This is a genomic window from Compostibacter hankyongensis (genome assembly GCF_039541075.1).
Classification (GTDB): domain Bacteria; phylum Bacteroidota; class Bacteroidia; order Chitinophagales; family Chitinophagaceae; genus Compostibacter; species Compostibacter hankyongensis.
This window is the reverse complement of record NZ_BAABFN010000002.1, coordinates 230,687-288,357: the sequence shown is the minus strand read 5'-3', so window position 1 is coordinate 288,357 and position 57,671 is coordinate 230,687. Positions and strand designations below refer to the sequence as shown.

General features: G+C 53.4%; 37 protein-coding genes (1 of these 37 cut by a window edge). 14 read left to right on the top strand and 23 right to left on the bottom strand.

Features of this window, described 5'->3' with window-relative positions; genetic code table 11:
• On the bottom strand, nucleotides 1–209 hold the start of the coding sequence (locus ABD851_RS06060) for an ABC-F family ATP-binding cassette domain-containing protein (RefSeq protein ID WP_344977036.1). The gene continues 1,810 nt to the left of window position 1, outside the view; the window shows 209 of its 2,019 coding nt (coding positions 1–209); it begins with the start codon at nucleotides 207–209; its stop codon lies off the left edge, out of view.
• A gap of 86 nt (nucleotides 210–295) precedes the next feature.
• On the opposite strand from ABD851_RS06060, the gene ABD851_RS06055 reads away from it, so the two are divergent.
• A complete protein-coding gene (locus tag ABD851_RS06055) occupies nucleotides 296–2,695 on the top strand; it encodes a TonB-dependent receptor (protein ID WP_344977033.1) in 2,400 nt (799 codons plus the stop codon).
• A gap of 25 nt (nucleotides 2,696–2,720) precedes the next feature.
• Nucleotides 2,721–3,611, top strand: a complete 891-nt coding sequence (locus ABD851_RS06050) for an ROK family protein (RefSeq protein WP_344977030.1) — start codon at nucleotides 2,721–2,723, stop codon at nucleotides 3,609–3,611.
• Nucleotides 3,612–3,824: 213 nt separating this feature from the next.
• On the opposite strand, the gene ABD851_RS06045 is transcribed toward ABD851_RS06050, so the two are convergent.
• A complete protein-coding gene (locus ABD851_RS06045) occupies nucleotides 3,825–5,864 on the bottom strand; it encodes an alpha-galactosidase (RefSeq protein WP_344977027.1) in 2,040 nt (679 codons plus the stop codon).
• A 194-nt stretch (nucleotides 5,865–6,058) separates the two neighbouring features.
• On the opposite strand from ABD851_RS06045, the gene ABD851_RS06040 reads away from it, so the two are divergent.
• Nucleotides 6,059–6,238 carry a hypothetical protein gene (locus tag ABD851_RS06040; RefSeq protein ID WP_344977024.1) on the top strand — a complete coding sequence of 60 codons (180 nt, stop codon included), beginning with the start codon at nucleotides 6,059–6,061 and terminating at the stop codon, nucleotides 6,236–6,238.
• A 37-nt stretch (nucleotides 6,239–6,275) separates the two neighbouring features.
• Here ABD851_RS06040 and ABD851_RS06035 read toward each other — a convergent pair whose 3' ends face one another.
• The 5 genes from ABD851_RS06035 to ABD851_RS06015 all read right to left on the bottom strand — a co-directional run bounded on the left by ABD851_RS06035 (nucleotide 6,276) and on the right by ABD851_RS06015 (nucleotide 15,964).
• Nucleotides 6,276–8,468, bottom strand: coding sequence for an alpha-galactosidase (locus ABD851_RS06035; protein WP_344977021.1), 2,193 nt, complete (start codon nucleotides 8,466–8,468; stop codon nucleotides 6,276–6,278).
• A 174-nt stretch (nucleotides 8,469–8,642) separates the two neighbouring features.
• Nucleotides 8,643–10,478 (bottom strand): RagB/SusD family nutrient uptake outer membrane protein, encoded by a 1,836-nt coding sequence (locus ABD851_RS06030; RefSeq protein ID WP_344977018.1) that lies wholly within the window; start codon nucleotides 10,476–10,478, stop codon nucleotides 8,643–8,645.
• 28 nt (nucleotides 10,479–10,506) lie between these two features.
• Nucleotides 10,507–13,935 carry a SusC/RagA family TonB-linked outer membrane protein gene (locus ABD851_RS06025; RefSeq protein WP_344977015.1) on the bottom strand — a complete coding sequence of 1,143 codons (3,429 nt, stop codon included), beginning with the start codon at nucleotides 13,933–13,935 and terminating at the stop codon, nucleotides 10,507–10,509.
• Nucleotides 13,936–14,046: 111 nt separating this feature from the next.
• Nucleotides 14,047–15,267 carry a FecR family protein gene (locus ABD851_RS06020; protein ID WP_344977012.1) on the bottom strand — a complete coding sequence of 407 codons (1,221 nt, stop codon included), beginning with the start codon at nucleotides 15,265–15,267 and terminating at the stop codon, nucleotides 14,047–14,049.
• A 118-nt stretch (nucleotides 15,268–15,385) separates the two neighbouring features.
• Nucleotides 15,386–15,964: an RNA polymerase sigma factor gene (locus ABD851_RS06015; RefSeq protein ID WP_344977010.1), complete on the bottom strand. Its 579-nt coding sequence runs from the start codon at nucleotides 15,962–15,964 to the stop codon at nucleotides 15,386–15,388.
• A gap of 258 nt (nucleotides 15,965–16,222) precedes the next feature.
• On the opposite strand from ABD851_RS06015, the gene thrS reads away from it, so the two are divergent.
• Entirely contained in the window at nucleotides 16,223–18,154 is a 1,932-nt protein-coding gene (gene thrS / locus ABD851_RS06010; protein ID WP_344977007.1) for a threonine--tRNA ligase, read from the top strand.
• A 135-nt stretch (nucleotides 18,155–18,289) separates the two neighbouring features.
• Nucleotides 18,290–18,862, top strand: a complete 573-nt coding sequence (gene infC, locus ABD851_RS06005; RefSeq protein WP_344977004.1) for a translation initiation factor IF-3 — start codon at nucleotides 18,290–18,292, stop codon at nucleotides 18,860–18,862.
• 33 nt (nucleotides 18,863–18,895) lie between these two features.
• Here infC and ABD851_RS06000 read toward each other — a convergent pair whose 3' ends face one another.
• Nucleotides 18,896–20,947, bottom strand: a complete 2,052-nt coding sequence (locus tag ABD851_RS06000) for a M13 family metallopeptidase (protein ID WP_344977001.1) — start codon at nucleotides 20,945–20,947, stop codon at nucleotides 18,896–18,898.
• A gap of 137 nt (nucleotides 20,948–21,084) precedes the next feature.
• Between ABD851_RS06000 and rpmI the strand changes: the two genes are divergently transcribed.
• Nucleotides 21,085–21,282: a 50S ribosomal protein L35 gene (gene rpmI, locus ABD851_RS05995; RefSeq protein WP_344976998.1), complete on the top strand. Its 198-nt coding sequence runs from the start codon at nucleotides 21,085–21,087 to the stop codon at nucleotides 21,280–21,282.
• 38 nt (nucleotides 21,283–21,320) lie between these two features.
• Complete coding sequence (gene rplT / locus ABD851_RS05990; RefSeq protein WP_344976996.1) at nucleotides 21,321–21,665, top strand: 50S ribosomal protein L20; 345 nt, start codon at nucleotides 21,321–21,323, stop codon at nucleotides 21,663–21,665.
• 2 nt (nucleotides 21,666–21,667) lie between these two features.
• On the opposite strand, the gene ispE is transcribed toward rplT, so the two are convergent.
• From ispE to ABD851_RS05970, 4 genes are read right to left on the bottom strand one after another with little or no spacing between them, the layout of a single operon-like run.
• Nucleotides 21,668–22,477: a 4-(cytidine 5'-diphospho)-2-C-methyl-D-erythritol kinase gene (gene ispE, locus ABD851_RS05985; protein WP_344976993.1), complete on the bottom strand. Its 810-nt coding sequence runs from the start codon at nucleotides 22,475–22,477 to the stop codon at nucleotides 21,668–21,670.
• A gap of 1 nt (nucleotide 22,478) precedes the next feature.
• Complete coding sequence (locus ABD851_RS05980) at nucleotides 22,479–23,075, bottom strand: bifunctional nuclease family protein (protein WP_344976990.1); 597 nt, start codon at nucleotides 23,073–23,075, stop codon at nucleotides 22,479–22,481.
• A gap of 56 nt (nucleotides 23,076–23,131) precedes the next feature.
• Nucleotides 23,132–24,106, bottom strand: a complete 975-nt coding sequence (locus tag ABD851_RS05975) for an electron transfer flavoprotein subunit alpha/FixB family protein (RefSeq protein WP_344976988.1) — start codon at nucleotides 24,104–24,106, stop codon at nucleotides 23,132–23,134.
• A gap of 20 nt (nucleotides 24,107–24,126) precedes the next feature.
• Nucleotides 24,127–24,867, bottom strand: a complete 741-nt coding sequence (locus tag ABD851_RS05970) for an electron transfer flavoprotein subunit beta/FixA family protein (protein ID WP_344976985.1) — start codon at nucleotides 24,865–24,867, stop codon at nucleotides 24,127–24,129.
• Nucleotides 24,868–25,160: 293 nt separating this feature from the next.
• On the opposite strand from ABD851_RS05970, the gene ABD851_RS05965 reads away from it, so the two are divergent.
• Nucleotides 25,161–27,458 (top strand): hypothetical protein, encoded by a 2,298-nt coding sequence (locus ABD851_RS05965; RefSeq protein WP_344976983.1) that lies wholly within the window; start codon nucleotides 25,161–25,163, stop codon nucleotides 27,456–27,458.
• A gap of 8 nt (nucleotides 27,459–27,466) precedes the next feature.
• Here the strand turns inward: ABD851_RS05965 and ABD851_RS05960 are convergent, their stop codons facing one another.
• The 5 genes from ABD851_RS05960 to panC all read right to left on the bottom strand — a co-directional run bounded on the left by ABD851_RS05960 (nucleotide 27,467) and on the right by panC (nucleotide 32,806).
• A complete protein-coding gene (locus ABD851_RS05960) occupies nucleotides 27,467–28,366 on the bottom strand; it encodes a Ppx/GppA phosphatase family protein (protein WP_344976980.1) in 900 nt (299 codons plus the stop codon).
• Nucleotides 28,363–30,441 (bottom strand): polyphosphate kinase 1, encoded by a 2,079-nt coding sequence (ppk1, locus tag ABD851_RS05955; protein WP_344976977.1) that lies wholly within the window; start codon nucleotides 30,439–30,441, stop codon nucleotides 28,363–28,365. Before ppk1 ends, ABD851_RS05960 begins: the two co-directional genes overlap by 4 nt.
• A 64-nt stretch (nucleotides 30,442–30,505) precedes the next feature.
• Complete coding sequence (locus ABD851_RS05950; RefSeq protein WP_344976974.1) at nucleotides 30,506–31,516, bottom strand: lysylphosphatidylglycerol synthase transmembrane domain-containing protein; 1,011 nt, start codon at nucleotides 31,514–31,516, stop codon at nucleotides 30,506–30,508.
• Between the two features lie 66 nt (nucleotides 31,517–31,582).
• On the bottom strand, nucleotides 31,583–31,930 hold the full coding sequence (gene panD, locus ABD851_RS05945; protein ID WP_344976971.1) for an aspartate 1-decarboxylase: 348 nt from the start codon (nucleotides 31,928–31,930) through the stop codon (nucleotides 31,583–31,585).
• A 24-nt stretch (nucleotides 31,931–31,954) separates the two neighbouring features.
• The gene (gene panC / locus ABD851_RS05940) at nucleotides 31,955–32,806 is read right to left on the bottom strand and encodes a pantoate--beta-alanine ligase (RefSeq protein ID WP_344976968.1); all 852 of its coding nucleotides are present in this window, start codon (nucleotides 32,804–32,806) and stop codon (nucleotides 31,955–31,957) included.
• 153 nt (nucleotides 32,807–32,959) lie between these two features.
• Between panC and ABD851_RS05935 the strand changes: the two genes are divergently transcribed.
• The 4 genes from ABD851_RS05935 to ABD851_RS05920 are packed head-to-tail and all read left to right on the top strand — an operon-like array spanning nucleotide 32,960 to nucleotide 39,092.
• Nucleotides 32,960–33,775 (top strand): glycogen/starch synthase, encoded by an 816-nt coding sequence (locus ABD851_RS05935; protein ID WP_344976964.1) that lies wholly within the window; start codon nucleotides 32,960–32,962, stop codon nucleotides 33,773–33,775.
• A 34-nt stretch (nucleotides 33,776–33,809) separates the two neighbouring features.
• Nucleotides 33,810–35,255 (top strand): DUF4270 domain-containing protein, encoded by a 1,446-nt coding sequence (locus ABD851_RS05930; RefSeq protein ID WP_344976961.1) that lies wholly within the window; start codon nucleotides 33,810–33,812, stop codon nucleotides 35,253–35,255.
• 56 nt (nucleotides 35,256–35,311) lie between these two features.
• Nucleotides 35,312–36,568, top strand: a complete 1,257-nt coding sequence (gene metK, locus ABD851_RS05925) for a methionine adenosyltransferase (protein ID WP_344976958.1) — start codon at nucleotides 35,312–35,314, stop codon at nucleotides 36,566–36,568.
• A 13-nt stretch (nucleotides 36,569–36,581) separates the two neighbouring features.
• Nucleotides 36,582–39,092, top strand: a complete 2,511-nt coding sequence (locus ABD851_RS05920; RefSeq protein ID WP_344976955.1) for a DUF5686 and carboxypeptidase regulatory-like domain-containing protein — start codon at nucleotides 36,582–36,584, stop codon at nucleotides 39,090–39,092.
• Nucleotides 39,093–39,152: 60 nt separating this feature from the next.
• Here the strand turns inward: ABD851_RS05920 and ABD851_RS05915 are convergent, their stop codons facing one another.
• From ABD851_RS05915 to ABD851_RS05900, 4 genes are all read right to left on the bottom strand, one after another.
• Complete coding sequence (locus tag ABD851_RS05915; RefSeq protein WP_344976952.1) at nucleotides 39,153–39,590, bottom strand: hypothetical protein; 438 nt, start codon at nucleotides 39,588–39,590, stop codon at nucleotides 39,153–39,155.
• A 40-nt stretch (nucleotides 39,591–39,630) separates the two neighbouring features.
• Complete coding sequence (locus ABD851_RS05910) at nucleotides 39,631–49,341, bottom strand: LamG domain-containing protein (RefSeq protein ID WP_344976949.1); 9,711 nt, start codon at nucleotides 49,339–49,341, stop codon at nucleotides 39,631–39,633.
• Between the two features lie 139 nt (nucleotides 49,342–49,480).
• Nucleotides 49,481–50,116, bottom strand: coding sequence for a response regulator transcription factor (locus ABD851_RS05905; RefSeq protein ID WP_344976946.1), 636 nt, complete (start codon nucleotides 50,114–50,116; stop codon nucleotides 49,481–49,483).
• A gap of 115 nt (nucleotides 50,117–50,231) precedes the next feature.
• Entirely contained in the window at nucleotides 50,232–53,246 is a 3,015-nt protein-coding gene (locus ABD851_RS05900; RefSeq protein WP_344976943.1) for a sensor histidine kinase, read from the bottom strand.
• Between the two features lie 211 nt (nucleotides 53,247–53,457).
• Between ABD851_RS05900 and ABD851_RS05895 the strand changes: the two genes are divergently transcribed.
• On the top strand, nucleotides 53,458–54,441 hold the full coding sequence (locus tag ABD851_RS05895) for a cation diffusion facilitator family transporter (RefSeq protein ID WP_344976940.1): 984 nt from the start codon (nucleotides 53,458–53,460) through the stop codon (nucleotides 54,439–54,441).
• Between the two features lie 24 nt (nucleotides 54,442–54,465).
• Here the strand turns inward: ABD851_RS05895 and ABD851_RS05890 are convergent, their stop codons facing one another.
• On the bottom strand, nucleotides 54,466–55,671 hold the full coding sequence (locus tag ABD851_RS05890) for a serine hydrolase domain-containing protein (RefSeq protein WP_344976937.1): 1,206 nt from the start codon (nucleotides 55,669–55,671) through the stop codon (nucleotides 54,466–54,468).
• A 178-nt stretch (nucleotides 55,672–55,849) separates the two neighbouring features.
• On the opposite strand from ABD851_RS05890, the gene serA reads away from it, so the two are divergent.
• Nucleotides 55,850–57,088: a phosphoglycerate dehydrogenase gene (serA, locus tag ABD851_RS05885; protein WP_344976933.1), complete on the top strand. Its 1,239-nt coding sequence runs from the start codon at nucleotides 55,850–55,852 to the stop codon at nucleotides 57,086–57,088.
• 7 nt (nucleotides 57,089–57,095) lie between these two features.
• On the opposite strand, the gene ABD851_RS05880 is transcribed toward serA, so the two are convergent.
• Complete coding sequence (locus ABD851_RS05880) at nucleotides 57,096–57,650, bottom strand: hypothetical protein (RefSeq protein WP_344976930.1); 555 nt, start codon at nucleotides 57,648–57,650, stop codon at nucleotides 57,096–57,098.
• Between the last annotated feature and the right edge of the window lie 21 nt (nucleotides 57,651–57,671).

The window sequence follows — 57,671 nt, the reverse complement described above, 5'->3', positions numbered from 1 at the left end:
AAAAAGCCCAGGGTAAGGTTTCTGGCCTTTTCCACCGATCCGGAAGAAACGCGGTATTCGCCGCTGATGATGCGCAGCAGGGTGGATTTTCCCGTACCGTTAAGGCCGATCAGGCCGATCCGTTCGCCGGGCATGATATGCCAGGTAGCGTCTTCTACGATGGCGCGGGCGCCAAATTCAAAGGTGATATTCTGTAAGGCAATCAACATAGGTTCATCGTCAATGGGACGCAAAGTTACACATTTCGGGAGCGATACCCGCACCCGTCAGTTACGGATACCTTATCTTTGCACCGATGAACCCGCGGTTGTCTTCCTTTTGTAAAGATTATCTGCTGATCCGGATTGTTACATGGCTTGCGGTCGCCCTGCTGTCCGCCAACCTTTCCGTGCAGGCACAGGCCTTGCACACCGTCAGCGGTTATATCCGCGACGGGGCCAGCGGAGAATCGCTCGCCGGCGCTACCGTGCTGGTCCGGGAAACCGGTCAAGGCGTTACCGCCAATAATTACGGTTTCTATTCGCTGACCCTGCGGGAAGGAAAATATACTCTCCTGTATTCCTTTCTCGGCTATGCCGCCGAAGAGCGGGAGGTGGACCTGGGGCAAAGCCGTCAGCTGAACGTGGAGCTTTCTACCACCACCGTGCGCAGCCAGGAGGTGGTGGTCACCGACAGCCGGAAGGATGAAAATGTGAGCACTACCGAAATGGGGAAAACCACCCTCTCCGTCGGCGAGATCAAAAAGCTGCCGGCCCTGTTCGGCGAGGTGGATGTGCTGAAATCCATACAGCTGCTGCCCGGCGTACAGTCGGCAGGGGAGGGCAACGCCGGTCTTTATATCCGGGGGGGCAGCCCTGACCAGAACCTGATCCTGCTGGACGGCGCCCCAGTATACAACACCGGACACCTGTTCGGCTTTTTCTCCATCTTCAACGGGGATGCCATCCGGAACGTTTCCCTGATCAAAGGAGGCATGCCGGCCAATTACGGCGGCCGCCTCTCCTCGGTGGTGGATGTGAGCATGAAGGAGGGCAACAACAAAACCTTTCACGGAGAAGGAGGCATCGGACTGGTGGCCTCCCGCTTTTCTTTTGAAGGTCCTTTAAAAAAGGACAAATCCTCTTTCATCATTTCCGGCCGGCGCACCTATGTGGATATGCTGGTGAAGCCCTTTGTCTCCAAAAACAGCTCCTTCCGGGGATCGGGTTATTACTTTTATGACCTTAACGCCAAGGTCAACTATATCTTTTCGGATAAAGACCGGGTGTACCTGAGCGGTTATTTCGGCCGCGACGCTTTTAAGTTCGTCAGCCGGGAACAAACCTTTTCGGCCAGCATCCCCTGGGGCAACGCCACCGGCACGCTGCGCTGGAACCACCTGTTCAACAACCGGCTCTTCGCCAACACTTCCCTGCTCTACAACGATTATGATTTTTCCTTTAATGCGGTGCAGAACGGCTTGAAGGTGGGATTGAAGTCGGGCATCCGGGATGTCAACGGAAAGATAGACTTCGATTACTATCCCACACCCCGCCATCACCTTCTTTTCGGCGCAAATTACATCTATCATACCTTCGTTCCTTCTACGGCCTCCGGCGTCTCCGGCGACGAGGTTTTTAACCCTGAAAACCCGCTGAAAAAATATGCCCATGAGATAGGCCTGTACCTGCTGGACGACTGGGAAGCAGGCAAGCGGTGGAAGATAAACCTGGGGCTCCGCTACAGCGGCTTCCAGCAGATCGGTCCCTATACCAGCTATACCCGCGATGCGGGGGGCAACAAGACCGACAGCACCGTATACAAAAGATGGGAGCCGGTACGAACCTACGGGGGACTTGAGCCGAGGATCATCCTCCGCTATGCGCTTTCGGATGTCAGCTCCCTGAAAGCGGCCGTTACCCGCAACTACCAATACATTCACCTGGTATCCAATGCCGGCTCCACGCTGCCTACCGATCTCTGGGTACCCAGCACCTACCGCACCCGTCCGCAGATCGCCTGGCAGTACGACATCGGTTATTTCAGGAACTTTAATCAAAACATGTACGAAACCTCGGTAGAGCTGTATTACAAAAGCCTGCGCAACCAGCTGGAGTTTCGCGAAGGCTACACGCCTTCCCTGGAGGACCCGGAAAACGAATTTGTGAAAGGGAAAGGAGAAGCCTACGGAGCAGAGCTGTACATCCACAAGCAGCGGGGAAAGCTCACCGGCTGGATCGGCTATACGCTTTCGTGGACCTGGCGGCAGTTTCCAGACCTGAACGAGGGAAGGAGGTATCCGGCAAAATACGACCGCCGGCATGACCTTTCCGTAGTGGCTACCTATGCGCTGAATAAAAAGTGGAACCTGTCTGCCGTGTTTATATATGGTACCGGCAACGCGATAACCCTGCCGGAGAAATTCTATTTTATCGAAGGAACGCTCACACAGGAATACAGCGAGATCAACGCTTACCGGATGAAGGCCTATCACCGGCTGGACCTTTCGGCGACCTATACCCCGACACCGAAGCCCGGGCGTAAGTTTTCGCACAGCTGGAGCTTTTCGCTGTATAACACCTATTCGCGGCTCAATCCCTACTTCCTGTATTTCGACCAGGAAGGCAGGGCGCTGGACGGCACCCTGAAGGTGCAGGGCAAGGAAGTGGCGTTGTTCCCGGTGATCCCTGCGGTGACCTGGAACTTTAAATTTTAAAACAACAGTAACTGAAGGTTATATCATGACAGAAAAAAACAATTATGCCATCGGTGTGGACATCGGCGGATCGCATGTTACGGTGGCGGCTGTGGATCTGATACAGAAAGAGGTCAATTACGGCAGCAGGACGCGGATGCGCGTAAACGCTGGAGGCACGGCCGACGATATTCTCCGCCTCTGGGGCGAGGCCATCCGTTATGTGCTTCATTTCGCCTGCTGCAAGCAGGCTACGGGTATCGGCATTGCCATGCCGGGTCCCTTTGACTATGAAAAAGGCATCAGCCATATCCGCGGCCTGCATAAATACGAGTCTTTGTTCGGGCTCAACATCCGGGAAAAGCTCAGCGGGCAGATATCCCGGCCGCCGGAAAGCATCGTATTTGAGAACGACGCCGCCTGCTTTCTTTCCGGCGAGGTCATCAACGGGGCTGCCCGTGGCTGCCGGAGCGCCGTCGGCATTACGCTGGGCACCGGTCTGGGTTCCGCTTATTTCCATGACGGTCAGGCCAGGGAAGCTACCCTGTACAAGATGCCGTTCCGGGACAGCATTGCGGAGGACTACCTGTCTACCCGCTGGTTCGTCAAGCGCTACCGGGAGCTTTCCGGCCGGGAGGTCAAAGATGTAAAAGAGCTGGTGCAGCAGCTGCGGGTAGACCGCACCGTGCAGATCGTCTTTGAAGAGTTCGGGCATACGCTCAGCCTTTGCCTGCTGCCCTGGCTGCAGGAGCACAACCCCGAGGTGCTGGTGGTGGGCGGCAATATCGCCAATGCCTGGGAGCTGTTCAGCGATCCCCTGATCCGGGGATTGTCGGACAGCCGGCTGCATACCCGTGTGGTAAAAAGCACGCTTGGCGAAAACGCCATCCTGCTGGGCGCCGCCGGTCTGACGGAAGGAAACGCAGCTGTTGTCTGAGCCTATCCGGAGCGTACTGCCAGCGGTCATGTACAGGCCGTTTCGTTTTTCCGGCGCCCGAATGGTCATCCGGCGGACGTACCGCCCATACTATTTACTTACAACCTGGCTCTTAGTCACGATACTGTCCGCCCAGGCCGCCGGTCTTGGAAATTTTCTCATTGGTCCTCATAAGCCCACTCCAGCGAATCCTGTGCAAGAGAACATAATAAATTACTGAACCTCATATTTATACATAACAAATGAATTTTTATCCGGAAGAGTTATTTCAATTTTCCCATTATCGATAAACCTGCAAATTGATGTCTGGGTATTGCCAAGGACTTTTTCAAATGCAAGTTTTCTTCCATGGGTTTGATATAGGTTAAATACTTCTTTGCTTCTATTACCGCTTTCACGGAAAATGAGCAGGTAGCCTCCGTTATCTTTAATAGACTGAAATCCTGTCCAGGAGATGCCATCGGGACAATTTCCTATCGGCATAATCATCCCTGCATGTATATCAGCCATCACATTCTTATATTGCTTTATGAGCGGCGCACAGTCAAATGCCTCTTGAGGTAAGTTTGAAGTTTCCATCCAGGCCAGGGGCTGAGCCATCATGGCAATAGCAAATAAATATTCGAACCTGTAATGAATAGGAGAGAAGCGATTTCCCGGTGAATATTTATTCTCGTTCCTCCATTTATTCAGAAATTCGACTTGTAACATCTGTGGCGGAAAATATTTAGAAAGCATCCAAAGGTTTCTCAGCGTATGAAAGGGAATATAATTTCCAAAGTCAGAATAACGATTTTCCAGAAATAAATTCCCTGCGTTACGAAACATAAAGTAGCCGCCTCTTATTCCGGCGGTAAGGTCCAGATTGAAAAATACTCTCCCGCCAGTCTTCTCTTTTACTTTTTTAAGGAATCTTTCGAAATTTATTTCTGCCTCTTTATTGGGTATGATTACACCGTCAATTTTGAAATATTGTATACTGTCTGTTTTATAAAGATTAATAAGAATATCGGCATCCCTTTCCCAATTGGCATAATTGTTTTTGCTGGATGGATTGAACCAAAGCCCAAGCTTAATATTATTTTCTTTTGCAGATTGAATAACTTTATTTAGGCCATTCGGGAAACGATCCTTATTGGGAAGCCAATTGTCAGGTGTCCATGCATCCCATAGGCTTCCTGCTTTTGAAGCTGAGTTTTGCGATAAGCCTTGCTGCCATCCGTCATCGATCTGGAGATGGGTAATGCCTAATTTTTTAGCACTTTTTAGTTCTTTCAGGATAAAAGACTCGCTGATCTTCCCATCCTGGCCACGATCCCCCCATGTATTCGACATGATCATTTCATATCTGGAAGGATCATACAGGATAGAATTTTGAAGATATTGCCGTAAAGAAAGAAGATTGCCTGTTTTACTATTGCCGATACCGGTGGTAATGGTATATCCTTTTATCCAGTTTCCCGCGATACTTGTTTCTTCAAATCCTGCACATGGAATGGTTATCGCTGTATTACTGACTGTGTAATCGTAACCCGGATAATTAACTTGACTGTTTGCATTAGGAGCCTCTTTTAGAATAAAGAAACTCATGCCATCATCTAAGTTATTTGCTAAGAGGAGATTACCCGTGTAATGCTCCCTGGCGGTATACGGGATGAATTCTTCTTCTTTAATGAGATTGTCATGATGATCCGTCTGGTCTCTAAACTGAACTACACTCATTGACCAATTCTTTCCTTTGATTCCATAATGCAACGAATACGGTTTATTCTCAGCGTTCTTCTCCGATGAATCAGCCGTTGTCTTGGACTGATGGTTGTGAATGTGATATTTCCAATAAATATTTTGCGAGATCGCCGGTATCCCGGGGAATATCCAATACTCCTGCTTGACATCAATGTTAGTATAACGATTAATGATAGTTACTTCAAGATGAGATGGGATTCCATTGACGCTATCCCTTTGTTTATTTATAACTGAGAAGTCTTCGTTTCTACGGAATGACTCATTGGGAAGAACAAAGGGTAATGAAGAAGCCTTGGTTACCAAAGTCTTTCCGTTTGTTATATTTTTTATGCTATAAGGTATAATATTCCCATTATTCCATATCCACTTTTCTTCTATCCTGCTATTATTGATAGTAAGGGTATCTTTCTTAAGTATGGCCATGCAATCTTCCAAGCGATTTTGCCCTATCGCCGGCGCATAAACGAAAAATAAGATCAATAAAGGGTTTTTATAAAGAAATCTCATAAATAACTATAATTTACATCTTTGTGATGCCTATGTATTAAAACTGTGGCAACAGCTACTGTTTAACAGAGTTGTCCTTAAATTTAGGTATTTTTTTTATCTTGGGATAACTGGTATCGAAATCAGATTTATTTACCCGACTAATATATTCCGGCATATTGGACTTCATTGAAAGTGTATAATGGTTTTAATCGTTGGCAAAGCATCAAGAGGAGGAACCGATTTATCATCTCCGAGATATCCTGATCCGCGGACTGTCGGACAGCCGGCTGCGTATGTGTATGGTTAAAAGCACTCTTGGCGAAAACGCCATCCTGCTGGGCGCCACAGGTCTGACGGAAGGGAGCAGCACCGCAAAGGCTCCGGGAGACTAAATAAACCAAGGACAGTGTCCTTTTCGGGCAAAGCCTTTCAGGGTTGAGATACGGGCGTGAGCGCAATGATCTCCTGATCGTATGTATCCAGGGAAAGCGTCAATTTTCCCTGCGCCAGTTCCTTTCCTGAGTAGACGCCTTTTGACTGATCCCGGAAGCAGAGCCTTACCTTGTACTTACGGTCCGCCTGCACCCAGGGGATATTGATCTGCCGCCGGGCCGCACCTCCGCTGCCGCGCATTACGACCACCGCGCCGTATCCTTTTTCATTCAGCTTGCCCCACCAGTGCCAGTCTTTGTCGGTAGGAGCCGGCACCCCACTGTACTGAAAATGACGGTAAATGCCATAGCGGTCATTCAACTTTTTCAGCAGGGCAAAGCCATCGTGATAAACCCGGATATTCTCTGCGGTCAGGGAAGAAAGGTCGCCGGCAAACACATTCGGAGCCCCCATGAGCCAGCTGCAGAGCTGCCTTCGTTGCACCTGGGCGGTAAGACTTCCTTTGTAATTTACGGTAGCGGCGCCATAATACTCTATGGCATTCAGCGGCAACCCGCGATAGGCATATAGCTTCGAACGGACATGCCAACAGCCTGCCAGTAGCTGTTGCCGTAAACTATCCGGAGCATATGGCCAGCTGTCATTTACAGGCTGTTTCGTTTTTCCGGCTCCCGAATAATCATTCGGCGGAACATGAAAAGAGGGGACATGCTTCAGCGCAGCCACATCACAGGGTGTCCCCGGCGTGCCCCAGTATATTTCATGGGTCAGTTCCAGATGAATATCGGGAGCGGAAGCCGCCGCCCGGTCCTGCGATTCAAGCAAGCCCCTCAGGCCTCTCAGCACGGATTCCTTGCGCGTTCTGCTGTCGTGTCCTTTTGCAATATCACCGAACTTGATATTCGTAAGGTCCTGCTTAAAATAGGTCGCGCCGTAACGATCGTGCAGGTCGACCAGGTCATTGGCATAATAATAGCGCCAGCGGCTGGCAAAGCTCATGGCCAGCCCTCCGTCTCTTTCGATGCGCGGAAGGCTGTAGGCGTGCGGCAGCACCTTGAGATCGCGGGCATAAGCGGGATGGCGGAAACAGGTCAGCCATAAACCCAGACGAAGCCCTTTTTCTGTAATATAACGGCAGGTGCCGGCAAAGTCGGGGAATTTATCCCGGTCCGGCGCCGTGCTGAAAGGCGCTCCCGAAGACGGCGTATTTCCTTTCGACCAGCCCGCATCCAGCAATATCGTACGGATGCCTATGGCGGATGCAATATCCGCCATCTTCCTGATGAGGGTATCGTTGATGAGCGCCCCGAAGTTGCTCCAGCTGCACCAGATGGGACTTATCCCCTCATCATCTCTTTTGATGCCGATCTTTTCGTATAAGAAGGTCTGAAAGTCTCCTTCAATGGTTCTGTCCATCGGCGTAGATACTCCTGAAAGCGTGGTCTGCCGCTCACCATTAAACGCATACATCCATACGGGTTCCGAGGTAAAGCTTTCTACCGGCCCGAGCACCCATTCAAAATAGGAGGAAATGTAGCCCATCGCCCCGGTGGATTCTACCGACCGCAATGCCGAAGGGACTTCGCTTACCGCAATAATACCGGCAGTTGCCGGTTCATTTGAGAAGCCCCGGATACTGGAAACCGCGCCTCTTTCCGACGGCGTGAAATCCGTGGTATGGCAAAAAGAAGGCTTCAGCTCGAGATCATCCATGACCAGGTCGTCGATCTTGATCCATTGCGCGCTGTTGTTGGTAACGGTCACCCATTTACGAATCGCGGGATACCCTTGATATATCTCGTAAACCACATCCACGACAACATTCCGGAATGACCCGCGGATGCCGCGGCTCCGGATCGTCAGACGTGTGGTTCCCGGGGCGGGAAAGGAAACGGTATAACGGGTATAGCCAAACACGGCGCCGAAACCGGCGGCGGAAAGCGCCGTACTGTCTGTCCACTTTGTATCCTGCCGGAAAGTATCTTTCCCGGAAACGTTAAGGGCGTCCGTCTGGTTAGCGGCGGTGGCTTCCTGCCGTATGCCGTTTTCCCCGTGGTCTTCCATGCCTTCCGGCTCCCGGTTGGGTGAAGCATGATAAAAATGGAGGCTCATTTCCTTCGCTGCACGGTTCAGCAGATTTTCCCGGCCGATATGGATATCTGTCGTCCGGAAACCGGCCGAGTCGATATGAATGGTTCGCGTAAGCGATCCGGCCTTTATGGTAATCATGTGGCCACGCACACTTATTCCATAATCATTTCCCGGGGACTGCTGAGCGCATACAGGAAAATAGCCACCCGCTGTCAGCAACAGGATAAACAGTATTTTTCTCGGCATTTTATTCAGATTACTCTTGTAAAGGCAGCGTCTACGAACAAGCCGCCGCTTAAAAATAAGCAGGTTTTATTCTTCAGGCAAGGCATCCAGCGGTGGAACCGATTTGCCGTCTCCTATATATCCCTGGTTCTGGTTGATCACACCGTTCACATTGGCATCGATCGCATGCTGGGGAACGGGCCAGAGCACATGGTAAGGACTTATGGTAAAGGGGTCTCCGTGAACAATAGTCACCTTGCCGGTGTTGTAATAATTGCCTTTCTCAATAACCCAGTCGTACCAGAAGTTCTGGCTGGAAAAATTTTCCAGGGTATAGACCTTGTTCTTATAGGGTTTGCCTGTCTTGGCAAAAAGATAGGCAATTCGTGTAAGGACTTCTTTTCGCGGCTCCTCATAGCAAAGTTCCCGGGCGCGTTCATCCAGGATGGTTTCAATGTTTACAGCGTCGGGGGCAATGGGCTTCGCCTGGGCACGGACCCGGACGGCATTGATATCTTTAGCTGCAGCCCCAAGATTCCCTTTCCACCAATAAGCTTCCGCTCTCAGCAGATAGGTCTCGGCAAGACGAAAGATATACCAGTCGCCATGTCCGCCGCTCTCGCTTTGCAACACTTCGGGATCAATAATATATAGTTTATGATGGGGCCAGCTGTACCATTTTCTCATGGTATCGCCAATCAGAAGTGTACCTGTTGCGTTATACTTCTGCAGCGGCTTTCCGTAATAAGGGTCCACCCCCTTCAGGGCAGGGTTGTCATATACAAGATCGTCCATAAAGGTCCAGTTGCCCCGGGTATGACGCAGATCACTCGCGTCATTATCCCAGATGGTATGCTCGAGGTACCAGGTGGGGCGATACCGTCCTATTCCCCGGCCGTATTTTGCCATCATGTCAAATTCTATATCGGTTATCGGCGCCATTCCCTGGTTCCCGTTCGGCGTTCTGACATCAGGATCAAAATAGGCGGGAACCGTGTTCCGCATCAGGTTGGATCCGCCGCTGTTACCGGGTACGTTCGGGCGGTCGATGAGCAGATACAGGGCTTCCTTGTTTTCCGGAAGCGCCTTGTTTTCAGGGCGGTGCAAATCCCAGAGCAGGTTTTTGGAAGGATCATCCTTGTCCGCACCAAACCGCTCGGTCATGAGGTGATAAGTACCCCCGTCGATGACCAGGCTGGCGGTCCGGATCGCATTATCAAAATCACCAAGCGCCAGATACACCTTGGTCAGCAAATGGAGTATCGCGCCTTTGGGCACATCTCCTTTATCGGCTTTTTCCGGCACCCATTCCGCCGCCCACTCAAGGTCTTCTTTTATTTTTTCCAAAATCACCTCACGCTTGACCGAATAGAAATCCAGCTTTGGCGTAGTATACAGCTTGCCCGCCCACGGCACATCCCCGTAAGTATTGCAAAGCCAGTAATAGCGCAGAGCCCTTTCAAAATACGCTTTGCCCAGGAGCGTATTCCGGGTAGCCATATCCTCCGCAGAGGTAGTATCCCATTTAGGAACATCAATGTAGGAGATCACCGTATTGGCCAATTTGATGCCCTTATACCCGTAATCCCAGAACCAGCCGGTTTTTATATAATTGGTATTATTAAGCGGTGCTTCCGGCTGAAGCAATACGTTAAAGTTCTGGCAGGTAGTAGACAGCACATTTACCGCTTCGTCAGACAATACCATCTGGGTCAGGAAAGGCGCCTCGTCGGCAAAGTATTCTGCATACAGGTTCTGCTGACTATTGACCAGAGCCGACTGCAAACCCTCTGCCGTATTATAAAGGTTCTCCGGCGTATAAAAAGAAAGCGGCCTGGGTTTCAGATAATCTTTGTTACACCCGGCTGTAAATGCCAGCAGCGCCGGCATTAACCATAAAATGATTTTATATGACGATTTCATATCCTTCTTTTAAAAAGTTTCACGATGACTACAACGTAAGATTGATCCCCAGGTTATAGGTCCTTGGCGTGGGGCCGCTGTTTTCCGGATCCCAGTAATTCCAGTCGGGTGCATAAAAAGCAGCATTTTTGACGTTGAAATATACTTTCAGTCCCTTAATGCTTGCCCGCTGCAGAAGCCGCTGGCTGAAGGTATAAGCCAGCGCTACGTTATCCAGCCGGATGAAAGATTTTTTCCGGTAGGTATTAAAGCTGGCCCCTCCACCGTTGGAGTATAGCCTTGCATAATCATTAATGGGCTTATCGGGAGTCCAGTAAGGGAATACATAGCTGTTATAATAATCCAGCGCGCTGCCGGAGGTGGTATTCTGCGCCTGGTTAAAGACCGCCATATGTCCCCAGTAGGAATAAAGCATAAAGGATACGGAGAATTGCTTGTATAAAGTAAATTCATTCCGGAATGTCCAGCGGAAGCGCGGCTCGGTATAGCCCAGAAACTGCCGGTCCTCGTTTGAGTATTTGTCGTCGCCGTTTACGTCCTGTAATTTAATATCCCCCGGCTTCTGCCCGTGAATAGCAGCAGCTTCCTCCTCGCCGGTCTGGTAGATACCCAGCATGCGCAGGTCCCACACGGCATCTATGGCATGACCGATAAACCAGCGGTTGCTGACATCGTCGGTCTCTTTTTGTCCGATAACTTTTCCGTTTTCATCCAGTATATCTACCATATTGCCGTAGAGATGTACTATTGTATTCCGGTTTAGGGAAAAGTTAAAGCTGGAATTCCATGAAAAGTTCTTCCTGTCCATATTCAGTGAATTCAGGCTCAGCTCTATCCCTTTATTATCTACTTCTCCAAGATTGTCCAGCATAAAATCAAATCCGGTAGTAACCGGAAGCGCCCGCTGTACCAGCAGATGAGTGGTCTGGCTTTTGTATGCCTCCAGCGATCCGCTCAGCCTGTCTTTTAAAAGAGAAAAATCCAGACCGATGTTATAAGCGGCGGTTTTTTCCCATTTCAGGCTGACGTTCCCAAGCACGCCCACCCACGAGTTACCGACCGTTTCCAGGGTACCGTCTCCGTTTACATACAGATATTTCGAAGAATTCAAACGCGAAAGCGCATCATAACGTCCAATGGCGTTATTGCCGTTTACGCCATAGGAGAAACGCAATTTCCCATAATTCAGCCAGCTTGATTTAAAAAAGGGTTCTTGCGTAAAAACCCATCCGGCCGCAGCGGCGGGGAAGCTGGCCCTGGGGTTCCGCTGACCAAAGGCTGAGTAGCCGTCGCGGCGCAGGGACAACGTAAGCAGGTAACGGTCCTTCAGCGAATAGAACAGACGAGCCATCAACGCGTCCCCGGTGCTGTACTCGTCGTTGCTGGATATGATCGGGGGAACCGTTCCGGCTCCGATGTTATGATAACCCAGCACATCATTAGGTTCAAAATGGCTGGCATTCATGCTGTTTGACCAGTAATTGTATTTCTCTGCATTCGCCAATAAGGTCACTTCAATGTGATGGTCATTTTTTATGGTCTTATTCCAGGTCAGCAGATGGTCGACCTGCCATTGGTAGATCTGATGTTCCTCCCGGGATGCGGTACCGCCGACATCCGCGAAATCGGGCCATTTGGAGGACTGATGGTTAAAATACTGGTACCATTCAAACCGCGGGGTAAAATTCACCTGGTAGTTTATCCCGAAAGGCAATTTCACATTCGCATAAATCCGGGAATTTAAGGTATAGTATTTTGTCAGACGGTCGGTATACTTCCGTATCCCGAAAGGATTAGACCCCGTAGTAGAGGCATCGCTGGGATAGCGCCGGTAGTCTGTGGAATCATCATTGTATAAAGATGCATAAGGCGGACGGTTTACCACGCTCCCCCAGTTAAGCGGCACGGCGCTTTCGTCGCGGTCGGCGAACTGCGTGTTGATACCTACCGTCAGAAACCGGGTCACTTTTCCTTCCAGGTTCAGGCGGCTTCGAATGGTATTATATTCATCTCCCACGATAATACCTTCGTTCTTTTCGTACCCGCCGGACCAGTAATACGATAATGCTTCGGTTCTACCGGAAAGGCTGATGGTATAGTCTTGCCGCAGTCCGTTCCGGAAAGCCAGGTCATACCAGTTTGTGCTGCGTCCTGCTTTATAATTGGCTATTTCGATGGACGTAAAACTAAGCCGCTGCAGCCATACGCTGACGGGATCCCCGGTAGCGCCGTCATAAGCCAGCCATTGGTCGACCGAGATATCTGCAGGCAGCTTACGGGGATCTGCATACTGATAGGGTTTGGCATTTCCGGCATGCATGCTTTCCTCTACATGCTGCCTCATGATCATAAACGACTTTGGGTCATATACCGGCTGATTTACTTCCATGGTAGCCAACCCGATGTTGGTATTGAAGTTTATAACAGGCTTTCCGCTTTTCCCCTTTTTTGTAGTAATGGCCACCACACCGCCGGCGGATTTCGACCCGTATACCGCCACAGCACTGGCATCTTTCAATACATCTATGGATTCAATATCCTGGGGATTGATGTCTTCCAGGGCTCCGTTATATATTACGCCATCTACTACTATTAAAGGACTTGAAACAGCCGTCAGGGAGTTCCTGCCCCGGATCTGCAGGCTTCCGCCGCCCTTGGCGGATGCATTGAATCCGATATTAAGACCCGACACGTTGGCCCGAAGGGCGTCCTGTACGGTAGCCGGATGCTCATTTTCCAGGCGGGTAACATTCAGTGAAGAAATGGCTCCGGTGAGGTCTTTTTTCTTTTGTGTTCCGTAACCGACCACTACTATTTCATCCAGGCCGCTGGCGCTGGCAGACAATACGATGGCTGGCGGAAAGTCCCTGCGCGCCGACACTTCTTTGTTCTTATAGCCGATGCTGGTAAACAAGAGAGTGGTATGTTCCCCTATGTCTTTCAAGGCGAAGGTTCCCTTATCATCCGTTACTGCACCGCTGGCGGTTCCCTTTACCGTCACAGTTACTCCGGGAAGGGGCTCTCCTTTTTCATTCGTTACCCGGGCCTGAATATCGATAAGCGTATCCGGGGGAGCGGCTGACCCTACAGTCTTTTCCCTTACTACAACCGTCTGATCCACTATGGCATAGGTTAGGGGCTGGTTCCGGAAACACATAGACAGCACCTGATCCAAAGGGGCATCTTTCACCGTCAGGCTTACTTTCTTTGCCTCCGTTATCATACGGAGGTCATAGACAAAAAGATAGCCGGTTTGCTGACGAAGGGATTTAAATACTTCAAAAAGGCTGGCATCCTGTGCACTCAGGGTTACCTGCTGCCCATATCCCCGGGCTGTTACCTGGAGGCAACCAACCAATAAAAGGAGAGGAATCAACTTGACCTGCATCATGACTTTCCGCTTTAAGGCATGGCGGGCACCCGGCCGGCGACCCTGGGGAAGTAGCAATAAATTCATACCTTTGATGTGTTTAGGTTATAAAATGACAGTTCCCAAATTGTTCTTGATTAACCTGAATGTCAGCCAAAAGCGTTGCAACCGCTTTTGGCTTTTTTCAGTTAACCGGTATTACGGCCGCACCGTTATTTTTGCGCGACCGGAAGCAGTTTGTTTTTCTATTTTAAAATGAATACTACCGGTAAGCTCCAGCATCTCCAGTACCCGGGATACATTTTCATACTTTGATATGGCGCCGCCATATGCCCTATCGCTTACATCTCCTTCGTAAACCACCTCCACGTCATACCAGCGGGCAATCTGCCGCATAATATCCCGTATATTTCCTGAAAATTCAAAACGGCCTTCTTTCCAGGCCAGCGTCCGGCTTACGTTGACGTTCTTCAGGAGGCTGATATCCTCACCGGGGGCCACAACTGTCTGTTGACCCGGACGCATAACCAGCGCCCGGTTTTCTTTCCCGCCAGTCACTTTTACGCTGCCTTTTAGCAGGGTAGTCCTGATGTCCGGCTCATCCGGGTATGCGCTGACATTAAAATCAGTCCCCAATACTTCTATTTCTGTGGTCCCGTTCACTTCTACCTTAAAAGGAGCTTCTTCGTCAGGAGCCACTTCAAAATAGGCCTCCCCGGTAACTTCCACGCTTCTTTCCCCGGCCGTAAAAATCGTAGGATAGCGGATGGAAGAAGCCGCATTCAGCCATACCCGGCTGCCATCCGGCAAAACCAGCCTGAACTGACGACCCCTGGGCGTGGTCATGGTATTGTAGCCGATCTTTCCTGCAGTGCCATGCTCCGCCGTATAAGAAAGGCTGCCATTGCTCAGCACAGCCTTTGTGCTGCCCTGCCTCGCTACTATGCCGTTGCCCAGGCTGTCGAGGGTAATCCTGCTGCCGTCGGATAGGGTCAGGATAGCGCCGTTGCGGCCCGGCAAAATATCCTGCTGCCCGGCACTAACGGACAGGGAGGGAACGGGAGCCGGGGACGGTTTCTTTTGCAAAAAAAAGTACGAGGCCCCGCCTCCCAATAATACCATTGCAGCGGCAATACTATACCGCCAGCGCCGTTGTGTGCGACGACGCCTTTTTTCATATCTTTTTATCCGGGCACGCATCTTTACAAGGGCAGTCTCTGCATCCGGTCTATCCATATCAGCCAGCAGCGCTGAACGATATTCCTCATCCTGCATCTCCCCGAATAACTGATGATTGTGTTTGTTCCGGGCTACCCATTGCGCCAGGTCCGCCTCCTCCTCAGGGGTGATTGTACCTTTGAGCTTTCCGGCGGTTAATCTTGCCATCCTCAGGATCTCATCCAGTTGCTGATCTTTCATACTTTGTTTATTGGGCACCAGCCGGCTCTTTTATTCTGACTTCCTTCCGGGTTCCTCCGACTACAGTAACGGTCAGAACAGGGGTTCTGTCTCAAAAAATGCAAGAAATTTTAAATAATCAGGGCAGCAGGCCCAGCAGGAGAACAAAGGAATGCCTGGGAAGAAGCTTTTTCAAAGCGGCAAGACCGCGGGCTTTCCGCGTATTTATGGTGCTGAGGGGGACTTGCAGCTGTCGCGCAATATCGGTATTCTGGAGTCCCTCCATGTAAGCCAGCTTGAGCACTTCGCTGTACCGGGCAGGAAGCTGGTCCATGGCATGGTAGATCTGTTGCAATACTTCCGTACGAAAAATCTCATCCAGTATATGCTCTTCGGCGTCGCCAGCAAGATCATCTAACGCACGGTAATGCCGGATTTTTCGCTGTCGTGCATCCAGATAATCCAGACAGGCATTTCTGGCACTTATATAAAGAAAAGATTTTATCGCAGCGATATGATAGAAATCACCTCGCCGCTGCCATAACTTAAGAAAAGTTCCCGTGGTTATTTCTTCGGCAACAGCGGTATCGTCGGTAATTCGTTTTGAGAAAAAATAGAGCATCTTATAAAAATACCTAAACAATACCTCAAATGCCTGTTCATTACCGGACTGCATCGCCTCAATGGAAAACCCCGGAATGCTATCTGTTTTGGACATGCGTATAACGTTAAGCATCCTACACGGCCGAACATACCGCCATTCGCACAGGATGGGCGTACGGAGGGGAAAACAAAACAACCGCTAAAAGTACACAAAATTGAAACATAAAAAATAAAGGCCGATGACGCTCCGCCTGTAACACCTGCTCCCGCCGCGAAAAAAGAACCCGAATAAAGCGGGCATTTTTTTATTTTTGCAGGATAAAAAAAGTGCAGCTGCAGTGCGGTTACGGTACCTGCATACGGTTTTTCAGTTATGATCCATATTACATTCCCCGACGGCGCTGTCCGTGAGTATCCCGAAGGTATCACCGGGATGGAAATTGCCCGCTCCATCAGTGAAGGCCTGGCCCGCAAGGTGCTGGCCGCGAAGGTAAACGGAAAAGTATGGGACGCCTCCCGGCCCATCCGGGAAGATGCGTCCGTACAGCTGCTGACCTGGGACGACAAAGCGGGCAAATCCACTTTCTGGCATTCCTCGGCCCACCTGCTGGCCGAAGCGCTGGAAGCGCTTTACCCCGGCGTAAAGTTTGGTATCGGCCCCGCCATAGAACAGGGTTTTTATTATGATATCGACCTGGGTGGCCGGTCCATTACCGAGGAAGACCTCCGGAAGCTCGAAGCCAAGATGGCCGAGCTGGCCAAAGAAAAAAACAGCTATGTCCGCCAGGATATCAGCAAGGCGGATGCCCTGCAATATTTTCAGAAAAAAGGGGATGAATACAAGCTGGAGCTGATAGAAGGGTTAAAAGACGGCGAGATCACCTTCTATACTCAGGGGCATTTTACCGACCTCTGCCGGGGACCGCATATCCCCGACACGGGCTTTATAAAGGCCATCCGGCTGACCAATATCGCCGGCGCCTACTGGCGGGGCGATGAGCATAACAAGATGCTGACCCGCATATACGGCATCAGCTTTCCGGCGGCCAAAGAGCTGACCGCCTATCTGGAGCTGGTGGAGGAAGCCAAAAAGCGGGACCACCGCAAGCTGGGCCGCGAGCTGGAGCTGTTCGCCTTTTCAGAAAAGGTGGGCAGCGGGCTGCCGTTATGGCTGCCCAAAGGCGCGATGCTGCGCGAACGCCTGCAGGCCTTCCTGCAGCAGGCACAGCTCGAAGCCGGCTACCAACCTGTGATTACCCCCCATATCGGCGGCAAGCAGCTGTATGTGACCTCCGGTCACTGGGAAAAATATGGCAAGGATTCTTTCCGGCCCATCACCACGCCGCAGGAAGGAGAGGAGTTCCTCTTAAAGCCCATGAACTGCCCGCACCACTGTGAGATATACAAGGCCTCCCCGAAATCCTATAAGGACCTGCCCGTACGGCTGGCCGAGTTCGGCACCGTTTACCGTTATGAGCAGAGCGGGGAGCTGCATGGTCTTACCCGCGTGCGTGGCTTTACGCAGGACGACGCCCATCTTTTCTGCCGCCCGGACCAGGTGATCGAGGAATTTAAAAAGGTGATCGATCTGGTGCTTTATGTGTTTGACGCGCTGGACTTCAGGGAGTACATTGCCCAGGTATCGCTGCGCGACCGGGAAGACCACAGCAAGTACATCGGCTCGGATGAAAACTGGGAGATCGCCGAAAAGGCCATCCAGGATGCGGCAGCGGAGAAAGGGCTGAAGACGGTAGTGGAATACGGAGAGGCAGCCTTTTACGGACCCAAGCTGGACTTCATGGTGAACGATGCGCTGGGACGAAGATGGCAGCTGGGCACCATACAGGTGGACTACAATCTGCCGGAGCGGTTCGAGCTGGAATATATCGGCGCGGACAATCAGAAACACCGTCCCGTGATGATCCATCGCGCCCCCTTCGGCTCGCTGGAGCGTTTTGTAGCCGTGCTGATCGAGCATTGCGCGGGAAAATTTCCCCTTTGGCTGACCCCTACCCAGGTGCGCATACTGCCCATCAGCGAGAAATCGGAAAATTACGCCCGGGGACTGGCAGATTTATTAAAAAATGCTGATATTCGTGCCGAAATCGACGAGCGGAACGAAAAAATCGGCAAAAAAATCCGCGATGCGGAATTGATGAAAATCCCTTATATGCTGATTATCGGTGAGAAGGAAGCTGCGGATGAAATGGTGGCGGTTCGCCGGCAGGGGCAGGGAGACCTCGGAACCATGCGCCCAGAGGCATTCGTGAGCCTGATTCAGGAAGCGGTGGCCGCCCGGAAATAAAACTGCCTTTTTGCGCCGGCCGGGATGCCGCCCATGCAGAAAAGACAGCTGCGGGAATATGGCGCAATTATTGTGCGAGCGCTGATATCAGCCGATTTACTTTTAAAACAATAAACCAACAACCCATAATACTGAATGCAAACAAGACCCGGATTTAACAAAAACAGAAGAAATTTCAGACGCAGAGAACCTGAACAGGAGCACAGAACCAACCGGATGATCCGTATTCCGGAAATCCGGCTGGTCGGTGAAAATATCGAAACGGGCGTTTATCGTACAGAAGAAGCCCTGAAATTAGCCGAAGCCCAGGGGCTTGACCTGGTAGAAATCTCCCCCAACGCCAAACCTCCCGTTTGCAGGATCATCGATTATAAGAAGTTCCTCTACGAGAAAAAGAAGAAAGAGAAGGAGATGAAGGCCAAGGCGGCAAAGTCGGAAGTCAAGGAAATCCGCTTTACGCCCAATACCGATGATCACGATTTTGAGTTCAAGACCAAGCACGCAGAAAAATTCCTCAAGGAAGGCAACAAGGTAAAAGCCTATGTCCAGTTCCGCGGACGGGCCATCCTCTTTAAAGAAAGGGGAGAGTTGCTGCTGCTGAAGTTTGCCGAACGGCTTGCCGAAAGCGGCGTGCTGGAAGGCATGCCCAAGATGGAAGGCAAGCGCATGCTCGTGATCTTCGCGCCCAAAGCCAGCAAGAAGAAATAGATCCCCAATTCCCCCTTTAGGGGGTTAGGGGGCTCACCATATATGTACCCGGCTGCTGTCTGCCCGGTACATCTTGTCTCCCGGCTGCACACCAAAGGCGGCATAAAAAGACTTCATATTGGAAACCGGCCCGTTTACCCGGTACATCTCCGGAGAATGCGGGTCGTTGTTGATCCTCCAGAGCATCCAGCGGTCGGTATTTTTGATCCGCCAGATCTGGGCGAAGGACAGGAAAAACCGCTGATCCGGCGTAAGGCCGTCGATCTTTTTATCACTTTTTCCCTGCGGCGTATTTTTAAAGGCGGCATAGGCAATGGCCAGCCCGCCGATATCCGCGATGTTTTCCCCGAGGGTAAGCTTTCCGTTGACATGCACGCTGTCCAGCACCGTGTACTGGTCGTACTGATCGGCTACCTGCCCGGTCTTGGCGTCGAATTTCCGGCGGTCTTCTTTGGTCCACCAGCTTTTCAGGTTACCATCCTTATCGTACTGGCTGCCCTGGTCGTCAAAGCCATGCGTCATCTCATGGCCGATCACGGCGGCGATGCCGCCGTAGTTCACCGCATCATCCCCGTTCTGGTAATAGAAAGGCGGCTGTAATATGCCGGCGGGAAATACGATCTCGTTAAAGGAGGGATTGTAATAGGCGTTTACCGTGGGGGCCGTCATATACCATTCGCTGCGGTCCACCGGCTTGCCCAGCTTGCTGATGTTATAGTCGTACTGCCACTTTCCAATCCGCTGCAGATTACCCACCACCGAGCTGCGGTTGATGTCAATGGAAGAATAGTCTTTCCATTTGTCCGGATACCCGATCTTTTTGGCAAAGGCATTCAGCTTCTGGATCGCTTTTGTTTTGGTGGAATCGCTCATCCAGTCCACCTGCCGGATCCGGTCCTGGTAAGTCCGCTGCAGGTTGTCCACGAGCTTGATCATGTATTCCTTGGCGGAAGGAGGGAAGAACCGCTGCACATACAGCTGCCCCAGGGCGTCGCCCAGCGCGCTGTTTACCAGGGAACTGACCCGCTTCCAGCGTTCTTCCGGCTGTTTCTGGCCGCCCAGCTGGCGGTTGTAAAAGTCGAAATGCGCGTCGGCAAAGGGCGTGCTCAGCCAGGCGGCATAGCCGCTGATGAGGTGCACCCGCAGGTAATCTTTCCACACGTCCACCGGTGTCGTTTTCAGCAGCGAGGCCAGCGCCTTGTAGAATTCCGGCTGCCCGACCTGCACGGTATCTTCCTTTACAGACAGCTGTGCGGCCACCGATTTCCAATCCACCCCCGGGGTCATCTCCGAAAGGGAGGTAAAGGTGAGGAGGTGGTAGTTGGCTTCGGGGTCACGCAGCTCGACAGGTGTTTTGGAAGCGTCGGCGAGGCGGGTCTCGAGGGCCAGCACGGCTCCGGCCTTTTTGGAGGCTGCGGCAGTATCCGCGGTGCCGCTCAGGGAAAGGATGGTGGCGATATAGTGCAGGTAAGCCTGACGCGTTTCCCGGCTGGCAGGGTCCTGCTTAAAATAATAATCCCGGTTGGGCATGCCCAGGCCGCCCTGATCCAGGTGCGGTCGCTCCACGGTGCTGTTTTTATCGTCGGGCCCGACGGAGAAACTAAAGAGCGCCCCGTCCCCGTTGACATATTCGGTGGTCACTTCCTGCAGCACCCCGGCGACATCGGAGATGGCGTCGATACGGTCGAGGTTGGCCTTCAACGGGGTCAATCCGGCCTTTTCGATACCGGCGCTGTCCATGCCGCTGGCATACAGGTCGCCGATCTGCTGGGTAATGCTGCCTTTCTGGGCCTGGTCCAGCCCGGAGCAGGAATCGAGGATGGACCGCATATTATATAAGGCCTGGTCGCGCACGACGTAAAACGATCCCCACCCGGTTTTGGAGGCCGGTATTTCCGTATGCTGCACCCAGCGGCCGTTGGCAAAGCTGAAAAAGTCTTCCCGCGGGCTTATGGAAGAATCCGCGCCGGAAAGGTCAAGCGCGGCGGATTTTCCCTGCGAGCCGGAGACGGAAGGTTTGCAGCCGTAACCGACCAGAAGGGGGAGTACGGCGAACGGCAACAGGCGGAATATCGTATTATTCATAATGGATCAGTAAAGTTTTAGCAACGGGTGAAGGTAGGTAAATTGGAAAAACGAACCAAAAAACATATGGGGCCTGTCATTTTTTGTTTTATTTTTTGTATTAAAAATCATACCTTTGCCCTCCAAATTTATGTACGATGCCCAAAGTAAAGACACATTCCCGCGCCAAAAAGACGTTTACGGTAACCGGCAGCGGAAAGATCAAACGTTTTTCCGCTTATAAAAGTCACCTGCTGACCAAGAAGGCGACCAAGCGGAAACGTCACCTGCGCGGATCCGGTCTGGTAGACAAAACCAACCTCGATATGGTAAAGCGGCTGCTTGTGCTGCGCTGAGCCCGTCATAAATTATTTCACATTTTTAATTCAGAAAAATGCCACGTTCAGTAAATGCCGTCGCTTCCCGGGCCAGGAGGAAGAAAGTATTAAAACAGGCCAAAGGCTATTACGGTAAGCGTAAGAATGTATATACCGTTGCCAAAAATATCGTAGAGAAAGGGCTCACCTATAAATTTGTCAGCCGCAAGCTGAAGAAGCGGCAGTTCCGCGGTCTGTGGATTGCCCGTATCAATGCGGCCGTACGCGCAGAAGGACTTACCTATTCCGAGTTTATCCACAAGCTGGCTGAAAAAGAGATTGACCTGAACCGCAAGGTGCTGGCCGATCTGGCCATGAATGAGCCGGACACATTCAAGCGCCTGGTGGCCTCCGTGAAGTAATTTTACGGAATAGAAAATACGCGGTAGCCGCTTTCCCAGGGGAGAGCGGCTATTTTGTTTTTGGGGAAAATGGCGAAGACGGCGGCGCCGCTGCCGCTCAGGGCCGCATAAAAGGCCCCGGCGGCATACAGCTGCTCCCGGATGCGGGCGATTTCGGGATGGGCCGCCATCACAGGAGCTTCAAAATCATTGACAAGCCTGTCTTTCCACGCAAGCACCGGCAGGCTGAGCAGCTCCCGCAACGGAGCGGCAGGAGGGTGTGGCTCCAGCTGGCGATAGGCCCAGGCGGTGGATACATGAAGGGGCGGGCACACCAGCAGCCAGGAGTATCCGGAAAGATCGAGGGCGAAAGGTTCCAGCATCTCCCCACGGCCGGTGGCCAGCGCGGGCGTATTCCTGATAAAAAAAGAACAGTCGCTGCCCAGGCGGGCGGCATATTCCTCCAGCCGCTCCAAGGAACAGCCCAGGGAAAACCTTTCATTCAGCATCCGGAGCATAAAGGCGCCGTCGGCAGAACCGCCGCCCAATCCGGCTCCCAGGGGGATGGCCTTGTGGAGGTAGATGGCTACGGGAGGCAGCGCAGGGAAATCGTTTTTCAGCAAATGCCAGGCCTTCAGACAGAGGTTGTCATCGGGATCACCCGGTATGTCCAGGCCGGTGGCGGTAAAGCGCGGTGCAACGGCCGGGATGATCTCCAGCGCGTCATGGACGGCAAGGGGATAAAAAAAAGTCTCCAGATTATGATACCCGTCGGGCCGGGCGGCCGTGACATGGAGACCGAGATTTACCTTACAGTTCGGAAAGGCGATCATATTATCTTTTCCCCTTCTTGCGGCTGTTGATTTCGTCACGGATGGAGATGGCCCGGATATAATCTTCCTGCTCCAGTACTTCCTGCAACAGCTGGTTGAGGGCTTCGAGGCTGAGGCTCTGCAAATCGGCATCCCCCTCCTTGGCCTGGGTTTTTACGCCGGTCTGGGTTTCTTTTTTCGCCTCCGTTTCCTCCACGCTCAGGCCTGCGCTGTCCAGGATATGCTCGTAAATATAGATAGGGCAGCCGCAGCGAACGGCGAGGGCCAGCGCGTCCGAGGTCCTCGAGTCGATCTCGATGACGTCCTGCTGATTAAAGCAAACCAGCTGCGAATAAAAGATGCCTTCCTGGAGATTATTGATGATCACCTCGCGCAGCTCTATCTGGAAAGCATCCAGGAAATTCTTCACCAGGTCATGCGTAAGGGGGCGGCTGGGTTGCATTTTTTCGAGGGCTACGGCGATGGCCTGCGCCTCAAAACCGCCGATGACGATAGGGAGGCGACGGAGGCCGTTTACTTCGCCCAGCACAACGGCATAGGAATGGGTTTGGGTAATGCTATGGGACAAGGCAACTATTTCCAGCTCAATCTTTCGCATAACAGGTAATACTTACAGCTTCCTTTCTTTAAAGATGTGAAGATAACAAAAAGTGTTCAGGATTTGTACTTTTTCACCGCCTCGGTGAGCCGGGGGAGCACTTCAAACGCATCGCCGGCGATGCCGTAATCGGCAGCTTTGAAGAAAGGCGCATCCGGGTCTTTGTTGATCGCTACGATGCATTTGCTGCCGTTTACCCCGGCCAAATGCTGTATGGCGCCCGAGATACCGACAGCCATATAGAGATCCGGGCGAACGGTCAGCCCGGTCTGTCCCACATGCTCATGATGCGGACGCCAGCCGGCCTCCGCTACAGGACGGGAGCAGGCCAGGCCCGCCCCGAGGGCAGCGGCCAGCTCTTCCAGGAGCGGCCAGTTTTCCGGACCTTTCAGTCCCCTGCCGCCGCTGACGATAACCGATGCATCGGTGAGCGGAACAGCGCCGCTCAGCTGTTCGGCCGACGTCACCCTTACGCGTATATCCTCCGCTTTCACCGGCACTTCAAGCGGCATCACTGCAGCGGTATCTTCGCCGGCTTCCTTTACCGGGAAGGCATTCGGGCTTACGGTAATCACTTTCTTCGGGGAGTCGATGCGGACAAAGGCAAAGGCCTTTCCGGAAAAAACGCCTTTCTTCACGACAAAGCCGTCCTCCAGCAAGGGAAGCGCTACCGCGCCGCTCACCAGCCCGGCCCTGAGGCGGGCAGCGGCCAGGGGGGCAAGCGCCCGGCCGTGAAAGTTGTGCGGCAGCACGAGAAGCTCAGCATCCTCCTTCGCCGCAGCAGCGAGCAGCGCCTTCGTATATACGTCCCCGTCGAACCGTTCAAAAGCTTCGCCCTCCGCCTGCCAGACTTTCTTCACACCGTAGCGGCCCAGTGCGCTCAGGGCATCGGCAGATGCATTACCGGCAGCCACGGCAACGGCCTCGGTCTTCATCAGGGCAGCCGCCGCCACACCATAGCAAACAGCTTCAAGAACATTCTTTTTTATTTTTCCTTCCGGCGTGGTATCGGCAAACAGGAGTACAGACATAGCTCAGGGTTAAACGGTTCTCAGATGACCTTTGCTTCCTCATGCAGGAGCCGTACGAGCTCCTCCTCATTACCCGGGTCGATCATTTTCACAGCGCCCTTGGGTGCAGGCTGCTCATAGCATACCACGGTGGTAAGGGTATCGGCCGCCACAGGTTCCAGCACCTTCAGCGGCTTGCTACGCGCGGCCATGATGCCCCGCATGTTGGGGATACGCTGCTCCGCCATACCTTTCATACAGGAAACGACAGCCGGGAGCGATACGGTACAGACTTCCTCCCCGCCTTCCGTTTCGCGGCGGAGGGTCGCTGTTCCTTCGCTGACGTCGAGCGATGTGGCCAGGGAGATATAAGGCAGGTCCGACAGCGCGGCGATCATACCGCCCAATGCCGAGCCGTTGTAATCAATGGTTTCCTTACCGGTCAGCACAAGATCGTATCCGCCTTCCCTGATCACCGGTGCAATCTGCGAGGCGATAAAAAAGCCGTCGGTGCTTTCCGCATTAATGCGAATGGCCTCGTCGCCCCCCAGGGCCAGCGCCTTCCGGATAATGGGCTCTGTATCGGCTCCGCCGACGGTGAGGATATGCAGCTCGCCGCCCGATTGCTCTTTGAGCTCCAGCGCCCGCACCAGGGCATACCATTCATCATAGGGATTGATGATGAACTGTATCCCGCTTTCGTCGAAACGGGTATCGTTATCCGTAAAGGCAATGCGGGCAGTAGTATCCGGCGTTTTACTGATACAGACCAATAGTTTCATCCGTTAATTTTTTGTCTTTTTTAAGGGTCGGATGACACCGAAGATGCATCGAGACCCATGACTATTATTATGAACGAAATAAACCCCGCATATTGACATACCCCTGTGCGGTAAGTATGATCATGCTCGGTTTCATATGCTGCAATTAACGATCGGTTACAGCGAATGTAAGAAACTTTCCATTACCCGGTCTTGGGGCATATTCTGATATTCTATTTTATATTTATCATGTTATTGACATTTAAGCAAAAGCCAAAGGCCGCCAAAACCGGCATAAAAAGGAACGCATCGGCATGCGCAGAGAAAAACTGTTTTTTATCGTATTTATGCTGCTGTCGCTGGGAGACCGGCCGGCACGGGCACAGGAATCGCTTCCCACGGGAAATCATCCGGAAGCCATTGCCTTTAATTATTTCCCGGATAAAGCCTATGCCGTCGTGTGGCGCAACTGGAACCTGGTCAACCCTGCGCGTATCGCGAAAACACTGGGCTGCCTCGAACAGACGGTCGGAGAGATGGCCGCTGCCATGGGTCTTCCGCCCGCCATTGCCGTTCCACCGGATTTTAAAAAGAAAGCTTACATCACCGTGATCAGGCGCAACTGGCATCTGCTGCCCTACAGTCAGCTGCTTACGCTGCTGGATATGACGGAGGGGGACCTGGCTGTGGCCCTGAGAGAGGATGACTTTCTGTTCACCAAGCTCGGAGGGCTGAAGCCGCACTGCACACCGGTACATTATACGCCGCCCGACCACAAAACCAACGAACGGCTCAGGCAAATGAGAAGGTTGGTACAGCATTATTTTGGAAAAATGCGTGATCAGCCTGCCGAGCAGCGGTTTCATTTTATCACCGAGCTGGAAGGTTTCCGGATGCCCCCCGGCACTGTCCTTACGAACCAAGAAGGGCTGCGTTTTATTTACTCTTACTTCGGTGTTTTTGGCGATCCGCTTGTGGATACTTCCCTGAATCCGTATCCGGACGGATTGCTGGCCCGGCTGGCCGGCAAAGGGATCAACGGTATATGGATGCATGTAGTGCTGAATCAGCTGGCGCCCGGAGGTCCTGATTTTCCCGAATATGGCAAAGGCGCAGCGCAACGGCTTGCCACGCTGACGAACATCGTAAAAAGGGCTGCACAGTACGGCATAAAAGTATACCTCTACATGAATGAGCCGAGAGCCATGCCTGCCGCCTTCTTCAAAAAAAGGCCGGATATGGCCGGGGTCAGGGAAGGGGACCTGGTGACCCTGTGTACCAGTAATCCGAAAGTAAGAGACCGGATCACCGGGTCGCTCGCCTATGTGTTCCGGCATGTTCCCGGCCTGGGCGGCGTATTTACGATTACCGGATCGGAAAACCTCACCAGCTGCGCTTCGCATGGCGGACAGGCAGGTTGCCCGCGCTGCAGCAAACGCAGCTATGCGGATATTATCGCGGAAGTCAACACGGCCATCGAACGCGGGGTACATCAGGGTAATCCGGAAGCAAAGGTCATCATATGGGACTGGGGATGGAATGACCGGTACGCCGCGGAAATAATCCGCAAGCTGCCCAAGTCCGTTTGGTTTATGTCGGTAAGCGAATGGGCCAAAACTTTCGAGCGGGGCGGCGTCAGATCAGCGGTAGGGGAGTATTCCATTTCGGTGGCAGGCCCCGGACCAAGGGCCATGAGCCATTGGGCCATGGCCAAGGCGGCGGGTTTGAAAACCGTGGCCAAGGTACAGCTCAATAATTCCTGGGAATTGTCGGCGGTGCCCTGGCTTCCCGTCATGGACCTGATCGCCGAACATCTGTCCAGACTGGCGGCCGCGCATGTGGACGGGCAGATGCTGAGCTGGTCCCTGGGCGGCTATCCTTCACCCAATCTCGAAATAGCGCAGGCCTTCTCCGTGAACCCGGGAGCAGACCCCGGCCGGGTACTCGACACGCTGGCTGCCCAACGCTACGGAAAAGATGCAGCCCCCTGGGCGCGAAAAGCCTGGACCGCTTTCAGTCAGGCTTTCCGGCAGTTTCCCTATAGCGCGGGCGGCCTGTATATGGGTCCGCAGCAAGTAGGACCTGCCAACCTGCTGTTTGCCCGGCCTACAGGTTATCATGCCACGATGGTGGGCTTTCCCTACGATGACCTGAAAAGCTGGAGAAGCAACTATCCGGATACTATATTTATTACGCAGTTCGATCGGGTCGCGGAAGGCTGGCTGTCCGGGCTGACTTACCTGGACAAGGCGGTGAAAAGTTCCGACCGGGATAAACAGCAGACCGCCGCCCGCGATCTGTTCATCGCCAGGGCGGCCTATCTGCATTTTGCATCGGTGGCGAACCAGGCACGTTTTGTCATGGAGCGGGACAGCCTGTTGGGTGAGCCGTTGCCGGCAGCGGCAAAAGAACGGCTGAAAAAACATCTTGGCAGGGTACTGGACCGGGAGATCACCTTTGCCCGCGAGCTTTACGGCATCACGCGTGCCGATGCACGGATCGGATTTGAAGCTTCCAACCAGTATTATTATACCCCACAGGACCTGGTGGAGAAAGTGCTGGACTGTGCTTATGTGCGTGAGCAGCTGCTGGGGCAGCATGGAGGGAAATAGGAAACGGTCTACTGCTCCGCCGGCGCCTCGCCGCCGACCTCACGGTACAGCGCCTGGATGAGACCGTCTACCAGGCCGATGCGGGGCACATAGATTTCGTCGGCATCGGCCCACTTCATTACCGAAACGTATATCTGCAGGGCGGGTACGATCACATCGGCGCGGTCGGGACGAAGCGCATAGTAATGCATCCGCTCTTCCGCAGAAACGCTGCCCAGCTCCTTGTAATAGTCCTTCAGCAGCTCCAGGCTGAGGGACTTGCCCGGCTTGCGGCCGGAGAGGGAGAATACCTTGTTGATGTTGCCTCCGGAGCCGATGGCGATCACCTTTTCCTTGGCCGGCACCGATTGCTTCACAAAGGTTTTCATCTTTTCCCATTCATCGTCGGGCACCTGTTTTTCGAGCAGACGGATGGTACCGATATTAAAGGAGGCCCTTGCGCTCATCTTTTCCTTGCTGAACAGGGTAAGCTCGGTGCTGCCTCCGCCCACGTCGATATAGAGATAGGCTTTGTTTTTTTCCAGCTGCTCGGCGATATGGTTTTCGTAGATATAGCCGGCTTCTTCCTGCCCGCTGATCAGCTGTATGTCTATGCCGGTCTCTGCCCTGGCCTGCTCCAGGAGGGCCGTTCCGTTGCGGGCGTCGCGCATGGCCGAGGTGGCGCAGGCTTTCAGGTGCTTTACACCGTATACCTCCAGCAGCAGCTTATAGGCCATGACCGTCTTCAGGAAAGCCGTGGCTTTTTCTGTAGAAAGCCCGCCTTCCCGGAATACATCAAAACCCAGACGGAGCGGTACCCGCACCAGGATAACCTTATTGAAGGAAACAGCTCCTGCATCGGAGTGTTCGGATTCGGCAATCAACAGACGGGCGGCGTTCGACCCGATATCTATGGCGGCTAACTTCACAACAAATACTTCTTCTGTTTCAGCAGTCGGTAGGTGTCTTCCTGCGACCTGATCATTTTTCCCTTACTGCGAAAGTAGTCATTTTGCTGCTTATTATCCAACAGGCGCGCCTTGGTATTGTCCGCCAGCTGTGTATTCAGTATATCGTAAAGCTCCTGCTTGCTCTCGGGATGGGCCACCGGCACCACCACCTCCACACGGTGATCCAGGTTACGCACCATCCAATCCGCCGAAGAGATGTAGCATCGGGAGTGCCCTTCGTTATGAAAATAAAAGATGCGGGAATGCTCCAGGTATTCGTCAACGATGCTTACGGCGTGGATGTTATACTCTTGCTTTTTGTGCTGCGTATAGGCGCAGCAGATGCCCCTTACGATGAGCCGGATCTCCACCCCCGAGGCGGCGGCTTCATACAGCTTCTGGATCAGCTTCTCATCCGAAAGCGAGTTTAGCTTCAGGATGATGAGCGCGGGCTTGCCCTGTTTGGCGGCCTTTATCTCCTTGTCAATAGCTTTCTGAAAGTACTTCCGGATATTGTAGGGACTCACCAGCAGTGTTTTGCAGTCATGCAGATAATGCTGCGGATGACCGGGATGCTCCACATAGGAAAAGATACGGTTGATATCGGCCATAATATTCCGGCGGGCGGTCAGCAGACAGTGATCGCAGTAATAGGCGGCCGTTTTCTCGTTCAGGTTGCCCGTGCTGACAAATCCGTACTGCAGGGTTTTGCCGTCCACCCGCTTTTTGATCACGCAGATCTTGGCATGCACTTTCATGTGGGGGATGCCGATAAAGACGCGTACTCCTTCCTCCTCAAGCCGGGTCTTCCACTGCAGGTTGGCCTCCTCATCAAAACGGGCGCGGAGCTCCAGCACTACCGTGACCTGCTTGCCGTTCCGTACGGCATTGATGAGCGCGTTGATCACCTTTGAGCGCCGGGCCAGCCTGTAGGCGGTGATCTTGATGCTGACCACATGCGGGTCAATAGCGGCTTCCCGCAGCAGATCCACGATGGAATTAAAGGTGTGATAAGGAAAGCTCAGCAGCACATCCTGCTCGCGGATGACCTGTTGTATGCTGGCTGTGTTGGCCAGAAGGGGATGTACAAAGCTTTTCCGCCGGGCGCTGGTCTGCCCGCTGCCGAACACCTGTTCCGGAAAATCCATAAAGTCTTTGAAATTATGGATCCTGTCGCCCGGTATCAGGTTGTCCTTCCGGGTAAGGTTCATCCGGCGGATGAGGTATTCGAGGAGGTGGGGGCTGATGTTGCGGTCGTAGATAAAACGCACGGGCTTCCCCTTTTTCCGGTTCTTCAGCGCCTTCTCCATCTCGGGTATCAGGTTGGTGGCAATATCATTATCGATGTCCAGCTCCGCGTCGCGGGTAACCTTGATGACATGGGCCGAAAACTGGTCGTAACCGAAATAAGAGAAGAGGGTAGGGAGGCAGAACCGGATGACGTCTTCCAGCAGGATCACATTTCTTTCGCCCCGCTGCGAAGGCAGCAGGATAAAGCGCGGGAAAACATCCGTGGGTATCTCTATCAGCGCATAGGCCTGCCTGACCGACTGGTCTTTTTTGGCCAGCACCGTGGCCAGGTAGATGGATTTGTCGCGCAGGTGGGGAAAGGCGGGTATGCTTTCGATCATCAGCGGAATGATGTTGGAGCGGATCTCCTCGTTGAAGTAGTCGAGGATAAACTGCTGCTGCCGGCGCGTGAGGTGCCCTTCCTGCCGCAGATAGATCTTTTCCTGCCGGAGCTCCTGCACGATCTGCTTCCATATCTTCGAAAACTCCTGTTGTTGGCGGATGACGGTCTGCTGTATGTCTTCCAGTATCTGGACGGGATTATGCTCCAGGTGCATACGTGCCGTTTTCCCGAACACCGCCATTCTTTTCAGCGTAGCCACCCGTACCCGGAAAAACTCATCGAGGTTATTGGAAAAGATACCCAGGAAGCGGATACGTTCATGAAGCGGTACGGAAGCGTCTTTAGCTTCCTGTAATACGCGGGCATTAAAAGAAAGCCAGCTGATATCCCTTACAATGGTCGTCCGGGTCTGATGCGCCATAGGCAATAATAAATATAAGCCCTTAAGATAAACAACAAATAGACAGTGGCATGTTAAGAAATCATTAAGCTTTGGCCCGCCGGCCGGGTTTCAGGAAAGGCAGAATGGAAAGACAGCCGAGCCCCAGTACCACGATGAGCAGGGTCTGGGCCAGCCAGCTGATCCAGCCGAAGGCATATCCCACGCCCTCGGCTATTCCATACAAGGTGAGGGTTTTGGCCACCAGCAGCTGGTAAGCACCGATGCCGCCCTGGGTGAGCACCATGCCGATGCTCCCGAAGCCCAGCACCGCCAGCGCCACCGGCAAACCCAGCCCGGCGGTATCATCCAGGGCAAGAAAGCCGATATACATCATCAGGAAATAAGCGATCCAGATCAGGATGGTGGACAGGAAGAACCAGCTTTTGTGCTGCAGCCGGCCCAGGGATACCAGGCCTTCGCGTATGCCCCGCAGGATGCTGCGCAGCTTACCGTACCAGCGGGTAGCCCTGAAAAGCCGTAAAAGCAGGTAACCCAGGCACAGCAGCACTACTACTGCAACGATCAGCAGCATGCCGCGGTAATCGGCCCCGGGACGGAAATGATAGACAAGCGGCCGGACGATATTGTGATTAAAAAAAGCGCCCAGCACAGCGCGCTGCGAGCCTACGGCCGCCAGCAGGATCACCGCCAGGCTCAGCAGGTCCACGGCCCTTTCGGCAATCATGGTACCGATCAGGCGGTCTACGGGTATCTTCCCGTTGCGCGCCAGCACGCCGCAGCGAGTAACCTCGCCCATCCTGGGAATGGCCAGGTTGGCCAGATAGCCGATCATTACGGCGGCAAATACATTCCAAAGCGAAGGCCGGTAACCCATGGGATACATCAGCAGCCGCCAGCGCCAGGCCCGTAAAAGATGACTGGCCACGCCGATCAGCAGCACCGGCACCAGCACCCAGTAATGCGCCTCATAAAATGCGGTACGGATATTTTCCCGCTGCGAAGGAGTAAGCTGGTAGGTCGCCAGCCAGATCAGCAGGATGCCCAGTCCGAAGAACAATATAAACTTGAGAATCTTTCCTGCGTATTGCTTCATGCCTTCCTCGTCTTTGAAACGCGTGACCCGAACCACCGGTATACCGGTATAAGGCAGGAAGCCGGATCAGGATAGCTTGTTGCCGGACTGCGGGAACACGAGGACCGGCTTATAACGTTTGGCTTCTTCCAGCTCCATGATCGCATAGGAGACCACAATTACCGTATCCCCGACCGCGCACAGGCGGGCCGCCGGCCCGTTCAGGCAAACCACGCCCGAGCCGCGTTTCCCTTTGATGATATAGGTTTCAAGACGCGCTCCGTTATTGACATTCACTACCTGCACCTTCTCGTTTTCGATCAGCATGGCCGCATCCATCAGATCCTCATCGATCGTGATGCTTCCGATGTAATTCAGATCGGCCTCTGTAATGGTGACACGGTGTAATTTCGATTTTAATACCTCGATCTGCATAATACTGCAAAGGTAAAGAAAATGCTAATCCAACCGCATGTTATCGATCAGCCGTACATTGCCGGTCTTTGCCGCAATCAGCGCTATCATCGGCCGGGCCTGTCTTTCTTCGAGCGGCTCCAGCGTTTCGGCGTCGGCAATAGCGACATAGTCCACTTCGAAGCCCGCCGCTTCAAGCCGGCCGGATGCCCGGCGGCATAAAACCGGAGGCGCGGTATCGGCTATGTGCTTCTTCACGTCCTGCAGCACATCGTGGATCAGCACCGCCTGCCGGCGCTGCTCCGGAGAAAGCCGGCGGTTGCGGCTGCTCATGGCCAGCCCGCCGGGCTCCCGCAGGGTAGGGCAGGTAATCAGTTTGACCTTAATATTCAACAGGTTGATCAACCTGCTGATAACCATACACTGCTGATAATCTTTTTGCCCCATGAACAACAGATCGGGCTGCACGATGTCCAGCAACCGGTGCATCACCTGTCCCACACCCTGAAAATGGCCGGGCCGGTATTTCCCTTCCAGTATCTTTTCCAGCCGGCCAAAATCGTAGGGCGAATGCTTTTTTGCAGCTTCCAGGCCTTCGGGATACATGACCGCCACATCGGGCAGAAAAACCGCATCCGCGCCGGCATCGGCGAGCAGGGCGATATCCTGGTCCAGGGTTACGGGGTAATGTTCGAAATCCGCAGGGTCATTGAATTGGGTGGGGTTTACAAAAATGCTGCAGACGACGATCTCTGCCTTCTCACGCGCCGCCCGCACCAGGGAAAGGTGTCCTTCGTGGAGGGCGCCCATCGTCGGGACAAAACCGACCCTGGCCTCCCCGTCCCGCTGCCGGGCCAGCCAGCTTTGCAGGGGAGAGGATTGATGGAATAAAAGCATATGGTGTGAAATGGTTTAGAATATTTTGCGCTTATCGGAAAATCTTAACATTCTCTTAAAATTGACGCTTTCGACGTTGCGCCGCCCGGGATTACCGGAAAAATTTGTAATTTTGCTCCCCGTATAACCAATCTCTGCTATAATACACCGTAAATGTCCACAAAGAAACGAATTTTGTTTATAGCCCAGGAGATGTCGCCTTACCTGGAACTGACTGATTATGCAGCTTTAGTCAACGCACTGGCGGTAAAAGCAAATGAAACAGGTCTGGAAGTGAGGGTAATCATGCCCCGCTTCGGGATAATCAATGAGCGCCGGCACAGGTTGCATGAGGTAGTTCGCTTGTCGGGTATCAATATTATTATCGATAACGATGATTTTCCGCTTATTATCAAGGTGGCCTCGCTTCCGAATGCAAGGCTGCAGGTATATTTCATGGATAATGAAGACTATTTCAAACGCAAATCCGTTTTTCATGACGAGGACGGACAATGGTTTGACGATAACGCCAACCGGATGGTCTTCTTTTGCAAAAGCGCGCTGGAAACCGTAAAAAAATTCGGCTGGCCTCCGGATATCATCCACTGCAGCGGCTGGATGACCTCGCTGATCCCCTTATACCTGAAAACGGCTTACAAGAAGGAGCCCGTTTTTGCCCACACCAAAGTAGCCTATACGCTGGAGCCGGACCAGTTCCGGGAAAAGCTGGGGGGAACCTTTATTAAAAAGGCGACCATCAGCAACCAGATCAAAGCCAAGGATATCGAAGCTTATAAAGAAGGCTCCCATGCAGCCCTGAACAGGGGAGCTGCCAAATATGCGGATGCGGTGATCCTCCGGGAAAAAGCCGACAAGTCGCTGGTGGAAGAGCTGAAAAAGCAAAAAGGAAAGATCATTTTACCTTATCAGAAAAACAACGAGGACCTGGCAGACTATCTGCAGCTGTATCATCAGCTGGCGGATGCCTGATACCGGTAAGCGGCCATAACGATGCCCACATTTTATGAACAGGACGATCAATTTTTCCCAGAAACAAAGGGCTTTCCGGAGGCTGGCTGCCATTACCGCCATTACGGCTGCCGCTGCCTATGCCCTTTCAGGTTGTAACGAATCCACCATACTGGGGCAGGACCTGATCCCCGGCATTGACAACATCAACACCTTTCAGACCGATACTTTTACTGTCATCGCCCATACGGTATACAAACCGGACTCGCTGCTGACCAGCGCCACTCCGGAAATGACCGTAGGCGCCATCAACGGCGACCCCGTTTTTGGCACCACCACCGGCATTGCCTATACGCAGCTGGGACTCAGCAGCAGCGAGTTCAAGTTCACCGGTGACAACGTATCCATAGACTCTGCCGTGCTGTCCTTCAGCTTTACGGGATATTACGGCGATTCGCTGGGTCCGCAGCAATACACCGTCTACCGGATCAACGATCCGGCCTTTAAGCTTGCCGAAAACGATTCTACCTTATCCCGCTTCTATGCTTCCCAGCAGTTCCATATCGACCAGGGCAATCCGCTGGGCAACGTTACGGTAACGCCAAAGACCCTGCAGGATTCGGTCACTATCTGGAATATAAAGGATGCCCCGCAGCTCCGTATCCCGCTGAGCAATGCCTTTGCCCAGGAACTGGGGCAACAGAGCTCCGAGGGGGCCTTCTATAACGACTCCGCCTTTCAGAAGTTCCTGAACGGCTTTGCGCTGGTGCCGGATTCCGCTACAGCCGGCCGTAAGTCGCTCGTGTACCTCGATCTTTCCGCCGACGTCACCGGCATGACGGTTTTTTATCACAACAGCACCGACGATTCGCTGACGGCGTTCTTCCCCGTCGGCAACACCTCCGCTACCGCCAATTATATCCATCGTAATTACAGCGGCACCGAAGCCGAAACCGCTTTCAACGGTCCCCAGCCGGAAGGAGACAAGCTGCTGTACCTTCAGGAACGGCCCGGGCTGTACGTAGACGTACAGATACCTTACCTGAAGCAGTTCCCGAATGCCATCATCAACAGCGCCGAGCTGATCATGACCCAGGCCAACACGGCCAACAGCCAGAAAGAGATATATAACGCCCCCAATGAGCTTTTCCTCTTCCAGTACAAAGGAGGAGACAGCCTTGGGTTTGTGGTGGACGCCGGAGCTTACCAGGATTTCTCCACCGGCGGCTATGCCTTCAGCAACCTGGCCGGCTTCGGAGGCTTTAAGGGCAGCACTACGGTCAACGGCGTGCAGCTGACGCAATACAAGCTGAACATTTCCCGCTTTATGCAGCACCTGATCTCCGACCGGGAAGGAACCCCCGAAGTCAACTTCGGCTTCAAGTTGCAGATCTACAATGCAGCCGGGCTGAGCTACAACCACGGACGGGTAGTCCTGGGCGGCGGCAATAACGATGAGGTCCCTATGAAGCTGAAAGTGATCTATACAAAATTAAGATAACCGCTACTCCGACACAATCTGCAACAACGTAACAACCACCCATAATTCACCCGGCCATGCCATATTTATTCACCTCAGAGTCGGTATCGGAAGGACATCCCGATAAAGTATCCGACCAGATTTCAGATGCCCTCATCGACAACTTCCTGGCATTCGATCCCGACGCCAAGGTGGCCTGCGAAACGCTGGTCACGACCGGGCAGGTGGTCCTGGCCGGCGAAGTAAAATCCAACACCTATCTGGACGTGCAGAAGATTGCCCGCGACGTGATAAAACGTATCGGCTATACAAAAAGCGAGTACATGTTCGAGGCCCACTCCTGCGGCGTGCTCTCCGCCATCCACGAGCAGTCAGGAGACATTAACCAGGGCGTGGTCCGCAAAAAGAAGGAAGAGCAGGGGGCGGGCGACCAGGGAATGATGTTCGGCTATGCCAGCAGCGAAACGGAAAATTATATGCCCCTCGCACTGGACCTGGCGCATAAGCTCCTGATCGAGCTGGCTGCGCTTCGCCGGGAAAACAAGCAGATCAAATACCTGCGCCCCGATGCCAAATCGCAGGTAACCATAGAATACAGCGACGATCACAAGCCCGTCCGGATAGATACCATCGTGATCTCTACCCAGCACGACGAATTTGACACAGACGCCAAGATGTCCGAAAAGATCCGCCGGGACGTGATCAACATCCTGATCCCCCGTGTAAAAAAGCAGCTGCCCCCGGCGCTACAGCGGCTCTTCACCGGCAAGATCACCTACCATGTGAACCCTACCGGCAAATTCGTGATCGGCGGGCCGCATGGCGATACCGGTCTTACCGGCCGTAAGATCATCGTAGATACCTATGGCGGCAAAGGCGCCCATGGCGGCGGCGCTTTCTCCGGAAAGGATCCTTCCAAGGTAGACCGCTCCGCAGCTTATGCCATGCGCCATATTGCCAAGAACCTGGTAGCGGCCGGCGTCTGCGAAGAGGTGCTGGTACAGGTATCCTATGCCATCGGCGTAGCCAAGCCCTGCGGCTTTAACGTCAATACCTACGGCACCGCCCGGGTAAACCTCAGCGATGCGGAAATCGCAAAAAAGGTGGAAACGATCTTCGATCTGCGTCCCTACGCTATCGAGCAACGGCTGAAGCTGCGCAACCCGATCTATTCCGAAACAGCCGCTTATGGTCATATGGGCCGGCAGAACGAAACAGTGACCAAGCACTTCGAAACCCCCGAAGGAAAGAAAAAAACGGTAAAGGTAGAACTGTTTACCTGGGAGAAGCTGGACTATGTCGGTAAGCTGAAAAAAGCATTCGGAATAAAATAAGGGGGCGCTTGATATGAAGCGCTTTACCCGCTCCTTCTTCCTGATCAGCTTTTGTCTTTCCCGGCTTTGCCATGCGCAGCAGAAACAGGTGGTGAGCGGTACCGTCACCAATCTGCAGGGCGATCCCCTTCCTTACGCGGGAGTATATCTGAAAAACAGCACCCTCGGCGCCACCACCAACGAACAGGGACGTTATGCACTGGAGCTGCCGCCCGGGTCATACACCCTGATCTGCCGTTACCTGGGATATGCCCGGGCCGAATCGTCCTTCACCCTCACGGATAAACGCCTTCAGCTCGATTTCCGGATGCAGCCGGAGCAGGTGCAGATGCGGGAGGTGGTCATCCAGGGCGGGGAGGACCCTGCCTATGCCATCATCCGGAAAGCCATCCGCAAGCGGCCTTTTTATGAAAACCAGGTAAAAGACTATGCCTGCCGGCTGTATATAAAAGACGTAGTGCACCTCAACAAGGGTCCCGAAAAGTTTATGGGAGAAAAGGTGGATTACGAAGGGGAGGTGCTTGACTCCACGCGCTCGGGGATCCTCTTTTTATCCGAATCGCTGAGCAGCATCAGCCGGCAGGCGCAACCGCCGCGCTTCCGGCAGCAGGTGATCTCCTCCCGGCAAAGCGGGGGAGGGTTGGGGTTCGACTTCCCGGTTTTTATCGATTTCTACCAGAATAACATGGCGCTCTTTTCGCGGCAGATGCTCCCGCGGGGCTATATCTCGCCTATCGCGGATCAGGCCCTGCATTATTACCGCTACCGCCTCGAGGGCACCTTTATGGAAGACGGGCAGGTGATCAACAAAATCCGGGTTTTTCCGAAAAGGAAACACGAGCCGCTTTTCTCCGGCTATCTTAACATCGCCGACGACAGCTGGCGGATCCACAGCCTCGACCTGATGGTTACCCGGCAGCAACAGCTGCAGATCATCGACTCGCTGGAGATCCGGCAGATCCATGCGCCGGTGGGAGACAGCATATGGCGGATCCGGAACCAGTCGCTCTCCTTCAAGCTGAAGATGCTGAACTTCGATCTGCGGGGCGCCTTTGCAAGCCTGTACTCGGATTACGACCTGCATCCGCAGTTCCCGCCGGACTTCTTCGACAGCCGCATCGTCATGGCCTACGACTCGCTGGCCGATAAACGCAGCCCCGATTATTGGGACAGCATACGCCCGCTACCGTTAGCACGGGCCGAAGCCCGGAACTTCCGTCAGAAGGACAGCCTGGCCCGTGTCCGCAGGGATTCGCTTCAAGCTCCGCACTATCGCGATTCCCTGCAGCAGGATCAGCCGCCGCCCCGTCTTACGGACCTGCTCTGGAGGGGATACCGTCATACTTTTTACCGGCGCCAACCTTATACCTTCCACTGGCAGCCGCTGCTGAAAAAGCTGTCCTACAACACGGTGGAGGGCTTCGTCACCGGAGCCGGCTTTGACCTTTTCCGTTATACGGACAGCGCCGCATCCTGGCGTGTAGCGCCCTCGGTGCGGTATGGCTGGAACAACCGCCACCTGAACGGACAGCTGGACCTGCTGTACCGGGCGCCCTCCCGGTCGGCCATCACCTGGCAGCTCTCCGGCGGGAAACGGGTCAGCCAGATTAACCCCGAGAACCCCATCAACGGCCTGACGAACAGCCTGTACACGCTGCTGCTAAAGGAAAACTATATGAAAATCTATGAAAGCTATTTCGGAACGCTGCAGGCAGGAAAGCGGTATGAGAACGGCTTTTCCTGGTCGGCAGACCTGACCTGGGAAGACCGTTATCCGCTGCAGAACACAACGGATTTCAGCCTGATCCGGTATCCGGATAAATCCTTTTCTTCCAACCATCCTGAAGACCTGGCGACGCGGCCTTTCTTACATCACCAGGCGCTGAGCGCAGGACTGAGCCTTTCTTACCAGCCCGGACAAAAGTATATCCAATATCCCCGTTACAAGATGAGCGTAGGCAGCAAAGCGCCTGTCTTCGGTCTCGGGTATACGAAAGGCATTCCCAACCTCCTCGGCAGTGACGTGGATTATGATAAATGGTTTTTTAACATTCGGGATGATATCAACATGCGGCTGTTCGGAACCCTCCGCTACAAGGTCCAGGCAGGCGGCTTTCTGAACCGGAAATCGGTTGGCCTGCCGGATATGCAGCATTTTAACGGCAACCGCACCTTTTACAATATCAAATATCTTAACAGCTTTCAGCTGGCGCCCTATTACCGGTACAGCAACGTTGCTCCATTTTATACCACGTTAAATGCTGAATATCATCTCAACGGGCTGCTGACCAACCGGATTCCCCTTTTTAACCGGTTAAAATGGAACCTTGTGCTGGGCGCGAATGCCTTCTATATCGATCCGCAGAACAATTACTGGGAAATATCCGCCGGGCTGGAAAACATCTTCAAGGTACTCCGCGTGGATGTGGTGGCGGGATACCCCTCGCGCGACCGGACTGCCGTGGGTGTACGCGTAGGCCTGGGCGGGCTGCTGGGAGAGCTGGTCCGGCGGCGCCTGCGCTGATCGGCCCGAACCGGCCGCCTGCGCAGATGCCGCCTGCTCCCCGTCTTACCGGCCGTAGCTTTATTTACCCGGTGTCAGCGCCAGCTTCTCCGGGTGATCGGCCGTTCCGTAATTGCCATCCATGGTAAAATCCAGAAAAGGAGAGGTGCCGTACATATAGGAGCTGTAAGCGCTGTAATAGCTGAAGCTGACCTTATCCTGCTCGGCGGCTTCCCCGATGATCAGCACAAAATAGACATCTCCGGCATCCAGCTTTATCAGTTTTCCGATACCCCTGCATTCCCCGTTTATGAATGCACCCAGCTGATCACCGGGCTGGCCGTGCTGCATCAGATAATCCGGTATCCGCACTACGGCGGTCATGCTGGCCGGATACTTGCCGGAAGTATCCACCTTCCATTGGGGCGGCGGCACCTTGGGTGGATTCTTATGTTTCTTGCAGCTATAGGTGCCCGCAGCAAACAGCAGTAACACGGCGGATAAAATATATTTATTCATTTCAAAGCCATTTAAGATGACCGGATGATGACGAAGACAACTAATGTATATGCTCTGCCTTGATGACCTTGTGGGTTTCGGCGACACCGTCTATCATCAGACGGATAAGGTAAACACCCGAGGCACACTCTGATCCGGCTTCGTTAATCCCGTTCCAATACGTCTTGTAATATCCGTCCCCGATCTCTTTTTCGCTTTGCCGCCACACAAGATGTCCGGTCAGGTCATAGATGTCCAGGCTTATCCGGTGCGCTTTGCCGCCGTTATCATTGCCAAAGCTAACCTCAATGCTGACCCTGCTGCTGAAGGGATTGGGATAGATCTTAACATGGCTGGATATAACCAATGGATCGGTCTTCCTGAACTGCAGCTTGAGGGGGCTGCCCAGCAGTCCTATACGGCTGTTTGACATATAAGGTATAACGGTGCTGGATATAGCTATTCTGGTACCGTTCCGCAGTACGCCGAAACTGATATCGCGGCGTTCGCTGCCGGAAATGTTGAAGAAGAAGGACGGTGCCTGAAGCACATTATTTTGCACGGCCCGGGCTTCACCCATCAGCTCCCCGTCCTCATAGGCGGCGATCCGGTCGCCGGGCTGCAGCGTGATATCTCCTTCCACACCGGCTATTACCGTCATATTATCGGAAAACGCATAATTATTATCCACCGGCGTTTCCAGCCTGTTTAGTTCTATTGTCTCCGTCGCCGGCATATCCAGGCTTCCTGCGGTGGCGGGGTAGAAAAAGGTAGCTTCTGATTTGGCGGTACGGTAAAGCATATATCCTTTCCCCGGTTCCAGGAAGCTGAGGTTACCGACCCATCCGTTCCGGGAATCATACATGGCAAAACCGGTCAGTGATTTTAGCACATCTCCGTCGGCCGCATCATAATCCGCCAGGGCTTCCTTCACCGTCATGTTGACCGGCGGCAGATAGCTGATATAATTCCAACGGCTTCCCCGTACCGTGATCGGGATCTTCTTCAAATCCGGCACCGTACCGTAAATACTGAAGGATTGGGCGGTTGATGCTTTTAGCTTGAAGAGCGATGTATTGTCAAATTGCGGAAGGGAGCCGACCCATCCTGCGGTGGAAGAATATTGGTCAAATCCGCGCTCGTCATGCTTGACAATGTCCCCCGGCTGCCATGAACCGTTGACCAGCGTGGATTTTACGATGCTGAGCTGTGGGTTGACCAAGCCAAAGGATATCCAGTTCCAGCCTTTATCCAGCCCGATATTGCGGAACAGCATTTCCTTTCCATCAAAGATCACCGGATCGCGGGCGGTACCCACAATGGAATTGTTCGAGAAGGAGACGGCACTGGAAGGAATGCCGAGATACGTCTTCCCGGTACTGGCGTCCCACAGGCGGAATTCGATACCCTCCTGCTTGGCCGAATTTCCATAGAGGGTCAGGAAAGCATACCAGAGATCGTTATCCTTGAAATAGGTATTATGCGTGACGCCGATGCATTTGCCGTTGATAAAAGCCGCGAGCATGTCGCCCTCATCAACCGAGAAAATACCGTTGATGCGTATCTTGCCGTACAGGTTCATGTTGAACTTAAAATCTCCGGGATCCACTTTCCAGTCCGGCTCCTGGCCCGTTACTTTCAGGTTAACGACCAGCGACTCGGTTTCTCCGTTATCGTTCCGCATGTATACGATATCGTTATAAGCTCCTATGTTCAGCCCGTCGGCCACCTTGAAGACGATCTGCTGCCGGCCTTCAGGACCCACCGTGCCCTCAGCGGGCTCTGCCGTCAGCCATCCGGGGAGGTTATCCAACACAAAATGCTGTATATTGCCCCCATTGTTACTGATATAGGAGGTGAACTGAAGGGCCGTATCCACGTCTTTTTTCAGATTGAGCTCGTCGTCTCCCCATTTCAAGGGATTCTGGTCAATATAGGCCGTCCAAGTAACCGGAGATACCAGCGTATTGCCATTCTGGTCTCTTGCATTTTTTACCCGGAAGGTCACGATCGTTTTATCCACCGCCTGCCGCGGCTCTTCCAGGTTAATGATCAGGGCATCGTCGTTCACCACATAATCGAACTGCAGGTTCTCTACCGGCCCGTGATCTTTGATCGGGGCCATATCGTCGCTTTCCGAGGCATGGGATGCTACCGCATCCGGAACATGCACATTGTCGTCTTCCTGTTTTTTCTGGTCGGCAAGCGTAAAGCCCATTTCCTTGTTGTTCTGGAAGTCAAAATAGGTCTCAAAGGGATAATAGGCCATTAACCCTACCTCGTCGCCCTCCAGGCGGACATTACTGTTCTTCGTTATCAACGGCTGCCCCATATAGGTATTCCAGAGCCGGAACTCATCGACCGATCCCGTGAAGTAACGGTCGAAGTGCGGGGTGCTTCCGTCCGGATCGCTGTATGCGCCGCGGGCTCCGAGATAAATATAGGGAGCCGCAATGCCGCCCAGGTTCCGGGCATCGGCATATTTGGCCAGCTGTCCGTCCACATACAGCTGCGCGACGCCGGAATTGCGGTTGACCGACAGGGATACCTGGTGCCAGTGGTTATCCAGGTAATTGCCGTCGGCCTGCATTTTGAAGCCATTGTTCTCAAAGGTGAGCTTACCCTTCTCAAAACCCAGGAAGAAAAGCTTCTTTGATCCGCCGGGATCCGTACCGTCGCCCCGGCCGTTTGAGGCCAGCGCAGCCTCTGCCTGTCCGGCATCGCCCTTGAACCACAATTCCAGGGTATAATCCATCGTGGTATCGACGGGTACCGTGCCGGCAGACAGCTTCACATACCCGTCTCCGTTAAGTTTTTCCGCTTTTCCAGGCGGGGTCGTCCATTGACCCGTAAGGGTGGCGTTATTGCCATGGGCCTTATCAAAGATCACAGTACCCTTACCTTCCGTCATGGGATAAAAGGCCATCAGGCCATCTTCCGCGCCGGACAGCTGCTTAAGGCTGCCCGTCTGAAGGGTGGTGGCGGGAAGCACTTTGGTCCATATCCGAAGACCGTGCAGCTTACCGGCGAAATAGTCACCTGCTGTGCTGATGCTGCGTCCGATCTCGAAGGGACCGGTGCCATTATAGCTGCCGGCAGTCACGCCGTGGATCACCTCCCGGAAGTTATAATAAGCGGACAGGCTGCTGTCCGCCGCATGATATACCATGGCCACATGCGCCCATTCCCCGGGCCGGTAGTCCACCGGCTGGTCGCTGGTGATCTTCTTTCCGCCAAGAAACACCTGCAGGTAATGACCTTCCGTCAGGGAAAGCTCAAGCGACGTATTGGCGTCCCCGTGGCTGAGCAGAGTGCCTTTACCGGAAGCATCCGGCAGCACCCACATTTCGGCGGTGAGGTCCCTGCCGCTGAGATTCTTTTCGAATTCGGTCCGGATATAATCATGCTGCCCGTCCAGCGATACGGCAACGGAATGGTCGCCCTGCGCACCATTGCGGATACCGGTCACCTGGAAATCCGTAGGCGTGAGCAGACCGGCCGCGATCGGCTCGTTGAAATTAAGCTTTATGGCATCGCCGGCGCCCAGGATGCCGTTGCCGGGTTCGGGGCTGCCGAACAGGCGGGGATAGTAAGTATCCTTGACGCCGCTCACCACCTGGGAAGGCGTGTTGATCAGGTTTCCGGGGCCGAGCCGGCAAACGGCCAGGGCTCGCACATCATAGCGCTGGTCGCTGAACAGGGCGTCGTCCATGACCAGATCATAATTGATCTCTTCCGGGTTGGTGATCACGGACTTGGCGCCTTGCGCCTCCCGGTAGCTGTCGGAGGTGGAGTCCGGGAAAAACTGCATCGCCGTCACCCATTGACTGGCCGCAGCAGGCTTGTACTGGAGCTCGATATGATCAAACAGGCTGTTGCTCTCGTCAAACTGGTCCAGGGTTACGGGAAGATAGCGTTTCCCTCCGGAATTGACGGGCGACAGGGTATTCAGCACCCAGTTGCCGGCCGGTGATTTGATGTTCACATTGGAGCAGGAGGGCACAAAATGCGCTGAGATGAACACCGTATCCGCAATAGTGGCCTGGTAGCCGGTGGGATCATACTGGCAGGCAGAATGCAGGATAATGGGAATGTTGTTATAATCCATGGCATCCGGTCCTTTGGTGAGGGTAAGGACCTTGGTAACGGGCTCGCCGTAAATAACAGGATAGCTCCTTCCCGCAGCGATGGATACGCCGTCCACCGAGATGTTGGCGCCCCTGACACTGTCCGTACTGCCGTAGCCCAGCACAAAATCGGTGGACCAGGCCGCTTCGGAGGCATTGATGAGATGAATCGTATACGCCGCGCTTTTGGTGGCCGGCACATTATTCACGACCGGATTGTCCACGGTGATCTCGGGTTTGTCCATCTGGGCCGTAGGCTGACCGATGATGGTTCCGGGGTTGTAGTATTTCGTAGTGTCCACGCCTTCATAGGGACATTCCGTTTCACCGCCTTTGGTGCGGAAGGCCAATGTGCCATCCTTGGTCTTGTTCACATCCAGGCTGATGTATTCGCCTACGCCGCCGGCCGCCAGCTGGAAGCCGATCGTGGATGTACTGTCTCTGGTTTGATCGATACTGCCTCCCTCTGTTGTGCCAAGGGAGGTGGTTGCGCTTACTTTCAGCCCGAAGCCGTTTATGGCCAGACCACTATTCAATATGAGGCTTCCTGAAACAATGATGTTAAAAGAATTACTTTTCGTTTGAGAGGATGAAGTGGTTACAGACCGGGTAATGGTATTCCCTGCATGAAAGGAGATATTATCGATTTTTTCCGATTCCAGCTTTTGTTTTTCATTGTCTTTCAGCACATCTGTCCACTGTGCGATGTACTGGTTGATCGTCATGATCGTATCATTGGTATAGGCAAGGGCAGGGTGCTGGGGAAAGAATATTTTATAACTGGGCCCCCCTCCGAATGCCGGCTCCGCGCTTCCTCCGAACACCGGATCGTTATTTGATCTGCCAAAGTTTTCATCATCAGGAGATAATCTGGATACATAAATCTCCTGGTTTTGGGCATTGGCAGCGGCCTGCGCCGCCGCATCCGTAGTAGATGCGGGCAGTAAAATACTGTTCCTTACCTTTTTCAGGTTGGGGATCAGCACCGTTTCGATATGCTGCTGGGGATAGGCAAAGAGGGTTCCGAACTGCTCACCCAGGCTGATCCCGGTTTTTTCGACCAATAAGTAATTGTTCCCCGGATCAAAAATCACGGAATCTCCTGCCCGCTGCTCCGTTTTGGGGATGATAACGAGGTTATCACTCTGTCCATAGGTAATATTGGTAGAATAGCCTACAAACAAGTCGGCAGGGGCGCCTACAAAAGTGGACGCATCGCTGGTCTGAAAGCGGGTAATGAGCGTGGTTGCCGATGCTTTGGTATCTGTATGTGTATAATGCTCTTCGACATGCACACTTGCCCCTGCATTGTTATCCGTTTGATTTTCACTGATAAATCCTGCCCCAACACCGGCAAATGTAACCACCTTCTGTCCCAGGAGGGTTAGCAGCTCCACATCAGACACATTATCCACTGAGCCCGAATAGGTAGTGCTACTGGTAATCGTACTTCCTTGCTCCGCAAAACTATAACTCTGATTCCCCGGCGGATCGCGGAGAATCATCAGCATCCGGTTAGGACCCGCCGTCACAAAATCGGTACCGGTTTGTTTGCTGCCGGTGACGATGGCCTGCATGCCGCTCTCGTCGCCGAACCAGGCCCAGCTGACATCCGTTGCCTCTCCGAAACGGACAACAAAGGAGAAATGTTTTAATCCCTGGTCACCCGGCGCAGTAGCCGGTTCGCCCGCAACGAAATCATAATACGCCGTTCCGCTGGAGTCCAGACTCAGGGTGTCCGCTTCCACCGCGCCTTCCCTGAGCTCGTTCTGAATGTTCACGCTCCCGTCCTGCGTGGGTACACGGTCAATGACATCTTTCCCATCCTGTTGGGCGATATGCTTGGTGCCGTCCGCGTCCTGGCGTTCGTAAAAAGGATATTCCTCAAAGGATCTTATCCGGAAATGATACATCACAGCCTGGGAAAAAACCGGGTGACCGTTAAAAAGATATCTGTCTGCGTTCTTGCCGGCCGGCTTCAACAGGGGGATCTCGATCGCCCCGCCCGTGAGGGATTGCGAATGATACAGCGAATCGCCGAAATAATTCTTTTCGTTACCGCCGTTATCGAGCTGGGCAAGGCTGACCTGCGGCGTCTGCCGTTTGATGAATTTATAGGCATAATTGTAAAAAACAGTGTCGGAATAAGCCGTATGGGTCCAGCTGCCGTCTGCAGACTGGGCAGAGTCTTCATAATTATATACCGAGCTGTCCTTGATAAACCGGTTGCTCAGGTCCAGCTGGACGGCATTGCCGCCTTCCAGCAAATTACCCCATCCGGTAGCTTCCACTTTTTGCACATTAAAGACTACGGGGATCAGGTCGGCCACAAATTCTCCGGTCGCAGAATCCGGATAGATCACGATCTGGTCCGGCTGCCAGCTGATACGGGTATGATGTATATGCGATGAATCGCCTCCCTCGCCGGAAGGCAGCAGGTGATCTTTCCTGACGGTACTGTCTGCAGTGGACAGCTCATATTTCCCCTGGGTGGGTAGCGTCAGCGTGATGCTCAGCGTTTTGCCGAGGTTGTTCCGGGAAAGCGAATGCCCCAGCGGATAGGCCTCCTGTTCGGGGCCTCCGGCCACCCTGCCGGCAAATCTTATGGTGGTGCTGTCGTACAATATGCGCTCGCTGACAGGTCCCTGGTAATTGAGGTCTTTACCCAACCGGTCGGTGATCTTCCCGGCATTCACGAACACATGACTGTTTTTTACCGCCTGCACCTTATGGGTGCCGACGGGCACGGAAAGCTTGAACTTCCCGTCGGCCCCCGTTTGGATCAGATCGCCGTTGCCTTCCAGCGCGTACTTCCCGTCGATCTGGAACTGAACCCCCTCTACCGGCACCGTACTGTTCCTGTAATAGATGTGCCCCTCCAGCTGGAATGCAGATTTATCGGTAAAGTCCACGACATAGGAAGAAGAGGCTGCCGAAATCGTACGCTTCACTTCCACGGGATCGAACTGGTGGGTTCCCAGCAGCGGCACAATGCTGTATACTGTACCGTTGGATCCCGTATAAGGGATACCGGTGATCTCATAGTTACCGGTGGTATCGGTGTAGGCCTTTAGGGAGAGCTGTCCCGGCGTAGGGATGTCCCTGCGGCGTATGACCTGATCGGGGTTCATGACACCGTCATTCCGGTGGTAGTGATCGCCCTCGTGAGACAGATCGTAAAACTGGTCGACGATGGTTTCATCAAAGCGCCAGTAGGCGGTCAGGCCCCGCTCATCGCCCGCCAGCAGGCGGGTATAGTCGCGCCCGATCTCTGTCGGGGTCAGTGACCGGTTCCAGACGCTTACCTCATCTATAAATCCTGTAAAATTGTTTCCTGCGGCGTTGCGTCCGATAAAGACGGCAGTGTCCGCATCGGATGAAGGAGAAAAAGAGACGACGGTATGCGCGATGAGGGAATCGTTGAGCATGATCATCAGGGTGTCCCGGTGATGGATGCCCGCCACATGGATGAAGGTGCCATCCTTATTGTCATAAGGGCCGGTCAGCGTAACGCCGTTGTAAGTAAAATAAAGCCGGCCGCTGCCGTTAAATCCTAATTCGTATTGTCCATCCCGGCTGAAGATCACCTGGTTCTTCGGCATCGGATCATCGGGCTTTATCCAGGCCTCAAATGTCAGGGCGGAATCTGCGAAGGGCGCAAGCAAGGGGGCAATCTTCAGATAGCTGTCTGCATTGCCGTTCAGATAGATGCTTTCCCCCAGGGCCGTGTTGTCTTCATTTTGCAGCCGTATGCTGACATTTGTGACCGGTTGCCCGTTTTCATAAGCCACCCGGCCGTTTAGGCTGCCCGTCGGACTGCGGAAACCGATGGCATGCAGGGTATCGGAGTAGCGGATGGTATTATTACAGCTCACCGCCCCCATCACGAGATAATCATAGTAGATGCCCGGCATAGCCTTGGCGTCGTCCAGGCTGCTCTCGGCCGACCCTGTTGCGGGCATCGAGGCTACCTGTATATAGCTGTCAGCGGAACCATACTCTTTTCTTTTGACCACATAATAGTCGAAGCCGCCGTCCGCTTTCCAGCTCAGCTCCACCCGGTCCGGAAAATAGCCTTTGGAAACGCTGAGGTCTGAAATGGCGCCGATCCGTACGGGCAGCACAGTGTTGGTGGTCTGATAAGGATCTTCCGTCTCAAATCCCAGGTTAGCGGCCGGTTTTACCTGAAGCCTGTAATAATATTCATTACAGGGCCTTACCAGGGAATCAATGTATTCTCCTTTGTAGTAGTCTTTTTTACCGAGGCTGATATCCGTGGATGTGCCATCGGTCTTATTTATACGAGTGAGGATAAAAGCCGCTCCTTCGGTCCATACCCCGGTAGTATCCCAGTTCAATACGGCGTGCCCGGAACCGTCATCCAGCGAAAGCGTCAGGTGCGAGGCCGCGGTGATGGCTGCGTGCTTTGCGGTAACATGCACGGACTTTGCTTTACTCCATCCCCAGTCTTCATTGAAATCGCGGTCTATCCGGTAATATGCCTCCGCATGCGGATCATCGGCATAGGTATAAGCTGTGGAGTCGCGATTGTATTTGAGATCGGGGAATAAGGCAAGGTCGATGTCCGTCGCATCGCTGAAGTCAGGTTTCAGCGCCCGCTGCAGCTTGAAAGGCGAGGTAACCACCTGATCTCCGACGGGCCTGGGGATGGTCCAGGTAATATCCATCTTACTGGTCTCCTTGTTGTATTCGGCCCTAATGCTGTCAGGATGGGTAATACCCGGTATAGTATAGGTCGTATCGATATACCAGTCTCCGAAACGGTCGTACACATAAGCATGGAAATAATAATCCCAGGCTGTATCGCTCTGCGGCAGCCGGGCCGAGGAAGACGCTACTCCGTTGACCCAGGACACGGTTCCCTCTTGAAAAAGTGTGGTATGATTGGTGTTGATCCGGACGGAGGAATAGGGAGTCAGTTCATTGCTGTCCATGCTCCATTCCAGTCTGACCGAATCGTTCTCAAGGAAGGTATGAACAGGCTTCAGACCGCCGAGCTGGGGAATAGTGATATTACGGATCTCATTTATGTTGAGCTGATCGTCGCCTGTTCCTCCTCCGTTGCCTTTTCTGTTCCATTTATCAATATGAAGCTTGACAGACCGTACGTCTTTATTGGTATTGCCTACATACCATTTGATCGTATCTCTTACGAAATGCACAGGGGTGGCAGCTTTCGCCTCAACGCGCTGTCCCCGCGTGTCTTTGAAAACAATCTTCATGGGGTTCCAGTCTTCTCCTTCATGGGAGAACGTGGCCAGGACCTTGTAATTTCTGCCGTCAACAGAATAAAGCAGACTGCTTACCTCCCCCGGACCCGACTGGTCCCCATTATCTATAAAGCCATGGTGCGAGTCGTCATCGTCTATATATGAAAGAATATATATCTGGATATACCCTCCGTCCGTATTATAGCTTACATCAAAATAATCTGAATTCCACAGGGTAGCTTGCTGCCCGGATGCTTTCAGCGGCATCAGAGCGATACCGCTCCACAGAAAAAATGCGGAAAGCAAAAGCCGGAGAAGCTTCCTTTCTCTTGTTGCTGCAGCATGAAATACACGGCCGGTTTTGCGTATTTTCAGGCGGAAGGTTTCGATAGTACAGGAGTAAAGTTTTTTCATATGGCTGGGGTAAAATAAGGCGTCGTAAAGAAAAGACCGGAGCAGGGATTTTTTCCTACCCGAAGGGGTAGTTTTTGCCGGACGGCATTGATTCAATCCCGGATTAACCAGGGAATAGTGACAGTAGGATAGGGGAGACTCAGAGATGGTTCCGGTAGCGCGCAATAAGCTCGGCCCGGCTGCCCACATGGAGCTTCAGGTAGATGTTCTTGATATGGTACTTCACGGTATCGACGGAAACGAACATCTTTTCGGCGATTTCCCGGTTGGGGCATCCCGCTTCCAGGAAGGAAAGTATCTCTATCTCGCGCGAGGTCAGCTTTGAAGCGGCTTCTGCATTGCCGGTCATACGCGGGGACCGGCTAAAGAACCCGATGACCTGTTTGGCGATCTTGGGCGACATGGCCGCGCCGCCGTCAAGGATGTCGATGATGCCGGATCGTATATCTGCCAGGGGAGCGCTTTTCAACAGGTATCCCGATGCTCCGGCACAGAGCGACTGGAATATCTTTTCTTTTTCTTCAAAGACGGTTAGCATCATCACCTGGGTATGCGGAGAGCGGTCCTTGATATACCAGGCGGCTTCTATACCCGACTTCCCGGGCAACCCGATATCACACAATACAATATCCAGGCGCTCGTCGCTCCACCGGTCCCGGAATTCTTCAAAGCTATTGCAGGAGAACAGGATGGAGAAGCCGGGTTCTGCGCCAAAAAAATCCGATAACGTTTTCCGGATGCCTGTGTTATCTTCTATAACCGCCATGTTCCTCATCCTGCATCTTTTTCTTTAAAGGACATTCCCGGAGCCACTCCGGAGCCATTTATTCACAACAATACAATGATCCCATGTAGCCTTTCCTACCCAAAAGGGTAGTTGTGCCGTCCGCTCAATGCCTGTTTCTTTTTTCCTTCCTGCCGGCCGGCACCTCCAGCTTCACCGTCACGCCTTTCTGGGTTTCGGGAAAATACAAAACTGCGCCGATGGCATCTGCACGCATTTGCATGTTACGCAGACCATGCCCGCCATTATTTTCCGCCGGCATGCCGCCGCCGTTGTCCGCAATGGTGATGCAGAGCCACCCATCGTTGTCGGACAGCAAAAGGCTGACCCTGGTGGCCCCGGCATGCTTGCAGATATTGGTGAGGGCTTCTTTACAGATCAGCATGACGTTTTGCCGTATCCGTTGGGGAAGATGCTGTGGGGCATCATCTCCCGCGCATTGGAAGTCCACCTCTATACCGGCAGGGAAGAGCAGGGTCTCTGCATAGCTTTTCAACCGGCTGACGAGGCTCCGGGTATCGTCGTTCCGCGGATCTATGGACCATACGATATCGCCCATGATATTTACGGCCGATCGTCCCGTATCGGCGATGCGCTGCAGGTATTCCTGCTGCCGGCCTCCGCGCCCGTGCAGGAGCAGATCAGCCTGAAGCGACATCCCGGTGAGCATACTGCCCACATCGTCATGCAGATCACCGGCGATCTTCAGACGAAGGCTCCGTTCTTTTTCGAGCTGCTTTTTCTGGTAGCGGATCACAAACCCTACCAGAAGCGCGACGGCGCATAAAGCCAGCAGCAATACCCCTATCCGGAACCATCCCGTCTGGTAATAGAGCGGGGCCACGTACAGGGCTTTGCTGAAAAGCCCTTCTATCCATCTGCCGTCTGCAGCTCTTGCCGCCAGCTCAAGACGGTAGCTACCGGGCCGCATGTTGACAAAAGAGAAATCGTTCCGGTCGGTGATCTCATGCCAGGCCTCCTTTTCGGAAAGCCGGTAATACTGCTGCCCGTAAAGCGGGGTACCGCTGGTAGCTGATGCAGCATGAATAGTAATCGAGAAAAACGGTGTACCCGCGGGAATACGGATCTCGTCATACCCCCGGTAGGGAAGGGAATAATCCACATACACGGTTTTGTCCGGTCCTTCTATCCTTAAAACGGAAATATAAAGGGGAGTCTGGGAAGTATCGTTTTTTGCCTCAAAGAGCCGGTCGGGCCGGAACACGGCGATGCCATTGGTGGTGCCGACATAGGCCAGACTGTCCGCCACAAAAAGGGCAGAGGTATTGCATTCGTTGGACGGAAGTCCGTCGTAGACCGTATAGTTGTGTATGCGCTGCGGACCCAGGGTATCTTCCCCGGCGGGAAGCCGGATAACGCTGATCCCGTGCTCTGTACCGGCAATCAGATAATCCCGCCAGCGTTTCAACGAAAAAACGGTATTCCCTGCCAGCCCGTCTTTCAGACCGATGGTTTTTAAGATATGCCCTGCCGTATCCAGGATAACCAGGCCCAGGTCGCCCGATGCCGCCCAGATTTCATTGTTTATCTTTTGCAGACTGTAAAAGCCATGATGTCGTAAAGTATCAGAGAAGGATCGCACGATGGTATCCTGCATGCTGAAACAAAACAACCCTTCGTCGGTGGCGAGCAGGCGCCGCCCGCCCAACGCCAACACATCCGATATCCTGGTTTGTTGTATCACGGGCGCCAGGGAGCCCTGTATTATTCGGGGGGAACCCCGGTGGCGGAGGTCCGCGAGATACAGGCCGTGATAGGTGCCTACCCATACCCAAGCATCCGTCTCGCGCTGCAGGCAGGTCACAAAATTATCCAGCCTTACCTGTCCGTTTCCTTCTTTTGGGAAACGAACAGGTGTTGTCCGGCCATTTTCGTACCAGAACAAGCCGCTTCCTTCTTCCCCTATCAGTATGGAGTCGGCATTCCAGGAAAGAAAGCAATAGGGCTGAAGCGCATTCATTTTTTTGACGGTACCCGTTTGCGGATCCAGCTTTACAAAATGATCCTGGTAGCTGCCGACCAGCAGTTGTCCCCGGATATCTTTACAAATGGCGCGGATGCTGTTGGTTCTTGCGGCGCTGTACATCCGCTGCTGAATAAGGTCATTCTGCCAGGTCAATGTATAGAGCGACACGCCGTTGGTAAGCATTGCCTTGTTGCCGTAGCTGGCCGTTACCGCCAATACGTCTGCAGGCGTAAGAATGCTGTCTGTCCAGGTCCGCTGCGGATAATCAAAAACGGAGAGCCATCCGTTGGTACCGTATATCTTATCGGTAAGCAGGAAGGTATGACCCTGTAGCTCACAAAAGGAGATAGTAGACAGGGGCGGCTGCTCCATCCGCCGGATATGCCCGGTCCGTCGGTCCAGCACATAGGTGGACGTCTCTGAGTTGAAAAGCACCGCATCGGAAACACACGCGATACGGAAGATATTCAGGTTCCTGAACTCAGGAAGACCGTAGCCGACCGGGCCAGTCTTTCCGGACATATCCAGCTGTATCAGCCGGCCTGCGGCGGTACCCAGCCAGAGGAGGCCGTCATCGGACTGGTTGATCTGGTTGATGGCGCAGTCGCGATAGGAACTGTCCAAAAAACGGCGGGCATCAAATAGTTTTTCCAGCTGCCCGTTCCGGACCAGGAAAAGCTTACCGCCTTTGGTCCCCGCCAGCACCTGCCCGTCTTTTGTTTCAAAGATGCGGGCGACCATCCTGTCGTTGGGCGCGTCCGCATCTTCCGGCCGGCGAAAGGCGACAGATTGCACTGTCCATCTTTTCAGGTCGAACCGCAGCAGGCCTTCCTTACCCCCCAGCCAGACGTTCCCGGCATGATCGGCCATTATGCGGTTGAACCCGGTATAATTGACGGCCGGAACGGTCTGCATGTTAAAACAGATCACCTTGTCGCCGTCGTAGCGCAGCAGGCCGCTATTAGAGATCAGCCAAAGCATACCCGCCTGATCATAAGCGGCATCGAGCACGAGCGTGCCGTTGAACTGCGGAGGCAAAACGATCTTTTCAAAAATAAAGGCCGCCCGGGCGGCGGTACCGGCAGTAAGCTGGATGAACAGAAAAAACAAGATCAGCAGTAACCGACGGTGCATCTGTTTTTATTTTAGGCTACGGGAGAGATGGATAGCACGGTCGCACAAAAATATAAATGAAGTTTGAATATTTCCCGTCTTTACGGGCTGGCCGCAGCATTTGCGCCCCGAGGTTATATTTTGCGCTTGCCGGTGCAATGGTTAATTTTGAACGGTCTTGGCGGCTGCCTTGCGCAGCCGGAACAGCTTTTTTGACGTGCAAAACCATGTTTTGAAAAGGAAAGAGATCCGGATAATCTTCATCTCCCTCGCGGTAAGCGTGCTGCTTACGGCCGTAAAATTCCTGGCCTGGGTCACCACGCATTCCGTGGCTATCCTGTCCGATGCGCTGGAATCCATCATCAATGTGGTAGCGGGCGCTTTTGCCCTGTACAGCGTATGGTTGACGTCGCGGCCGCGCGATGAAAACCACCCTTACGGACACGGCAAGGTGGAATTTTTCTCTATCGGCTTTGAAGGGGCCATGATCTCGGTAGCCGGCTGCCTGATCCTCTACAAGGCCATTCAGTACTTTATTTTCCCCCATGCCCTGCAACGCATCGGCACGGGTATCTTCTGGGTGGGCTCCACCGGCGTGGTGAACCTGCTGTTGGGACTGTTCCTGATCCGTTCGGGAAAAGCACTGCCCTCCATCACCATCGGGGGCAACGGACAGCATATCCTGACCGACGCCTGGTCCAGCTTCGCGCTGATCATCGCCCTGCTGGTCATCCGGTTTACCGGCTGGCACTGGGTCGACCCGCTGGCTTCGGTGATTCTGGCCGTGCTGATCCTGCGCAAGGGGTACAAGCTGATACGGCGGGCGGTGTCGGGGCTGATGGATGAAACGGACCGGCAGATGATGGACGAGGTGATCGCAGTGCTTTCCGCCAACCGCCGCCGGCAGTGGATCGATATACACAATATGCGTATACAGCAATACGGCAATAACTATCATATCGACTGCCACCTGACGCTGCCTTATTATTATGATCTGAACCAGGCCCACCAGGAGCTGAAGGCGGTGGCCGCGCTGATCGACAAACATTTCCCGCAAAGCGAAACCGAGTTCTTTATCCACAGCGATCCCTGCGTGCCGGCCTGCTGCAGGCACTGTATACTGGAAGAATGCCCGGTACGGTCATTCCCCTTTGAAAACAGGATCACCTGGACCCGGGAAAACCTGCTGCCCGATCACAAGCACAGTCCCTGTTAGTATTGTATCAGCGATGAAATTTTGCTAATCGTCGCCCGCATAGGCGGCGCCTTCCCCTTCATGCAGGATATCCCAAAGCGGCTTGACCTGGTAAACGAGCTTGTTATACCGGTTGCTGAGGATGATCAGCGTAGTGGAGTCTTTGATAAAGCGATAGAATACGGAGGTGTTGCCATGCCACCAGCCGTTGTGATACACCATCTTGAGGCTGTCCGGGTACACCAGCAGCCGCCATCCCAGGCCGTAGTTCCGGATGCCGGGATGCTCGTTGCTGTATGGGGTGAAGGCCGCTTCGAGGGTAGCGTCGGAAAACAGCTTTCCCCCGTAGAGCGCCTGGTCCCATTTCAGCAGGTCGTTGACCGTGCTGTATACGTTTTTATCCCCCACCACGCCGTCGAAGCATTCGTTGGCAATGGGTACCGCCCGGTAATCGTAGCTGAGGCTTTGCATGGGATTCAGCGGGTCCGTATTGGGATTATATACATAGGTATCCTTCATGCCCAGGGGATCGAAGAAGGTAGCCTTGAGAAAGGCGCCCAGGCTTTTTCCGCTGACCTGCTCGATGATGGCGGCCAGGATAATGTAGTTGGTATTGCAGTAGCTGAAATGGGTGTCCGGCGGGTACTGCCGGCGGGGATGGTGTTTTACCATCAGGTCCACCACGTCCTGGTTGGTCATCAGCCGGGAGCGGTCTTTCCAGAGATCGTCGCTGAAATAAAGATAATTGGGCAGGCCGCTGCGATGGTTGAGCAGGGTTTTGAGGGTCACCCCGGGATAGGCGAAGCCGGGAAAATATTTTTGCACCGAGTCCGTGATCTTCAGCTTGCCCTGCTCCTGAAGCCAGAGTATGCCCATGGCCGTAAAGGGCTTTGAGGTGGAGGCCAGCTGAAAGGTGGTATGGCTGTTCACGGGCGACTTACGGGAGAAATCGCCGTAGCCCTTGTATTTTTCAAAAATGACCACCCCTTTACGAGCCACCAGCATGGCGCCATTGAAATTACGACCCAGCTTATGGTCAAAAAAGTCATCCAGGCCCCGTACCATTTCCTTGGTATCGTCAGCATTCAGGATACTTCTTTTTTCCTTGCGGGTGGGAATATGATAGAACGCCTCTTCTGCTTCGGCTTCTCTTCCGGGGTGGTGGCCGGCTTCCCGGCTTACACCGGACTGGCAGGCAGACATCAGCAATACGGGGAAAGCTATAATCAGTAGAAATAATATGCTTCTCATTGTCAAAACAGGCTTCTTAAACGGAATTCGCAGGTGCGGGAGAATCCGTTAAAGTCGCGAAGATAGCGCAAACACCTTTTAAAAAAGTTCAAAATTTTGAGCTGTCGCTATAAGGATATCTAATCCCACGCTATCTTTGCACAGGATTTTCCGTTCTGTTAGCGTAAATAAACAATAAATGGGCCAAAAAGAACATACCAGCTACCCCAAAGAAAAGATCAAAATATTATTGCTTGAAAAGATCAGCGACGCAGCTGCATCCATTTTTAAGACGGCGGGATATCCCGACGTGGTCAGGATCCCCAAAGCCCTCAGCGAAGAGGAGCTGATCCGCGAAATCAAGGATGTGCACCTGCTGGGCATCCGCTCCAAAACCCATATTACCGAAAAAGTGCTGAAGGCCGCCCGCAAGCTGCAGGCCATCGGCTGTTTCTGTATCGGCACCAACCAGGTGGACCTGAAAGCGGCCACCGGCAGGGGGGTAGCGGTGTTCAACGCGCCCTATTCCAACACGCGTTCCGTAGCGGAGCTTATCATGGGCCTTTCCGTGATGCTGATCCGCCGCATCCCGGACAAAAACAAAGCCGCCCATGAGGGCTTATGGTATAAGGAATCTGCGGGCAGCTACGAGCTTCGCGGAAAAACGCTGGGCATCATCGGCTACGGCAATATCGGCAGCCAGGTGAGCGTGCTGGCGGAGGCCCTGGGCATGCATGTCATTTATTACGATGTGGTCCGGAAGCTGCCCATGGGCAATGCCGAGCAGAAAAAGACCCTCAAAGAGCTGCTGGGCGCTTCGGATATCATCACCCTGCATGTACCGGGACTGGCCTCTACCCGGAATATCATCAACAAGACCACCCTCAAGCAGGTCAAAAAAGGCGCTATCCTGCTCAACTATTCGCGCGGGGATGTAGTGGACCTGCCGGCCCTGAAGACCTTCCTGGAAAACGGATCGCTCTCGGGAGCGGCCATCGACGTTTTCCCCGAGGAGCCCGAGAAAAGCGGAGGATCATTTTCCACCCCGCTGCAGCAGCTGCCCAACGTGATCCTTACCCCGCATATCGGGGGCTCCACCGAGGAGGCCCAGTACAATATCGGGGAGGACGTGGGTAACAAGCTGCTGCAATACCTTGAAACCGGCACCAGCTTCGGCTCCCATACCGTACCCGATCTCAGCGTGCCCATCCAGGAAAATACCCACCGCCTGCTGCATATTCACGACAACATACCCGGGGTGCTCTCCGAGATCAATGCGCTGCTGTCCAAAAAGCACATCAACGTGCTGGGACAGTATCTGAAAACCAATGAGCGGATCGGCTATGTGGTGCTTGATGTGGACAGCCGGCTCTCCGGGCAGGCCTTCGACCTGCTGAAAAACGTCAAGGGTACCGTCAAGACGAGATTGCTGTACTGAGCGTCTCTTATTTTTTCCGGGACTTCTTTCCCCCGGAGAAGGATGCCAGCACCCGCCTTGCCGTACTGCGGAAAGAGGGTTTGGCGTAAGGAAGCTGATCTTCGATGCAAAGCCGGATTTCTTCCCGGATGTCCGGATAATGCTCCGCCAGCCGGCCCAGTATGCTGAGCGCAAAGGCCCGGTGGGCCGCCGGCGCGGCCGGGTCCTGCACCAGATCGAAACACACCGTCATCACCTGCCCGCTTTCCGAAGCCGGGATATCCACATCTTTTAAAAATCTTAATATATTGCGGATCAAAGCATTGTTATCCGATGTTTCGAGTTTTACTACAAGATGAGACAAGTGCTTCCGGATCAGCTCCGGGTGCGCCCGTATACAATAGCTCAGGGGCCAGGCTCCGCGTTGGGTTATCCGGTACTCCCCGGCCAGCAACAGCTGCACCAGTGCCTCAAACCGGGAGGGGTCGCTTCCGATATAATCCACGATCTCCAGCATATTTCTCCTGGAGTGTTCCTTTAAAATAAGCGATCTTATATATTGTAAATCAGTATTTTTTGCCATAACATTAAATAATTGTCCGAT

Excerpts from the sequence above, each read along its gene's own strand:
- ABD851_RS06045 (WP_344977027.1), bottom strand. The coding sequence starts at position 5,864 with ATGAGATTTCTTTATAAAAACCCTTTATTGATCTTATTTTTCGTTTAT.
- ABD851_RS06050 (WP_344977030.1), top strand. The coding sequence starts at position 2,721 with ATGACAGAAAAAAACAATTATGCCATCGGTGTGGACATCGGCGGATCG.
- ABD851_RS05950 (WP_344976974.1), bottom strand. The coding sequence starts at position 31,516 with ATGAAGCAATACGCAGGAAAGATTCTCAAGTTTATATTGTTCTTCGGA.
- rplT (WP_344976996.1), top strand. The coding sequence starts at position 21,321 with ATGCCACGTTCAGTAAATGCCGTCGCTTCCCGGGCCAGGAGGAAGAAA.
- ABD851_RS06020 (WP_344977012.1), bottom strand. The coding sequence starts at position 15,267 with ATGAAAGATCAGCAACTGGATGAGATCCTGAGGATGGCAAGATTAACC.
- ABD851_RS06030 (WP_344977018.1), bottom strand. The coding sequence starts at position 10,478 with ATGAAATCGTCATATAAAATCATTTTATGGTTAATGCCGGCGCTGCTG.
- ABD851_RS05905 (WP_344976946.1), bottom strand. The coding sequence starts at position 50,116 with ATGAGGAACATGGCGGTTATAGAAGATAACACAGGCATCCGGAAAACG.
- ispE (WP_344976993.1), bottom strand. The coding sequence starts at position 22,477 with ATGATCGCCTTTCCGAACTGTAAGGTAAATCTCGGTCTCCATGTCACG.
- ABD851_RS05970 (WP_344976985.1), bottom strand. The coding sequence starts at position 24,867 with ATGAAACTATTGGTCTGTATCAGTAAAACGCCGGATACTACTGCCCGC.
- infC (WP_344977004.1), top strand. The coding sequence starts at position 18,290 with ATGCAAACAAGACCCGGATTTAACAAAAACAGAAGAAATTTCAGACGC.
- ABD851_RS05965 (WP_344976983.1), top strand. The coding sequence starts at position 25,161 with ATGCGCAGAGAAAAACTGTTTTTTATCGTATTTATGCTGCTGTCGCTG.
- ABD851_RS05880 (WP_344976930.1), bottom strand. The coding sequence starts at position 57,650 with ATGGCAAAAAATACTGATTTACAATATATAAGATCGCTTATTTTAAAG.
- ABD851_RS05900 (WP_344976943.1), bottom strand. The coding sequence starts at position 53,246 with ATGCACCGTCGGTTACTGCTGATCTTGTTTTTTCTGTTCATCCAGCTT.
- ABD851_RS05935 (WP_344976964.1), top strand. The coding sequence starts at position 32,960 with ATGTCCACAAAGAAACGAATTTTGTTTATAGCCCAGGAGATGTCGCCT.
- metK (WP_344976958.1), top strand. The coding sequence starts at position 35,312 with ATGCCATATTTATTCACCTCAGAGTCGGTATCGGAAGGACATCCCGAT.
- thrS (WP_344977007.1), top strand. The coding sequence starts at position 16,223 with ATGATCCATATTACATTCCCCGACGGCGCTGTCCGTGAGTATCCCGAA.
- ABD851_RS06035 (WP_344977021.1), bottom strand. The coding sequence starts at position 8,468 with ATGATTACCATAAAGGCCGGATCGCTTACGCGAACCATTCATATCGAC.
- serA (WP_344976933.1), top strand. The coding sequence starts at position 55,850 with ATGGGCCAAAAAGAACATACCAGCTACCCCAAAGAAAAGATCAAAATA.
- ABD851_RS05930 (WP_344976961.1), top strand. The coding sequence starts at position 33,810 with ATGAACAGGACGATCAATTTTTCCCAGAAACAAAGGGCTTTCCGGAGG.
- panD (WP_344976971.1), bottom strand. The coding sequence starts at position 31,930 with ATGCAGATCGAGGTATTAAAATCGAAATTACACCGTGTCACCATTACA.
- ABD851_RS05910 (WP_344976949.1), bottom strand. The coding sequence starts at position 49,341 with ATGAAAAAACTTTACTCCTGTACTATCGAAACCTTCCGCCTGAAAATA.
- ABD851_RS05980 (WP_344976990.1), bottom strand. The coding sequence starts at position 23,075 with ATGCGAAAGATTGAGCTGGAAATAGTTGCCTTGTCCCATAGCATTACC.
- ABD851_RS05975 (WP_344976988.1), bottom strand. The coding sequence starts at position 24,106 with ATGTCTGTACTCCTGTTTGCCGATACCACGCCGGAAGGAAAAATAAAA.
- ABD851_RS06015 (WP_344977010.1), bottom strand. The coding sequence starts at position 15,964 with ATGTCCAAAACAGATAGCATTCCGGGGTTTTCCATTGAGGCGATGCAG.
- rpmI (WP_344976998.1), top strand. The coding sequence starts at position 21,085 with ATGCCCAAAGTAAAGACACATTCCCGCGCCAAAAAGACGTTTACGGTA.
- ABD851_RS05920 (WP_344976955.1), top strand. The coding sequence starts at position 36,582 with ATGAAGCGCTTTACCCGCTCCTTCTTCCTGATCAGCTTTTGTCTTTCC.
- ABD851_RS06000 (WP_344977001.1), bottom strand. The coding sequence starts at position 20,947 with ATGAATAATACGATATTCCGCCTGTTGCCGTTCGCCGTACTCCCCCTT.
- ABD851_RS06055 (WP_344977033.1), top strand. The coding sequence starts at position 296 with ATGAACCCGCGGTTGTCTTCCTTTTGTAAAGATTATCTGCTGATCCGG.
- ppk1 (WP_344976977.1), bottom strand. The coding sequence starts at position 30,441 with ATGGCGCATCAGACCCGGACGACCATTGTAAGGGATATCAGCTGGCTT.
- ABD851_RS05915 (WP_344976952.1), bottom strand. The coding sequence starts at position 39,590 with ATGAATAAATATATTTTATCCGCCGTGTTACTGCTGTTTGCTGCGGGC.
- panC (WP_344976968.1), bottom strand. The coding sequence starts at position 32,806 with ATGCTTTTATTCCATCAATCCTCTCCCCTGCAAAGCTGGCTGGCCCGG.
- ABD851_RS06025 (WP_344977015.1), bottom strand. The coding sequence starts at position 13,935 with ATGAATTTATTGCTACTTCCCCAGGGTCGCCGGCCGGGTGCCCGCCAT.
- ABD851_RS05890 (WP_344976937.1), bottom strand. The coding sequence starts at position 55,671 with ATGAGAAGCATATTATTTCTACTGATTATAGCTTTCCCCGTATTGCTG.